The 57,671-nt window shown below is 53.4% G+C and carries 56 protein-coding genes (1 of these 56 running past the window's edge); 32 read left to right on the forward strand and 24 right to left on the reverse strand.

Features of this window, described 5'->3' with window-relative positions:
* Positions 1 to 286 (forward strand): IS30 family transposase (locus CEE36_03485; protein TKJ43407.1); only part of this gene is annotated, 286 nt, incomplete at its 5' end.
* A 12-nt stretch (positions 287 to 298) separates the two neighbouring features.
* On the opposite strand, the gene CEE36_03490 is transcribed toward CEE36_03485, so the two are convergent.
* The 10 genes from CEE36_03490 to CEE36_03535 form a co-directional block, all read right to left on the reverse strand.
* Positions 299 to 1,270, reverse strand: a complete 972-nt coding sequence (locus CEE36_03490; protein ID TKJ43408.1) for a D-glycerate dehydrogenase — start codon at positions 1,268 to 1,270, stop codon at positions 299 to 301.
* A complete protein-coding gene (locus CEE36_03495; protein ID TKJ43409.1) occupies positions 1,267 to 2,343 on the reverse strand; it encodes a Holliday junction branch migration DNA helicase RuvB in 1,077 nt (358 codons plus the stop codon). Before CEE36_03495 ends, CEE36_03490 begins: the two co-directional genes overlap by 4 nt.
* The gene (locus CEE36_03500; protein ID TKJ43410.1) at positions 2,318 to 2,953 is read right to left on the reverse strand and encodes a Holliday junction DNA helicase RuvA; all 636 of its coding nucleotides are present in this window, start codon (positions 2,951 to 2,953) and stop codon (positions 2,318 to 2,320) included. The genes CEE36_03495 and CEE36_03500 overlap by 26 nt, the downstream gene beginning before the upstream one ends.
* Positions 2,950 to 3,435 carry a Holliday junction resolvase gene (locus tag CEE36_03505; GenBank protein ID TKJ43411.1) on the reverse strand — a complete coding sequence of 162 codons (486 nt, stop codon included), beginning with the start codon at positions 3,433 to 3,435 and terminating at the stop codon, positions 2,950 to 2,952. Before CEE36_03505 ends, CEE36_03500 begins: the two co-directional genes overlap by 4 nt.
* Before the next feature lie 107 nt (positions 3,436 to 3,542).
* Positions 3,543 to 4,295 carry a YebC/PmpR family DNA-binding transcriptional regulator gene (locus tag CEE36_03510; GenBank protein TKJ43412.1) on the reverse strand — a complete coding sequence of 251 codons (753 nt, stop codon included), beginning with the start codon at positions 4,293 to 4,295 and terminating at the stop codon, positions 3,543 to 3,545.
* Between the two features lie 15 nt (positions 4,296 to 4,310).
* Positions 4,311 to 4,787 carry a hypothetical protein gene (locus tag CEE36_03515; GenBank protein ID TKJ43413.1) on the reverse strand — a complete coding sequence of 159 codons (477 nt, stop codon included), beginning with the start codon at positions 4,785 to 4,787 and terminating at the stop codon, positions 4,311 to 4,313.
* A gap of 76 nt (positions 4,788 to 4,863) precedes the next feature.
* Positions 4,864 to 5,433 (reverse strand): fumarate hydratase, encoded by a 570-nt coding sequence (locus tag CEE36_03520; GenBank protein TKJ43414.1) that lies wholly within the window; start codon positions 5,431 to 5,433, stop codon positions 4,864 to 4,866.
* A gap of 662 nt (positions 5,434 to 6,095) precedes the next feature.
* A complete protein-coding gene (locus CEE36_03525; GenBank protein ID TKJ43415.1) occupies positions 6,096 to 6,641 on the reverse strand; it encodes a hypothetical protein in 546 nt (181 codons plus the stop codon).
* Positions 6,642 to 7,005: 364 nt separating this feature from the next.
* Complete coding sequence (locus CEE36_03530; GenBank protein TKJ43416.1) at positions 7,006 to 8,313, reverse strand: propionate kinase; 1,308 nt, start codon at positions 8,311 to 8,313, stop codon at positions 7,006 to 7,008.
* Positions 8,314 to 8,362: 49 nt separating this feature from the next.
* On the reverse strand, positions 8,363 to 9,208 hold the full coding sequence (locus CEE36_03535; GenBank protein TKJ43417.1) for a fumarate hydratase: 846 nt from the start codon (positions 9,206 to 9,208) through the stop codon (positions 8,363 to 8,365).
* Between the two features lie 168 nt (positions 9,209 to 9,376).
* Here CEE36_03535 and CEE36_03540 point away from each other — a divergent pair, with 168 nt between their 5' ends.
* Positions 9,377 to 10,810 (forward strand): cell surface protein, encoded by a 1,434-nt coding sequence (locus tag CEE36_03540; protein TKJ43418.1) that lies wholly within the window; start codon positions 9,377 to 9,379, stop codon positions 10,808 to 10,810.
* 47 nt (positions 10,811 to 10,857) lie between these two features.
* Positions 10,858 to 11,754: a hypothetical protein gene (locus CEE36_03545; GenBank protein TKJ43419.1), complete on the forward strand. Its 897-nt coding sequence runs from the start codon at positions 10,858 to 10,860 to the stop codon at positions 11,752 to 11,754.
* 209 nt (positions 11,755 to 11,963) lie between these two features.
* Here the strand turns inward: CEE36_03545 and CEE36_03550 are convergent, their stop codons facing one another.
* The 5 genes from CEE36_03550 to CEE36_03570 all read right to left on the reverse strand — a co-directional run bounded on the left by CEE36_03550 (position 11,964) and on the right by CEE36_03570 (position 21,472).
* The gene (locus CEE36_03550) at positions 11,964 to 13,430 is read right to left on the reverse strand and encodes a hypothetical protein (GenBank protein ID TKJ43420.1); all 1,467 of its coding nucleotides are present in this window, start codon (positions 13,428 to 13,430) and stop codon (positions 11,964 to 11,966) included.
* Between the two features lie 15 nt (positions 13,431 to 13,445).
* Positions 13,446 to 14,984: a ribonuclease gene (locus tag CEE36_03555; protein TKJ43421.1), complete on the reverse strand. Its 1,539-nt coding sequence runs from the start codon at positions 14,982 to 14,984 to the stop codon at positions 13,446 to 13,448.
* Positions 14,957 to 17,413 (reverse strand): hypothetical protein, encoded by a 2,457-nt coding sequence (locus tag CEE36_03560; protein TKJ43422.1) that lies wholly within the window; start codon positions 17,411 to 17,413, stop codon positions 14,957 to 14,959. Before CEE36_03560 ends, CEE36_03555 begins: the two co-directional genes overlap by 28 nt.
* A gap of 160 nt (positions 17,414 to 17,573) precedes the next feature.
* Positions 17,574 to 19,610: a hypothetical protein gene (locus tag CEE36_03565; GenBank protein ID TKJ43423.1), complete on the reverse strand. Its 2,037-nt coding sequence runs from the start codon at positions 19,608 to 19,610 to the stop codon at positions 17,574 to 17,576.
* The gene (locus CEE36_03570; GenBank protein TKJ43424.1) at positions 19,610 to 21,472 is read right to left on the reverse strand and encodes a multidrug ABC transporter ATP-binding protein; all 1,863 of its coding nucleotides are present in this window, start codon (positions 21,470 to 21,472) and stop codon (positions 19,610 to 19,612) included. Before CEE36_03570 ends, CEE36_03565 begins: the two co-directional genes overlap by 1 nt.
* A gap of 265 nt (positions 21,473 to 21,737) precedes the next feature.
* On the opposite strand from CEE36_03570, the gene CEE36_03575 reads away from it, so the two are divergent.
* A complete protein-coding gene (locus tag CEE36_03575) occupies positions 21,738 to 22,043 on the forward strand; it encodes a hypothetical protein (protein TKJ43425.1) in 306 nt (101 codons plus the stop codon).
* A gap of 112 nt (positions 22,044 to 22,155) precedes the next feature.
* On the opposite strand, the gene CEE36_03580 is transcribed toward CEE36_03575, so the two are convergent.
* Positions 22,156 to 22,764 carry a hypothetical protein gene (locus CEE36_03580; GenBank protein TKJ43426.1) on the reverse strand — a complete coding sequence of 203 codons (609 nt, stop codon included), beginning with the start codon at positions 22,762 to 22,764 and terminating at the stop codon, positions 22,156 to 22,158.
* A 92-nt stretch (positions 22,765 to 22,856) separates the two neighbouring features.
* Complete coding sequence (locus tag CEE36_03585) at positions 22,857 to 23,654, reverse strand: hypothetical protein (GenBank protein TKJ43427.1); 798 nt, start codon at positions 23,652 to 23,654, stop codon at positions 22,857 to 22,859.
* A 94-nt stretch (positions 23,655 to 23,748) separates the two neighbouring features.
* Between CEE36_03585 and CEE36_03590 the strand changes: the two genes are divergently transcribed.
* Together CEE36_03590 and CEE36_03595 are read left to right on the forward strand one after the other, a co-directional pair.
* Positions 23,749 to 24,348, forward strand: coding sequence for a restriction endonuclease (locus CEE36_03590; GenBank protein TKJ43428.1), 600 nt, complete (start codon positions 23,749 to 23,751; stop codon positions 24,346 to 24,348).
* Between the two features lies 1 nt (position 24,349).
* Positions 24,350 to 24,925, forward strand: a complete 576-nt coding sequence (locus CEE36_03595; GenBank protein ID TKJ43429.1) for an S-adenosylmethionine-binding protein — start codon at positions 24,350 to 24,352, stop codon at positions 24,923 to 24,925.
* A gap of 519 nt (positions 24,926 to 25,444) precedes the next feature.
* On the opposite strand, the gene CEE36_03600 is transcribed toward CEE36_03595, so the two are convergent.
* Positions 25,445 to 26,947 carry a hypothetical protein gene (locus CEE36_03600; protein ID TKJ43430.1) on the reverse strand — a complete coding sequence of 501 codons (1,503 nt, stop codon included), beginning with the start codon at positions 26,945 to 26,947 and terminating at the stop codon, positions 25,445 to 25,447.
* Between the two features lie 509 nt (positions 26,948 to 27,456).
* Here CEE36_03600 and CEE36_03605 point away from each other — a divergent pair.
* The 5 genes from CEE36_03605 to CEE36_03625 are packed head-to-tail and all read left to right on the forward strand — an operon-like array spanning position 27,457 to position 30,699.
* A complete protein-coding gene (locus CEE36_03605) occupies positions 27,457 to 28,368 on the forward strand; it encodes a hypothetical protein (protein TKJ43431.1) in 912 nt (303 codons plus the stop codon).
* 32 nt (positions 28,369 to 28,400) lie between these two features.
* Complete coding sequence (locus CEE36_03610) at positions 28,401 to 28,664, forward strand: hypothetical protein (protein TKJ43432.1); 264 nt, start codon at positions 28,401 to 28,403, stop codon at positions 28,662 to 28,664.
* Between the two features lies 1 nt (position 28,665).
* Entirely contained in the window at positions 28,666 to 28,905 is a 240-nt protein-coding gene (locus CEE36_03615; protein ID TKJ43433.1) for a hypothetical protein, read from the forward strand.
* Complete coding sequence (locus tag CEE36_03620) at positions 28,902 to 29,246, forward strand: hypothetical protein (protein ID TKJ43434.1); 345 nt, start codon at positions 28,902 to 28,904, stop codon at positions 29,244 to 29,246. Before CEE36_03615 ends, CEE36_03620 begins: the two co-directional genes overlap by 4 nt.
* Positions 29,233 to 30,699 carry a hypothetical protein gene (locus tag CEE36_03625; GenBank protein ID TKJ43435.1) on the forward strand — a complete coding sequence of 489 codons (1,467 nt, stop codon included), beginning with the start codon at positions 29,233 to 29,235 and terminating at the stop codon, positions 30,697 to 30,699. The genes CEE36_03620 and CEE36_03625 overlap by 14 nt, the downstream gene beginning before the upstream one ends.
* 281 nt (positions 30,700 to 30,980) lie before the next feature.
* Here CEE36_03625 and CEE36_03630 read toward each other — a convergent pair whose 3' ends face one another.
* From CEE36_03630 to CEE36_03640, 3 genes are all read right to left on the reverse strand, one after another.
* A complete protein-coding gene (locus CEE36_03630; GenBank protein TKJ43436.1) occupies positions 30,981 to 31,274 on the reverse strand; it encodes a hypothetical protein in 294 nt (97 codons plus the stop codon).
* Positions 31,275 to 31,321: 47 nt separating this feature from the next.
* On the reverse strand, positions 31,322 to 31,555 hold the full coding sequence (locus tag CEE36_03635; protein ID TKJ43437.1) for a hypothetical protein: 234 nt from the start codon (positions 31,553 to 31,555) through the stop codon (positions 31,322 to 31,324).
* Between the two features lie 236 nt (positions 31,556 to 31,791).
* Complete coding sequence (locus CEE36_03640; GenBank protein TKJ43438.1) at positions 31,792 to 36,786, reverse strand: hypothetical protein; 4,995 nt, start codon at positions 36,784 to 36,786, stop codon at positions 31,792 to 31,794.
* 249 nt (positions 36,787 to 37,035) lie between these two features.
* Between CEE36_03640 and CEE36_03645 the strand changes: the two genes are divergently transcribed.
* The 8 genes from CEE36_03645 to CEE36_03680 all read left to right on the forward strand — a co-directional run bounded on the left by CEE36_03645 (position 37,036) and on the right by CEE36_03680 (position 43,688).
* Positions 37,036 to 38,142 carry a hypothetical protein gene (locus tag CEE36_03645; GenBank protein TKJ43439.1) on the forward strand — a complete coding sequence of 369 codons (1,107 nt, stop codon included), beginning with the start codon at positions 37,036 to 37,038 and terminating at the stop codon, positions 38,140 to 38,142.
* Positions 38,143 to 38,185: 43 nt separating this feature from the next.
* Positions 38,186 to 38,509, forward strand: a complete 324-nt coding sequence (locus tag CEE36_03650) for a hypothetical protein (GenBank protein TKJ43440.1) — start codon at positions 38,186 to 38,188, stop codon at positions 38,507 to 38,509.
* 180 nt (positions 38,510 to 38,689) lie between these two features.
* Positions 38,690 to 38,905 (forward strand): hypothetical protein, encoded by a 216-nt coding sequence (locus CEE36_03655; protein TKJ43441.1) that lies wholly within the window; start codon positions 38,690 to 38,692, stop codon positions 38,903 to 38,905.
* A 106-nt stretch (positions 38,906 to 39,011) separates the two neighbouring features.
* Positions 39,012 to 39,740, forward strand: a complete 729-nt coding sequence (locus CEE36_03660) for a hypothetical protein (GenBank protein TKJ43442.1) — start codon at positions 39,012 to 39,014, stop codon at positions 39,738 to 39,740.
* A complete protein-coding gene (locus CEE36_03665; protein TKJ43443.1) occupies positions 39,737 to 41,119 on the forward strand; it encodes a hypothetical protein in 1,383 nt (460 codons plus the stop codon). Before CEE36_03660 ends, CEE36_03665 begins: the two co-directional genes overlap by 4 nt.
* Positions 41,120 to 41,326: 207 nt before the next feature.
* Complete coding sequence (locus tag CEE36_03670; protein TKJ43444.1) at positions 41,327 to 41,842, forward strand: hypothetical protein; 516 nt, start codon at positions 41,327 to 41,329, stop codon at positions 41,840 to 41,842.
* Positions 41,839 to 42,885 carry a hypothetical protein gene (locus tag CEE36_03675; GenBank protein TKJ43445.1) on the forward strand — a complete coding sequence of 349 codons (1,047 nt, stop codon included), beginning with the start codon at positions 41,839 to 41,841 and terminating at the stop codon, positions 42,883 to 42,885. Before CEE36_03670 ends, CEE36_03675 begins: the two co-directional genes overlap by 4 nt.
* Positions 42,886 to 42,941: 56 nt before the next feature.
* On the forward strand, positions 42,942 to 43,688 hold the full coding sequence (locus tag CEE36_03680) for a hypothetical protein (GenBank protein TKJ43446.1): 747 nt from the start codon (positions 42,942 to 42,944) through the stop codon (positions 43,686 to 43,688).
* A gap of 249 nt (positions 43,689 to 43,937) precedes the next feature.
* On the opposite strand, the gene CEE36_03685 is transcribed toward CEE36_03680, so the two are convergent.
* The 3 genes from CEE36_03685 to CEE36_03695 all read right to left on the reverse strand — a co-directional run bounded on the left by CEE36_03685 (position 43,938) and on the right by CEE36_03695 (position 46,354).
* On the reverse strand, positions 43,938 to 45,077 hold the full coding sequence (locus CEE36_03685; GenBank protein TKJ43447.1) for an acyl-CoA dehydrogenase: 1,140 nt from the start codon (positions 45,075 to 45,077) through the stop codon (positions 43,938 to 43,940).
* Between the two features lie 237 nt (positions 45,078 to 45,314).
* Positions 45,315 to 45,803, reverse strand: coding sequence for a hypothetical protein (locus CEE36_03690; GenBank protein TKJ43448.1), 489 nt, complete (start codon positions 45,801 to 45,803; stop codon positions 45,315 to 45,317).
* A gap of 17 nt (positions 45,804 to 45,820) precedes the next feature.
* Positions 45,821 to 46,354 (reverse strand): cob(I)yrinic acid a,c-diamide adenosyltransferase, encoded by a 534-nt coding sequence (locus tag CEE36_03695; GenBank protein ID TKJ43449.1) that lies wholly within the window; start codon positions 46,352 to 46,354, stop codon positions 45,821 to 45,823.
* Positions 46,355 to 46,417: 63 nt separating this feature from the next.
* On the opposite strand from CEE36_03695, the gene CEE36_03700 reads away from it, so the two are divergent.
* The 13 genes from CEE36_03700 to CEE36_03760 all read left to right on the forward strand — a co-directional run.
* On the forward strand, positions 46,418 to 46,894 hold the full coding sequence (locus tag CEE36_03700; GenBank protein ID TKJ43450.1) for a hypothetical protein: 477 nt from the start codon (positions 46,418 to 46,420) through the stop codon (positions 46,892 to 46,894).
* Positions 46,891 to 47,382, forward strand: a complete 492-nt coding sequence (locus tag CEE36_03705; protein ID TKJ43451.1) for a hypothetical protein — start codon at positions 46,891 to 46,893, stop codon at positions 47,380 to 47,382. The genes CEE36_03700 and CEE36_03705 overlap by 4 nt, the downstream gene beginning before the upstream one ends.
* Positions 47,382 to 47,876 (forward strand): hypothetical protein, encoded by a 495-nt coding sequence (locus tag CEE36_03710; GenBank protein TKJ43452.1) that lies wholly within the window; start codon positions 47,382 to 47,384, stop codon positions 47,874 to 47,876. Before CEE36_03705 ends, CEE36_03710 begins: the two co-directional genes overlap by 1 nt.
* A gap of 64 nt (positions 47,877 to 47,940) precedes the next feature.
* Positions 47,941 to 48,501 carry a hypothetical protein gene (locus tag CEE36_03715; protein ID TKJ43453.1) on the forward strand — a complete coding sequence of 187 codons (561 nt, stop codon included), beginning with the start codon at positions 47,941 to 47,943 and terminating at the stop codon, positions 48,499 to 48,501.
* 7 nt (positions 48,502 to 48,508) lie between these two features.
* On the forward strand, positions 48,509 to 49,537 hold the full coding sequence (locus CEE36_03720) for a zinc metalloprotease HtpX (GenBank protein TKJ43454.1): 1,029 nt from the start codon (positions 48,509 to 48,511) through the stop codon (positions 49,535 to 49,537).
* 135 nt (positions 49,538 to 49,672) lie between these two features.
* Positions 49,673 to 51,097 (forward strand): hypothetical protein, encoded by a 1,425-nt coding sequence (locus tag CEE36_03725; protein TKJ43455.1) that lies wholly within the window; start codon positions 49,673 to 49,675, stop codon positions 51,095 to 51,097.
* Between the two features lie 436 nt (positions 51,098 to 51,533).
* Positions 51,534 to 52,196 (forward strand): hypothetical protein, encoded by a 663-nt coding sequence (locus tag CEE36_03730; protein TKJ43456.1) that lies wholly within the window; start codon positions 51,534 to 51,536, stop codon positions 52,194 to 52,196.
* A 121-nt stretch (positions 52,197 to 52,317) separates the two neighbouring features.
* Entirely contained in the window at positions 52,318 to 53,412 is a 1,095-nt protein-coding gene (gene gcvT / locus CEE36_03735) for a glycine cleavage system protein T (protein ID TKJ43457.1), read from the forward strand.
* Positions 53,413 to 53,507: 95 nt separating this feature from the next.
* Entirely contained in the window at positions 53,508 to 53,900 is a 393-nt protein-coding gene (gene gcvH, locus CEE36_03740) for a glycine cleavage system protein H (protein TKJ43458.1), read from the forward strand.
* A complete protein-coding gene (locus CEE36_03745; GenBank protein ID TKJ43459.1) occupies positions 53,900 to 55,243 on the forward strand; it encodes a glycine dehydrogenase (aminomethyl-transferring) in 1,344 nt (447 codons plus the stop codon). Before gcvH ends, CEE36_03745 begins: the two co-directional genes overlap by 1 nt.
* A gap of 114 nt (positions 55,244 to 55,357) precedes the next feature.
* The gene (locus CEE36_03750) at positions 55,358 to 56,017 is read left to right on the forward strand and encodes a nitroreductase (protein ID TKJ43460.1); all 660 of its coding nucleotides are present in this window, start codon (positions 55,358 to 55,360) and stop codon (positions 56,015 to 56,017) included.
* A 59-nt stretch (positions 56,018 to 56,076) separates the two neighbouring features.
* On the forward strand, positions 56,077 to 57,174 hold the full coding sequence (locus CEE36_03755) for a hypothetical protein (GenBank protein ID TKJ43461.1): 1,098 nt from the start codon (positions 56,077 to 56,079) through the stop codon (positions 57,172 to 57,174).
* Positions 57,164 to 57,671, forward strand: the 5' portion of a protein-coding gene (locus CEE36_03760; GenBank protein ID TKJ43462.1) for a tRNA methyltransferase. It continues 434 nt past the right edge of the window; only the first 508 of its 942 coding nucleotides appear in the window; its start codon is at positions 57,164 to 57,166; the stop codon falls past the right edge of the window. Before CEE36_03755 ends, CEE36_03760 begins: the two co-directional genes overlap by 11 nt.

Below are 57,671 nucleotides of genomic sequence, written 5' to 3' on the forward strand. Positions count from 1 at the left end.
TATCACCTTCGACAATGGCCCGGAGAATGCTGAGCATGAAGTCATCTCTAAGGCCACTGACATAAAGTGCTTCTTCTGCGAACCTTACTCTTCGTGGCAGAGAGGAACCAATGAGCACACCAACGGACTCCTCAGACAATACTTGCCAAAGAAGACTAACTTCGCTACAATCAGTAACGAGGAGATCAGATTGATAGAATCAAGGCTAAACGACAGGCCCAGGAAGTGCCTGGGTTTCAAAACACCCCTCGAAGTCGCTAACCTATGTGTTGCACTTCAACGTTGAATGTAGGGGATGCTATCTTCGCTTTGACCAAACTTCGCGGTTGACGATGTTGGGTGGTATCTCGCCTTCGAACACCTTGAGCACCGCGTAGGCGCAGAGCTCTGCCATTGCTCCTCGCGCCTGGTGGGTGGCAGAGCCGATGTGCGGTGCAAGCACCACGTTTTCCATCTCGAAGAACTCGGCTGAGATATCCGGCTCCCTTTCGTAGACGTCAAGCCCGGCGGCGGCAAGTTTGCCTGCCCGCAGCGCTGCCACAAGCGCCTTCTCGTCAACTATAGGTCCGCGCGAGGTGTTTATAAGGACCGCGGTGGGTTTCATGCGGAACAGCTGGTGTGCGTCTATGAGATGTTTGGTCTCTTGAGTTAGAGGAAGATGTATGGAAACGAAGTCGGCCTCATGCATCAGATAGGAGATGTCTACTTTTTTGGCGCCAAGCTCCTGCTCCAGGGTTTCGTTGCGCTCCTGGTCGTAGTAGAAAACCTTCATCTCGAATCCGCGCGAGCCGAGCGCGAAGCGCGTTCCGATCCGGCCCGCGCCGATGACCCCAAGCGTCTTGCCTCTTATCCCCTGACCGAGTAAAAGCATCGGCCCCCAGCATATGAATCTACCGTCCCTTGTAAACCTTTCGGCCTCTCCGATCCTTCGGGCAGCGGCAAAAAGAAGCGCCCAGGCAAGCTCGGCTGTGGCGTCGGTCAGAACGTCAGGGGTGTTGGTCACCACTATCCCTCTTTTCGTCGCCGCGACGATATCTACGTTGTCGTAGCCCACCGCGTAGTTGGCTATCACCTTGAGCTTGGGGGCTTGATCCATCAGTTCCGCATCTATCTGATCTGAAAGAAGCGGGATGAGTGCTTCGGCATCGGCTACCTTCTCGGCAAGAAGCTTGCGCGGGATCGGGGTAGAACCTTCGTAAACATCCACTTCGTGTCCTTCAAGGAGCTTTATGCCTGCGTCCGGTATGCGGCGGGTTACGTAGATCTTCACAGTTCGAACTTCCCTGCCTTCGGCCTTTTTCGTTTGTTCTTGGGATGCTCACCCAGGTGCTCACAGGCCCCCTCGGTCACCACCCTTCCCGAGGGTGTGCGGGCCAGGAAGCCGATCTTTAAGAGGAACGGTTCGATCATGTCAACGATGGTATCAGATTCCTGCTGAAGTGTAGCCGCTATAGCCTCAAGCCCCACCGGCCCTCCGCCGTAGAACCGTACGATCGCTAGAAGCAGGGTCCTGTCCAGGTCGGTCAGGCCGATCTCGTCCACACCCTCAAGTTCAAGAGCATCAAGTGCTACCTTGCTTGTGATGCGTCCGTCGGCACGCACCTGGGCAAAATCCCTGACTCGTTTAAGCAGTGTGTTTGCGATCCTTGGCGTTCCCCTTGCCCGCTTGGCAATCTCTCGTGTCCCCTCATCGTCAACCTCCACTTCCAGTATCCCGGCTGAACGCTTTACTACCATCGCCAGCTCGTCGTCGGTATAGAACCCAACCGCCCTGGTGATCCCGAAGCGTTCCCTTAACGGAGCGGATAGGAGTCCGGGCCTGGTAGTCGCTCCTACCAGTGTGAAGCGATCCAGCCTGAATCTATGCGAGCGGGCGTGCGCACCCTTGTCAAAGATGAAGTCCACCGCAAAATCCTCCATCGCCGGATACAGAAACTCCTCAACAACCTTTGGCAGTCGGTGCACCTCGTCAATAAAGAGTACTGAACCACGTTCCAGACCGGTGAGGTATGCGATGAGGTCGCCTGCGCGCTCCAGTGCCGGCCCTGAGGTGGTAACGATCGGCACCTCCATCTCCCTGGCGATGACGTTTGCGAAGGTGGTCTTGCCCAGCCCTGGCGGCCCGTGAAGGAGCACGTGATCCATGGGTTCCTCGCGCTTGCGTGCAGCCTCGATTGCGATAGATAACGTCTCCACCAGCCGCTTCTGCCCGATGCATTCGGCAAGCCTTTTCGGCCTCAGATCCCAGCGTCCTTTATCGTCTGGACTTTCTTTCGCCAACAAAGAGCTAGCCTCACGTTCCTTTCTATCCTTGTCTTTAGCGTCTTGCTCTGTATACCGCATCGAACAGCTCCTCCGGGGTTTGAATCCCGGGATTTTCAGTCAGGACCTCGTCCACCATAGCCACCGCCTCTGAACGTTTGTAGCCCAGCTGGGATGTGAGTACCTCTATCACCTGTGCTCTCAGCTCATCGGTAGGGACAGCTTCGGGAAGTTCCCTTTCTTCCACTTGCATCAGGGCGAACTTTGCAACCTTGCCTGCCAGCGTTGCAGCGATCTTTTCAGCCTTGGTCTTTCCTATCCCTGAAAGCTTGGTCAGGGTAGTGATATCGCGTTCCTCTATAGCCCGTGCGATGGTGCGGATCGGCATGGTCAAGGCTTTAGCAGCCGCGGTGGGTCCGATGTCCTGCACAGAAATCAACTTTGTGAAGAACTCGCGTTCCACCTCGTTTCTGAATCCGATCAGGAGCGGTTTGGGCGTTCGCTCTGTCTGGTGCTGGTAGATAAACAGCTCCAAATCCGTTTCATTCTCAAGACTCATGCGATGGATTTCCAGTCCCCTGTATACAATGTGAGGTAGCCTTACCTCGTATCCTACCTGCCCAACCAGCAGGGTTATGATTTCTGACTCTTCATCCCGCGAGATCACGCGGCCTTTGAGAAAACCAATCATTTCTTACGTAGTGTAGCCACGATCGAGGCCGCAGTCAAGGCCACCGCGGCGGCGTCGGCAAGGTGAGAGGGCCGAAGCGGCTCGCAAAGCCCAAGGTTCTTTGCCACTGCACGCCCTATCTGTTCCTTGGATGCGTTGCCGTAGCCGGTGAGCGTCTCCTTGGCCTGGCGGGGTGAGATCTCAAGGATGTCCAGCTTGTTTTGATGAGCGGTCAGTAGGATTACCCCCAGTACCTTGCCCAGTGAGAGTCCTGCTTGGGGGGCGTCGCGGCGCACGAACGCGGTTTCCAGGGCTAAAAGAGAAAGGGTATAGGAGTCAACAACTTTCCTGATTCCCTCGGCTATCATCCCCAATCTTTCCGGTATCTTCTGGGAGGATTTTGTGTGGATGACCTCCTTATGAAGAAGCTCTAATTTATCTCCCACCTCTATGACCACCACCCCGGTCGAGGCCAGCCCAGGATCAACGCCCAGTATTTTCATAATCAGCTTAACCTATCCAAAGCCCTTCGGCCTCATCCTTTTGATCTTCCCCTTTTCTCCAGTATCCGATCCACCTGGACTGGATTAGATGATTAACTAACCGCTTACTACTCGGCGGCAAGCTTCTCCATCACCTCTTCGGGGATATCGAAGTTGGCGTAGACGTTCTGCACGTCGTCAAGATCCTCAAGCGCGTCTATGAGCTTGAGCACCTTTTTTGCATCCTTTTCTGAGAGCGGAACGGTGTTCTGGGGTATCTGGGTGAGTTCGGCGTGAAGGATCTCAGCGCCGTTATCAGCGAGAGCGTCCCTCACCGAGGCGAAATCACCAGACTCGGTTTTGATCTCGTATATCGACCCGTCGTGGCGGAAATCCTCGGCACCGGCCTCAAGAGCCATCTCAAGGGCTTCGTCCTCGCCGTAGGCATCTGCAGGCAGATGGATGATACCGCAAGAGCGAAACTGCCAGGCAACGCTTCCAGCAGAGCCCATGTGAGCGCCGTGGCGGGAGAGCACGTGTTTTATCTCGCTCAGGGTGCGGTTCTTGTTGTCGGAGAGCACCTTTATGACCATGGCCACGCCTGAGGGTGCATAGGCCTCGTAGGTTACCTCTTCGTATGTGACCCCGGGAAGCTCACCTGTTCCGCGCTTGACGGCCCGCTCGATGTTGTCTGCGGGCATGTTGGCGGCCTTTGCCGCATCTACCGCGGTTCTTAAGCGGGGGTTGGCATCAGGGTCGCCTCCGCCAACCCTTGCCGCCGCTGTAATCTCACGGATCAGCTTGGAGAAAAGCTTGCCGCGCCGGGCGTCGGTCTGGGCCTTCTTATGCCTTATCGTCGCCCATTTAGAATGTCCTGACATTATACTCCTCGAAAGCTATTCGTCTAGGCCTTCTCCGTATACTACTCCTATCGCAGTTCCGCCGTCCGCTTCTGCGACTGTGATAATGGCTCCCATGTCGCCTTTTTTGAGAATAAGTTGTGCTCCTTCTGTACCACTTACCGTTAATACAGATTCCCAGCCTTTGCTAGAAAGGCCTTTATAGTAAGTGGTTACACGAGTCACGGATGAGCGGGTCTCAAACGACACGTTAGTTACTTGCTTTCTTTCTTTTTGCACGGATAAGGAACTCGTGACCTTGGCGCCGGGATAAACGAGTTCCTTGGGCATATTCTCAGGGACCTTCACATCTCTGCCGACATTTATATCGACGTCGCCGCCGCCTTCTTTTTCCAATGCCTTTTCGATTACGCGCTCGCTCACACGCTCGGCGAAGCGCTCGGGTCTGCAGCATGCGAGGACGAATGCGGCGACAAATACCGCCGCTGTCAGAAGGATGATTGTTTTCTTCATGTTTTACTCCTCCATCTTGGATTGGTTTTCAAACACCCCGAGGGGTGCTTTTGTTTATAAAAACCCGTTCCTCCTCCTAGGGCTTTTGGCTTTTTTGACGGTACTCTCGGGGCCCCTCAATGAAGAGGTTGCCGCCGTGCATATCGTTTGCAACGATGCATGGGAAGTCTTCCACTTCGAGGCGTCTTATCGCCTCAGCACCCAGTTCTGGGTAGGCGATGACCTCGGCCTTCTTTATGGAACGAGCGATTAAGGCCGCTGCTCCGCCCACTGCGGCGAAGTAGACAGCACCAAACTTTTTCATCGCCTCCAGCACCGGCTGCGAGTGCTGTCCCTTACCGATCATACCGCGCAGACCATACTCTATAAGAATCGGGGCGTAGGGGTCCATCCTGTAACTCGTGGTCGGGCCTGCCGAACCTATGGGATAGCCAGGAGGTGCGGGTGCAGGGCCGACGTAGTAGATGATCTGACCTTCCAGGTCAAATGGTAACTTCTCACCTTTCTCGATCAACTCCACCAGACGCTTGTGTGCGGCGTCGCGCGCTGTGTAGAGTATACCTGAGATAAGCACCCCATCGCCAGCACGAAGCTCAGCGACTACTTCTTTAGTCAGCGGTGTGGTTATCCTCTTGCGTTCCGGCATGAGTCTCCTTTGTAGATTAGACTATATCCATGGGCTGGCAAAAGTCAACATCCTTAAAACTCGTCAGGTTTGAATGCAACTCGGCGGGTTTTTTGGGGTGATTTTGGTGCTTTTTCGGGGTAGAAGTTTGCTTATCCTGATTTTAATCTGCGATCTTTTCGCTGAAGGCGAAAAAGAGCTTAAGCGAACCTGAAGGTTCGCACTACATGCTATTCTATGAGCGCATAAAGCGCTCAAGGGGCACACTGTCCACCATCAAGGGGGAGGAAATATTTGGTAAGGCTATTCCACTCTTTTCATTCCCCCTCCCTGGTGGAGGGGGATGAAGGGGGCGGGGGATTTCCTTCATCTTCGTCGGCTCGCCCAGCATCTTGATGAGTCTAATGCTATCTATCAATCTTCTGCGGACGGCTGTGAGTTGTTGGCTTCTTTCGGTTCCTCAGGCTCGGCAAGCATCTTGATGACTAAATCCACGTAGGGGTCGACCCTTAGGTCGACCCAGAAGAATTCAACATGAACGGGCCGACTTGAAAGTCGGCCCCTACGAACTTTATCCTCCGCCATCAAGGGGGAGGAGTTTAAGCGAACCTAAAGGTTCGCACTACTTCTGCTCCTCTTCCTCTTTAGGCTCCTCCGCTTCGCCCAGTTAGGATAGTTCTAATCTATGTAGGTATCTTAACTTCGATTTTCTTAATCATCAATTTCCATATGACAACCAAAGCATAGCTCAAAGCGAATAATCCAATACCCAATTCTATTCCCATGACTACCCATTTTTGCTTATCACAAAGTATAGGCCCAACTAATAGCGCAACAAGCCCAAAAGTCATCGCTACTGAAGATATGATTACACTGTACATTGTTCTCTTACGAGAGCGGTCTTTTATGTCACTGGCTTGCTTGTGTTTGGTTATTTCTTCCTCAATATTTTTCTTGAGGCGTTGATCGGATAACCTTGATAAGATGTTTTCGGCAATAGAGACAACCTCTCCATGAGTAAGTGTTACATTCAACGGGATTGACCCTGAGTACAGATGGGATTGATCGTTTATAAATCGTCGCAAGTTATCGTAAAGCTCGTTTAGAAAATCTTCAATGTCCTTTTTGCGGCTGAAGAAAAAGATACCTGTTACCACAATCAACGCGGCGAAGGCCTGGGCGATGGCCGAGGAGAGGTAGTTATACGCCGTGAAGAGGTTAGCGTCCATAAATAAAGGATATACGGCATAGAATAGATGTCAAGGCAGAAGAGACGGCGCATTTCAAATTGCAAATTTTAGATTTGGACTTTTCCTACGTTCTAGTTTGGAGTGCAACAACCGTGTTGTTGCTTCGCTCAGTTGTTTTACGCAACGAGACGCTCGTTGCACTCCATAAAGACGACGGCAACGGAGTAATCTCATATTAACCACTTAGAGGTGTGAGATCGCCACGCGGCTTTCAGCCGCTCGCGATGACACCGCTGGGACACTCCATCCCGCAGAGAAAACGAAAAGGCCAGCTGCTCTGGCCCCAATTTACATTTTTAAATTCAAATTTTGACCGTAGGACGACGCTTGCGGAGTAAATTTGCTATTTCTTCTTGTTCTTCTTCTCCTGTTCGTAGGCCTCGTCGCGAAGCTCGTTGCGGTATGAGGGGTCCCCGAACGAGTAGCGGAAATCCTCTTTGCCGTAGCGGCCCCCAAGCATGCCCACCACGTCCTCAACGAATACTAGCTCCTCGTCGGTAGGGATAACGAAGACCTTGACTGGCGAGTCATCTGCCGAGATCACGAACTCGTGGTTGCGGCTTACGGCCTCGCGGTTGCGCTCGGGATCGATCTTTACGCCCAGCTCCTCGAGGCCTGAGCATATCTCCTCACGCATTTCCCAGCCTTTTTCACCCACGCCTGCGGTGAACACAATGGCGTCGGTATGACCCAGGGCGGCAAGGTAGGCACCCAGATACTTCTTGGCGCGGTAGCATTCGATCTTAAAGGCAAGCTCGGCCTGCTTATCCCCCTCCTCCATCGCCTTGTGCACATCGCGGCGGTCAACGTACTTTCCGGTTATACCCAAAATACCGCTCTTCTTGTTTAAAATATTGATCACCTGCTGGGCGGTGAGGTCCTCTTTCTCGGCGATGTAGCCGATTATTGCCGGATCGAGGTCGCCTGAGCGCGTACCCATCACCAGACCCTCAAGAGGGGTGAAGCCCATGGAGTGATCAAAGCTCTTGCCCCTTTTTATCGCTGTAAAGCTTACCCCGTTGCCGATGTGGCAGGTGATTAGGTTGACCTCTTCCGGTTTTTTAGAAAGCATCACCGCGGCGCGTTTTGCAACGTAAAGGTGAGATGTTCCGTGGAAGCCGTAGCGGCGCACCCTGTAGTCCCGGTACCAATCGTAGGGAACGGCGTAGATGTAGGCTTCCGGCGGCATGGTCTGGTGAAAGCTCGTGTCCATCACCGCCACGTGCGGGATCGAAGGCAGATGCTCCATGGCCGCTTCTATGCCCATCACGTTGGGCGGGTTATGCAGTGGAGCGAGATCGAACAACTCCCGGAACGTATCCAGGACTTCCGGGGTGATGAGAACCGATCGTGCGAACTTTTCGCCGCCGTGCACTACCCGGTGGCCGCACGCCTGGATCTCGGATATATCTTCCAGGACACCCACCTCCCTGCTGGTAAGCGTCTGGACTATGAGACCTATGGCCTCCTTGTGGGTAGGACAGGGTATTGAGGACTGGTAGACTTCCTTTCCCGGCACCTGATGTTTGATAAACGAACCCTCAATCCCCACACGCTCAACTATGCCAGATGCTAATGGCCGCCTTATCTTCCAGCGGTATATCATGTACTTCACGGATGAGGAACCGCAGTTCAAAACGAGAATCTTCATTCTTCTATATCCTCCTTGATCATTAGACCCAGTATCTCTGTCGTCCTCTTTAAAGGATTACCGTTTTGTGCCGCGCCGCGTGGCAGTTTATGTTCACGGCCACCGGCATTGAGGCGATGTGGCAGGGGTGGGTCTCGATATGAACGGCGAGCGCAGTTACCCTTCCGCCTAAGCCCATCGGCCCGACGCCAGTTGCGTTGATTTTTTTTAAAATCTCGCGCTCAGCATCCGCATACCTCGGATCGGGATGATGCGAGCCTATGTCACGCAAAAGCGCCTTCTTGGCCAGAAACGCCACGTGCTCGAACGTGCCGCCGATGCTTACACCAACCACCACCGGCGGACAGGGGTTGCCGCCGGCTTTTTGAACCCAATCCACTACAAAGTCTTTGATGCCTGAAAGCCCGTCGGCAGGCTTCATCATCTTGATAGTGCTCATGTTCTCAGACCCGCCGCCCTTGGGCGCTATGGTGATCTTTATTTTATCGCCCGGCACCAAATCCCAGTGGATGATCGCCGGGGTGTTGTCGTTGGTGTTGATGCGTCCCCCTGCCGGGTCCGCTACTATCGATTTCCTAAGATAGCCTTCCTTATAGCCCTGGCGCACACCCTCGTTTAGAGCTTCACGCAAACTGCCGCCTACAAGATGAACGTCCTGACCAACCTCCACGAAGAGCACTGCGAAGCCGGTATCCTGACAAAGCGGTAGTTTCTCCTTTGCGGAGATTTTAATATTCTCCTCGATCTGGGAGAGTGTCTCGGAGCCGACCGGTGATTCTTCCTTCCCCTTAGCTTCCAGTAACGACTTTTTAACGTCATCGGGAAGGACGGTGTTGGCCTCGATGCATAATTTCTTAACAGGTTCAATTACGTCACCTACGTCAAACTCGCGCACGCCACCTCCTTGAAAAGTTTAGGGGATGAAACATCTGTTAATCTTACGCCGTGCCTGACTAATGTCAAGGAATTACCCTTGACAACTCTTCAGAACAGGCGTATTATGAGCCAACATACCTCTTTGTTGCCAAGAAAGGGCAAAGGGTGAAACTGAAAGGAGGAAACAATGGACCTAAAGAAAGGCGACCCAGCCTTTAAAGCAGTCCTTCTGATTAAAAGCATTACCTTGATGGTGGGTGCGGTAATAGGTTTAACTATTATGACTGCCTGTGATCTTCACCCGCCTACCATAACTATCACCTATCCAGAAGATAATTCTGTTGTCTCCGGCACTGTCAACATAACCGTTGAGGCGGAAGATGAAGGGGACTGGTGGAAGATAGATGACGTTGAGTTCTATATAGACGATAGTGTCTATTTCGACGGCAACTATGACGATGTATGCGAGTGGAATACCGAGCCCCTGGATGACAGCACTTACCACACCATCGTTGCGGTGGCCTACGATGAGGCAGATAATTCCGGCGCAGATACGGTGCACGTTCAACTCATAAAAGGAGCAGGGGAGCTTCTGTGGCAGTTTCATACCGAGTACTACGGTCCCTCATCGGTGGCTATAGCAGATGATGGTACCGTATATTTCGGCTCCGGATATTTTACCTCCGATGACGGTTGCTTGTACGCCCTTGCACCTGACGGAAGCCTGAAATGGCGGCATGCGACAGGCGATAATGTCTCTGTTCCTATTATCGGATCCGACGGCACCATCTACGTGATATCGAATGACAAATGCATGGCCGTTGATCCCGGGGGCACCTTGAAGTGGAGTTTTGAACCTGAGGCCAATCTAATAATAAGCTCTCCCTCTGTAGGAGCTGACGGCACCATCTATCTGGGAACCGATAAAGGGTATCTTTATGCCTTTGAACCTAACGGAAATCTCAAATGGAGTTACCAGACGGGCTTCAAGCTTTCTTCCATATCGATAGGTTCAGACGGCACGCTTTACTGTAGCACCCGGGACACCGTATTTTGTGCCATAAGCTCCGACACCACCATCAAGTGGAGTTTCCACAACAGAGCCCGCATGACTCCTGCCGCAATAGGTTCAGATGGAACTATATACATCGGGGCATGGAATTGTTACTTCTACGCTCTTGATCCCTCAGACGGCAGCGTGAAATGGAGTTATCTTACGAAAGATATGATAACGGCACCTCCGGTAATCGGTCCGGACGGTACCATCTACGTTGGTTGTTTTGATGAATCAGTTTATGCCTTCGATCCTGATGGTAATCTTAAATGGCGCTACACTTTAAACTCACTCATATCCGATAGTCCGGCGGTTGCTGCTGACGGCACTATCTACGTTGCTTCAACGGACGAAGGCGCTTTATACGCTTTGAATCCTGACGGGACCTTGCGTTGGCGCTACAAGACATACGGTCAGACACTATCCTCTCCAACCATTGGGCATGATAATGTGGTGTACGCAAGTATAGATGAGGACATCTACGCATTCAGGAGTTCGGCTCCTTTGGCCTCCTCTCCCTGGCCCATGTACCGGCATGATTACAAGCATACCGCAAGGGCGGATTAGCCGTCGGGCGGCGTAAGTGAATGTGAATAGAAGCAAAGGAGGCGTGTATGTCTAAGACCTTAAAAGCTGTCGGATTGGCAGCGATAGCGATTTTGTTCCTTATGGGGCCGAGCCTGACCCCACCCATAAGTTACAGCATTAACCTGAAGTACGAAATCGTACCCGACCAGGACAGTATGCCAGGCGGTGGAGTTAAGCTTACCTGGTCAACTCCTTACTCATCACCCGGTGATATAGTCTCCGGTGGCTGTAAAGGAGGTACCGTTTACACCGAGGAACAGGAAGATTGGCAGTACATAATAACCCTGGACGGCGTGGACGTTGACACTGTGGATCAACAGGGAGAACACTACGAAGACCAGGTTTACTACGTGTATACCCCTTGCGCTACCATCGAGGCGTGGCCTTACTGCGATGGTGAGAAATACGGCTACGGCGAGAAGATAGAATTCCGTACTGAAGAAGAGAGCTCTTTCGAGATATGGACAGTGGAAGATTTCAATTACGAGTATTCCCGTTACCCTTCAGGTTTCGGCTTCGATCATTCAGGCTCTCCTTATGACTACTATGTGAGTTATGGTGGTTATTGGGCTGCGATTGATTATTACGTGGATACCGATTTCGTGCTTCACGCGGGAATCGATCATGATCCTTCTCTTAACGGCCGGGAAAGCTCCATTTCTCGCGAGGAAGGCAGCTACGATGAGCTGGGTACCCTCAAGGGTTTCAACGAGGAAAACTACCAGGTCTCCCAGCAGCTTGAGGAAGGCGGGCTTTATGGTCTGAGGATAGAGCCTCGAGCTTCAGGGTTGCGACCGGCAGAGGAGATTCACTACGGTAAGCTTGAGGTTGTAGCGATCGACGGAGAAAAGATAACGCTCAAGATCCTCTACCAGTATGAGCCGGAGTTCCGCTGGGTTGTCGGCGGGGTGCCGCCGAAATAAATAGATTGCTCCAAAAGATCGTAGGGGCTGACCTTCAGGGGCTGGGTCAAAACCCCTGTAGGGACGCTGTTAGTCCGACAACTCGAACAGGACGCAGATTGTAAGTCCCATAAATACGCAACTAACAGCCGGGTTGGGGCAAGGGGTTTAAACCCCCTTGTCTGTTTTTTTGGCTTTTGGCACACTCCCTTCAGGTCAGCCCGCATCATCTAAAGGGACTCACGGGATAAAAGCAAGAGGTCGTCGTTCTCGAACCTCAGGTGATAAAGATTTGCCTCACTGTCCCGATAGAATCCTCTGGTCGCCTCCAGGGTTCGGGGTGTTCCTCTGTACTTGTCGTTATCCGCGTGCACGTGGACAGTGGGGTTGTGGAACCACTGCACCGCCTCGCGCAGGTGAATGTGCGAAGGCAGGCCCTCGATAAAGATAACGTCCTCATCGGTAAGTTCAACCAGTTCGCCGACTTGTAACGCCAGTTGTTCCGTGGTCGTACTCACCCTGACGAACTCGCGCTGGATCAAAAGGAGCCCTGCAACGTTTCCGAGGAGGTAGATTGAGCCGATCGCAACCAGTATCCCTTGCCAGGCCCTCCTCCCCTTCTCCCTGAGATAGAAGTAGACCCTGCTGAACAGACCTCCGGCAAAGAGCGCGATGAATACCGACGGCAGGTAGGCGTAGCGGGCTGAAATCTTTATGGCAAAGGGGAGGAATACCAGAAGGGATAGGACGGTCACAATGAAGCTCCATAGTAGCGACCTGGACAGTTTCTTTAAGCTCGCCAGGACCACGATCAAAGGAAGCGTCAGCGCCACCGCACTGGCGATGATCCAGTAGATCACCAGCACTCCCCTTGGTAATACCGAGAACACCTCAGCCGCGTACGGATGCCGCGGGTTGGGCATCCACAGCCAAACCCAGTAGTCGGCGATATTTGAGAGTACGTGCCAGCCAGGGCGGTAGACCGAGCCGCTGCCCATGAATCGCATCGCCCAGCCGGTCTGAACCGCTATGTAAGCCGCAAAGAGAACACCGTAGATCACGTAGGGATAGAAGAATCCTTTACCGCGGTCCTTTCGCTGTACCATGATCAGATCGTAGGCAAGTAGCAGGAATGGGAGACAGACGGCGGTCTCCTTGGTAAGGAAGGCTGCTATGAAACCTCCTATCGCCAGTATCAGCCACCCGGATTTACCCCTTTCCCGGAATCGTATGTGGCCGTAGATCGAGGCAAGCACGAAGAGGGTTACGAACAGCGTAACCGAGGATGAGATCCAGGTTATGCCTTCGTAGTGGCTGAAGGCCGCAAGGAAAAGGAGTCCTGCTGCTGCGGCGGCAAGCGCTTTCTTGAAGATCCTGCGAGCGATAAGAAAGACCAACGTGGTATTTACAAGATGCAGCAGGATGTTGGCGATCACGTATAGAATGGGTGTGTCACCGAATAAAGCGCCCCTTGCCATGATCAGCGCCATGTTCAGAGGCCTGAAGAAGTCGTTGCCTCCGTAAAGGATGGTTTCAAAGAAGGGCTTGGATCTATAGAACCTCGCGATCGACAGCGCGGTGAAGTCGTCTGCTATAAATCGGTTCCAAAGCAGGGGCAGAAAAGTTAGGACCCCTGCCGCCCATAGCCCTGGGATCAGCCATAAATCCTTCCCCTTTTCGATGGCCGGTTCTTTCATGAGATACAGTCCGGCTTAAACGGCTCCTGCCACGCGGTTTGCCTCCCGTTTGTAGAGCACGTCGTTTGTATCGGCAAGTATTACCCAGTACTCCCCTGGTAGCGCATAGATATCTGCCGTGACCTCGAGGGCTACATTGTAGGTTCGCGCCCACTCCGCCAGTTCCTCGAATCGCTGCACCGACAGGAAGTCCGCGATGTGTGGCTCGGCCTTGATCAGTACCGTGTGTCCGGCGAGAAGATCGGCTCGCTGCTGCAGTACCCTTTCGATCTCGGAGAGCATGTAGTCTTTCGATGGTATCCTTCCCAGGCCGTGGCACACCGAGCACTCCTCGGTCAGGTGAACAAAGAGACCCGGGCGTTTGCGCTCCCTCGTTATCTCAATAAGTCCGAACCGGCTGAAGGAGCTGAAATCGGTGTGCGCCCTGTCCTCACGCAGATGACGCTTAAGTTCCTTAAGAACCGTGGACATGTTCTCCTTCGAGCGCATGTCGATGAAGTCGATAACGAGAAGTCCGGATAGGTCGCGCAGGCGTATCTGATAGGCGATTTCGCGGGCGGCCTCAACGTTGGTCTTGAAGATGAGCTTCTCTTGTCGCTCCTCTGCTGAGAAGCGACCGGTGTTGACGTCTATGGCCACCATGGCTTCGGTGTGATCTATGGTGATAAATCCACCGCTTTTTAGCCAGATCTTACGCTCGAATACACTCCTCAATTCGTCTTCTACACCGTAGTGTTCGAAGACAGGTTCCTTCCCATCGTAAAGTCTCACACGGGAGCGCAGCTTTGGAGCGTTTCTTCGCAGGTAACGCAGGATGTTTTCGTACTCCACCCTTGAATCCACCATGACACTTGAGACCCCACGGGTGAACTGATCCCTTATGAGTTTAAGTGAGACCAAAGGCTCCTCATAGACCAATGCCGGGGCTTTCTCTTGAGACGTCAGCTTGGAGATAGATTTCCACATCTCCGAGAGGTTCTCGAAGTCAAGCTTTACGTCCGGCTCTGGAACTTTCTCGGTCGCGGTACGAACAATGAGCCCCATCTTGTCTTTCTTGAGCTTTGAGGCCACAGAGCGCAGGCGGGAGCGCTCGCTTCTATCCCTTATTCGTCTTGAGACCCCGATATGGTTGATGGAAGGGGTAAGCACAAGATAGCGCCCAGGCAGAAAGATGTATGACGAAAGTCGCGCACCCTTTTTCCCCAGGGGTTCCTTGACCACCTGGACCAGTATCTCCTGATTGGGCTTCAGGTCAAGCCTGCGTCCCTCCTTTAGCTTATCCGCCTCCTCTTCCTCCACCTCCGAGTCATACATCTGTGAGAGAGTTTTGTCCGGGATGTCGGCAAGTGGCAGGAAGCCGTTCTTTGAAAGCCCTATGTTGATGAACGCGCCAGCCAGACCTGGAACTACGTTCTCCACCCTTCCTTTATAGATACGCCCTACCAGGTTTTTGCGTTCAGGCCGCTCCGAGTAGAATTCAACAAGCTTTCCGTCCTCGAGCACCGCTGTGCGGATCTCGAAGCGCCCTACGTTGATAAGTATCCTTTTCTCCATTGATAACTCTCCTCAAGTGGTGTAAAAAGACGCGTGCCTCTGCGTATGTAGGCGTCGATGCGTTCGACAGAGAGGGCACGCGCTTGGTTAGGTGTTATGTTGTAAAGACAGGCGAGCACATTCCACAATTTTGCCCGCTGCGCGTTGGCAAGTAAGAGAGTCAGGTGTCCATCTGCGGAGTTGGCGTTAAGTATATTCTCATCTGCCCGCGTGCGTCTAGCCAGTTCGTTTGGCCCCATCTCAGGCGAAGGAAAGACCTCGTAGTGCAGTATCTCTGCAGCCTTGGTGATAGCAGGTGTTGCCGCAGGAAGCAGACGGTATCCAGCGAGAGCCAATCCTTCAGGCATATGAGGTGCAAGGAGTTCGTCGAGATTCCCCTGGGGCGGGGCAATCAGGTTGACGTCGACGTACTCGCCCCGGCTGGTTACCCCTACGGGTTTTGGAAAGCTGAACCGGACGCGCGGATGGGGTGAGAAGCCTTCTGTATACTCAATGGGCAATCCCGAACGCCGCAGCAGGCGGTAGATCACCCGCACCAGGTTGAGGTGGCTTGCGTACCGGAGGGCTTCGCCGACTGTGAACTTGAGGCGGTAGCGCAGCTCTACTGGTGTCGAGGTGCTAGTGGTGCGAATGTTGATGGCTGGTTTGGCTGGGGAGGCAACTTGCTCCTGGGGAGTGCCAGAGGTCTGGTAGAAGGAGGAACACCCCAGCCCGCACCCGTAGCATGGTCCGCTGATACAGTCCTCTTGAACCTCGGCGGCCAGGGCCTTCTGGTATTCTCCCTCAAGGAATCCCTTACTTACCCCAGTGTCTATAAACTCCCACGGGAGCCGCTCCTTGAGCTTGCGTTTCCTTGTGTAGCCTTCAGGATCAACACCTTGTTCCTCGAAGGCTTGGAGCCATCTTTGGGGTTTGAAATGCTCGCTCCATTCCTGGAAGTAACCTCCCCGCTGGAGGACTCCTTCCAGTACATCTGCCAGTCGTTCGTCCCCACGTGCAAGCACCGCCTCTATGAAGCTTGCTTCAGGGCGCGCCCATTTGATCTTTACGCGGCGCATCCGAGTCTCCTCCCGCAGGCGGCCAAGCTTCTCGGCAAGAAGTGGAAGTTGATCGAACCCCGCCCACTGGAACGGTGTGTGGGGTTTGGGAACGAACGCTGAGGTGTGTACGTTGACGGCCAGAGGTTTTACAGATCGCGCAATCTCCCTTATAAACTCTATGTTCATATCCACGTCCTCGGGTGTCTCGCCTGGCAGACCGACCATGAAGTAGAGTTTGACCCGGCGCCAACCGAGTCTGGCTGCGGTCTGGACCGTCTCGATGATGCTGGCATTGGAGACGTTCTTGTTTATGACCCGCTTAAGCCTTGGAGAGGCGGTTTCAGGCGCGAAGGTAAGGCCTGGTCTCTTTATCTCGGCAAGCCTTTGACCGATTTGTTCGTTGAAAGCCTCGCCCCTGAAGCTGGGAAGGGATATAGCCGTTCGGGTGGGTTTCAGCTTTGAGTTGAGCTTTGCAAGAAGTTCATCAAGCCGGGGGTAGTCTGATACGGCGAACGAGAGAAGGGATAGTTCCTCCCAGCCGGTGGCGGCAAGCCCTTTCTCTGCCAGATGGAGAATATCATCCATCGAGCGGTGTCTTGCGGGGCGATTGCAGAAACCGGCCTGACAGAACCGGCAGCCGCGCAGACATCCGCGGCCTATCTCAACAATCAGTCTGTCATGCTCGATCTCACCTGTGGGAACTATCTGCTCTAAAGGCGTATCCTCTATTCGGAGCCCTGATACGATACGTCTTTTTATCCGCTTCGAGCGGCCGTGGATACTGGGCACCCACACTCCTTCGATCTCGGCTAAGCCCGCGAGCCTCTCCTTGCGATCCGGGGTTTCAAGCAGCACCGAGGTCATCTCCTTTATCGCATCCTCTCCATCTCCTATGCAGAAGGCATCGAAGAACACTGAGACAGGCAACGGGTTGACCGTGCAAGGCCCGCCTGCGACAACCAATGGGGCGTTCTCCTTACGGTCTTTCGACCGCATCGGTATTCCTGAAAGCTCAAGGATTCCAAGCGCGTTCGTATAACCCAGCTCACTTTGTAGGGTTATGCCCACCATGTCGAACTCGGAAAGCGGGGTGCGGGTCTCAAGGCTGGCGAGGGGGATAGCCGACGCTCTCATCAGCTCAATCATATCCACCCATGGCATGAACGCGCGCTCGGCTGCCGCACCTGGGATATGGTTGATGATGTGATAGAGAACCCGCAGCCCGTAGCCAGACATACCGATCTCGTAGGTATCCGGGAATAGGAGGGCTATTCTTACCCTTGCATCCTCGCGGTGCTTGACCGCGTAGAGCTCGGAATCGGTATACCTTATCGGGCGCTCTACCTGCGGCAACAGGTTTGCAAACGTCTCCTGCCAGCTGTGCTTCATTCTGGAATAATAACCTTACTGGGGAGTTAAGTCAAATGGCATTTTCCTGTTCAATCTGCGATCCTTTTTGCCACAGAGAGGTAGGGGCACGGCATGCCGTGCCCCTACAGATTTTTATTCGGGGTCCCCAACGAGAAATCTTCGATTTCTCGTTGGGGTGCTAAATTTTGTGCTCGAACTGGAGCTTGTACAGGTTGTAGTAGGTGCCTTTGCGGGCCATGAGGGTCTCGTGATCACCCTCCTCCACGATGCGCCCGTGGTCGAGGACGATGATGCGGTCTGCGTCCCTTACCGTTGATAGCCGGTGCGCGACGATCAATGCGGTGCGGCCCTCAAGCAGTTTGTGGATCGCATCCTGGATTATAGCCTCGGTCTTGGTATCTACGGATGATGTAGCCTCGTCTAAGACAAGGATAGCAGGATCGAAGGCAATGGCGCGCGCGAAGGCAATGAGCTGACGCTCGCCAACGGAGAGGTTCACCCCGCGCTCCGCGACCTCTGCCTCGTAGCCCTTGGGTAGCTTCTCGATAAACCCTGCTGCGTTGGCAACCCTGGCGGCCTCCTGGACCTTCTCGTGAGGTATCTCGCTGCGCAGCCTTATGTTTGTTTTTATATCCCCGATAAAGAGGAAAACATCCTGCATCACTATCCCGATCTCTGAACGCAGCTTCTGCTTGTCTATATCCTTTATGTCTGCTCCATCTACCAGTATCTTACCTTTCTGTATCTCGTAGAAACGGCACAAGGTGTTGATAACCGAGGTCTTGCCCGCGCCTGTGGCACCCACGAACGCCACGCGTTCGCCGGGTTTGAGCTTGAAGTTTATGTCCTTTAGAACCCAGTCTTCGTCGTTGTATGCGAACCATACATCTCTGAACTCGATCTCTCCACGGATACGTGAGATTTTTGCTTCTCCCTTGTAGGTTTCCTGCTTCTCGTCCATGAGCATGAAGACGCGCTCGCCTGAGGCCATGGCCTGCTGCATGAGGTTGAACTTCTCGGTAAGATCGCGTATCGGCTCGAAGAAGCGTTCGGCGAACGAGATGAACGCGGTCAAAAATCCGATGGTTACGAGACCCCCTAACACCCAACCTGCGCCGAACCAGATGATTGCTGCTATCGCCACCACGGCCAGGAGGTCAACGAGCGGCCTGAAGACCGCAAAGATCATCATCTGAGAGAAGCGTGCCATGAAGTGGCTCTCGTTGATCGTGGTGAACTCTTTTAGTCGTTTACGCTCCTGATGGAACATCTGAACCACCTTTATTCCGGAAAGGTTCTCTGCGAGGAAGGCGTTGATGCGTGCAAGGCGAACCCTGACCTTGCGGAACGCGTCCCGGATCGTGCGCCGGAAGATTATGGTGGCCGCGAGCATCGGCGGGAGTATGGCAAAGGTCACCAGTGCCAGGCGCCAGTTGTATACAGGCAGGTAGATTACGAGTCCCAACAGCAGGAAGGCGTCGTAGAAGAAGCTTGTTATGACCTCTGAGAAGAACTCGTTTAAGGCCTCAACATCGTTTGTGGCTCTTGTAACAAGCCTGCCCACCGGGTTGCGGTCGAAGAAGCGGACCGGCAACCTCTGCAGATGGGCAAAGATCCCGGTTCGCAGCCTGTGCATCGAGCGCTGCCCGGCTACGGTTGTCAGGAAGATCTGGGCGAAGCTTGCGATAAGACGGATGAGAACAATCCCAATAAAGAAGATCCCCAGCCGTATGACCCCTTGCCAATCATCGCTTCTCAGGAAAGCAAGAACCTTGCTTTCGAATTTCGAGAGGTCTTCGTACGGAACGAGTAATTTCTCCTTCCCGGCTGGCCGGTAGCCCTTAATCCCCTTCTGCGCCGCTTTTTTTCGGTCCATGAGGTAGTAGTTCAGGCTATCGGCAAAGTTGCGCGGTTCGATCTTAGAAAGGCGCTCCTGGGGCACGGCATAGAGGCTGTCTTCTATTGGATAGACAAACTTTGCGTGTTTTTCGGCCTGTTCTGGCGAAAGATAAAGAAGCCTTGCGCTTGCCCTTATGTGGCGGTCGATAGCACGCTGGATAATAACGGGCAGGGCGATCTGTCCGGCCATGAGCAGAAGACCCAGCGAGCCGGCTACAACAAGCATCCACCAGTCGCGCTGTAGATAACTCATCAACCGCTTGATGATCCTTGAATCGTATATCTTGCCGAGTTTTTCCTCTTCAACCGTGATCATTACGCTATCCCCTGGAGTCTTGCGAAAAGCGCATAAAGGCCGTCTTTGGCTAATAGCTCGGAGTGCGTTCCTCGCTCCGCGATCCTGCCCTCGTCCAGCACCAGTATCTCGTCTGCGAACGCCAGGCTGCGCGGTCTTGCCGAGATGATGATCACCGCACGAGAACTCATTATCTCTTTGAGCGCGGTGAGGATCTCTATCTCCTTATCAGCGTCTACCGCCGAGAGTGCGTCGTCAAGTATAAGTACCTTTGGTTCTGTAAGGACGGCTCGTGCGATTGTAAGGCGCTGTTTCTGACCGCCTGAGACGGTTACCCCTCTCTCCCCCAGGACGGTATCGTAGCCTTTGGGAAACTCGATTATCTCCTCGTGTATCCCTGCTATCTTGGCCGCAACCTCGACCTCCTTCTGCTCAACCTCACGTTCCACGCCGAAAGCAAGGTTCTCCGTAACCGTCTGGGAGAAGAGGAAGGTGTCCTGAGGCACCATGCCTATCGCACGCCTCAGGACCTCCAGTGGGAGTTGATCTATTGAATGCCCGTCAACGGTGATGGTTCCTTTGGGCGCTTCATACAGCCTGGGGATCAGCGAGACAAGGGTTGACTTGCCCGATCCTACGGTCCCGATTATCCCGAGCACCTTCCCCGGAGCCAGGTCAAAGCTTATGCCCACAAGTGCCGGGTGATCGGTTCCAGGGTACTGGAAGGTCAGGTTCTTGAAACGGACATGGCCCAGGATCTCCTTGAGTGGTAGTGTGCCGGAGGTATCGGCGATCTCCGGCTTTGTATCGAGCAGGGTATTGATTCGCACCATCGAGGCCGCGCCGCTCTGCAGGAGGTTTATTACCCATCCTATGGCGATCATCGGCCATATAAGCATCCCGAGGTATGCCTGGAAGGCAACGAAGTCGCCCACGGTCAACCGGGTAAGTATGACCAGCCGGCCGCCCAAGAGAAGGATCAGGACGAGCGAGAGGTTGGAAAGGAACATGATTAAGGGAAAGAAAAGACCCCATATCTTGATAAGGGAGATGTTCTTTTTGACGTAGTCGCTGCTCGTATTGCGGAAGCTTTCTGTTTCGCCGGCCTCCTGCACGTAGGCCTTGACAACCCGGATGCCTGTGAGGTTTTCAGTGACCCTTGCCGTCATGGAAGAAAACGCGTCCCGTACCGCCCTGAAGCGCGCGTGCAGGAGCTTCCCGAACCAGCCGATGATGAAGGACATCACTATCAACGGGATCACGGAATACAGGGTAAGCAAACCGGTAAGCGGCCAGCGCAGGGTGGCCATGTAGATGATGGAAAGCACCCCCATGAAGAAGATGTCAAGGATAATAACAAAACCCGGCATCATGGACCTCATGACCGCGTTCAGGTCGTTGGTGGCGTGCGCCATCAGGTCACCCACCTGGCGGGTATCATAGAACGAATAGGAAAGTGTCTGCAGGTGGCGTAGGAGCCCTCGGCGCAGATCGGCTGTCACCCGGATAGCCGTTCCTGAGAGCCAGCGCCGCCAGAAGAAACGCCCCACAGAGATCAAAAGACCTGCAATGAGCGCCGCCACGGCAATGAAAAGGATCAACCTTATGGTTCCGCTGTCCGCAACGATCGATGCTATGGTTGAAGTCACGGCCTGGTAGATGGATTTGGGCAAAAGCGCCTGCATGGCCTCCCCCACCGCGTCGCCCGTGGCAACAATCAGGTCTATAGCCGCACGAATCAGCCTGGGCAGGATGATCTGCAAATAATCAATCACTATAAGGGCAACCGAGCCTACCATGATCTTGAGCACATGCGGCTGTAGATAGGGTAGCAGTGTCTTAAAGGCGCGCAGCCCCTTCCTTTTCGGTTGGCTTTCCTGCATAAGCGTAGAGTCTACTGTTTTGATGACGATTTGTCAACAAAATTCTGCTCCTTTTGACGGCTCACAGCTTACGGCTGACGGCTGACAGCTCACAGCTGACGGCGGTCATTGCACTCCATTAGATAATCTGCGTTCATCTGCGAAATCTGCGGTTAAAGAAAAATGGCTTAAATAATCTGCGTTCATCTGCGAAATCTGCGGTTAAAGAATTCGACTGGCTTGACATCCTTAGTTGCGGGTCTATCCTTAAGCCGAAAGGAGAGCGATGCTTGCACAGTTTACCATCTTCCCGACCGATAAGGGCGAGGGTCTCTCCGGCTACGTGGCCGAGGCGATAAGGATAGTAGACGCTTCAGGATTGTCCTACAAGCTAGGACCTATGTCTACCTCGATCGAGGGTGAATGGGACGAGGTGTTCGGCGTGATCAAGAAATGCCGCGACGCTATGCGCAAGCACTCGAATCGCGTGTATATCGTGATCGCAGTGGACGACCGGGCGGGTGCTGTGAATCGCCTCCAGGGAAAGATACGCTCGGTGGCGGAAAAGCTCGGAGAGGAACCGAAAACTTAGCACCCCTCGTTCTAACATTAATCTAGGGGCGTTAGGTTAAAATCGGCGCTCCTTCGGCGGAGATAAAAAGAGCCGGGGGTATAATGCCCCGGCTCTTTAAATTCTCCTCTGGTTACCCGATCCTGACGTTGAGATCAAGGTTGGTGATGAGCCTGTCAAGAAGCTCACGGAAGACACGGCTGGGGTAGACGGAAAGACGAACCTTCTCGAGTGTCTTTGCGAGTTCCTTGGAAAGTGGACGCATGGCCTGATATATTGAGTGGAATGTCGCGCTGAATCGGATCTCCTCGTTGGTTTCTTTGCTCTTGATAACGGCAACATAGCTGGTCTTTACCCTTACCTGCTTCCCGTCAACGTCCAGCAGCAGCTGCTGCTCATCAACGTCAATAGACAGGTCGCCGTCAAGGTGCAGCTTGCCCGCAGGCTTCTCCACCTTGGCATCCTTCATAACCAGATCCATGAGACGTAGCTTGGCACGAGGGGTCTCAGCCAAACGATCCGACTCGATAAGATCGTCCAGCTCCTCAACGGTGGTATCCTTCATGCTCTTGAGAAAACGCTCGAACTCGCGCAGGCTCGCCCCACGAGCAAGCAGAAATAGAACATACTGATTCAGGCTGATCCGATCCGCAATCGCCTGTTCTGCCAGTGTGCGGTGCAGTGACACAGGAATACGAACGAGAAAACGTCCGCTGAAGTCCTTTGTCATTTTTCTTCTCATGGCTTCTCCTTTGTTTTGGACGGATATGATACTGATGGTGAAAAGTTTGTCAAGAGGTAATCTGTGTTCTTGAAAGAGTGGTAATTTGTCGTTTATGGTTTTTGTATCGCCGGATTTTCAGGTCTAATCGTAAGGTTTTGCTGGGGCTGCAGGTAAGGATCCTCGATCCCTGATCTCGGCATCACTCGTTGCGGGCTGCCGCGGGTAGCGAGGTTTATCCCTGCTCTCAGATAGACCCCGTGCATACCGAACCCTTCGATGGGGTCTATCTCTGAGCCGTCCTGATCGCGCCAAGAGATGTATACAGGGTACAGGTAGCCTGTCTGGATCATCAAACCAACCAGACTCCTTTTGCATAAGGGAAGGTTGAACTGAATGGCAAGTGCAGCGCCTGCGTTGGCCTGCCAGCCTCTTAAAGAGGACCGGTATGGTTCTTCGAGGGCATCCCCCACCTCGCCGCCTCCGATCTCGGTAAGTTCCAGCGCAAATACCGCCCCGCCTGCGTCAAGGCACGGTCTGATCCATACCCAGTCCGCCGGTTTCAAGCCTAGCCCCAGCTCGGCGGATCCTATAGCATATCCAAGGGATGCCGAGAGCGCATCCGCGCTTGTGCGCGAAAAAAGTCCGCCGCCCCAGGCACCCAGCGAGAAAAGACCGATCTCACCACCGCCCTGACCGCCTATAAAATAGAAAGGGCTGCCAAACTCAACAGTTTGAGAGCCACCCAGTATCTCCCGGTTGATTGTGGTCAGGTTGTCGTTCAGACCTTCCACGTCAACCATCATTCCGGCCACACCTAAGCCGCCCCACCCACCAACAGGGTATGCCGAGGTGACCATCACCGACAAGATGCTCAAGACAAAAACCTTCGTCACGCCAGCACGATTCATAGGCCAAGCTTAATCGCCAAACTTGAAGTGTCAAGTCCGCTCAGATTCACGTCTTTACTTGACATCGGGATCGTGATTGACTATACTTCTTTTAATGAATAAGGGCATTGAGAATATACCTCAGAAAATTCGTGACCTATACGAAATTCATGAGTGGAAACATGCGGTAGCAGTGTTAAGCCGGGATTTCCCTCAGGAGTGGAATGATATTCTTTATGTGCTTGAGAATTTCCGTTTACTCCGCTCAAGCATCCTGAAGCCCGGAGGAAGAAAATCTCCTATTTCAGAACGCATAGATGGTATGTTCGCAGCTAGAGGTTGGAAAGAAAGACGTTTTGAAACCTCAATTCATGTTGATGATGAGTCTCACGATTCGCCTACTCATAACGTTGACTACTATAAAAATAAGGTAGCTGTCGAGACAGAATGGAATAACAAAGATCCCTTTTATGATCGTGATCTTAACAACTTCCGCTTGCTCCATCAGCTTGATGTGATTAGTGTAGGGGTTATAATAACGCGTGCGGATTCTCTACAAGATATATTTAAACGACTCGGACCAAAAATAGCAAGGAAATATGGAGCAGCTACAACACACATGAGCAAGTTGATACCTAAGATGGATGGTGGCGGGGCGGGGGGCTGTCCTGTGCTCGCCTTTGGTATTACGAAAAACCTCTACGTTGAGGATTAAAATGACTGCTGCTGAGAACCTAAGACAAAGAATCAAAGGGAAATTCGGAACCATCCTGGCAGACCCGCCATGGCGTTTCCAAAATAGAACCGGGAAAATGGCACCTGAACACATCCGTCTCAGGCGATACCCAACGATGACTTTCAAGGAAATAAAAGAACTTCCAGTGGCTGAATTAGCCGCGGAGCAAAGCCATCTCTATCTTTGGGTTCCTAATGCTCTTATAAAAGAAGGACTAGAAGTGATGGAGAGGTGGGGGTTCACATATAAGACTAACATAGTATGGTTCAAAACCCGTAAGGATGGAGGGCCTGACGGAAGAGGGGTGGGTTTTTATTTTCGCAATGTTACCGAACTTGTTCTTTTCGGAGTCAGAGGAAACCTTCGTACCGACAAATCAGGACGTACTCAAGTCAATATTATTAGAGCTAGAAAGCGAGAACATTCCAGAAAACCTGATCAACTCTATGACATAATCGAAGCTTGCAGCCCCAGGCCTTATCTGGAGCTCTTCGCCCGTCATCCTCGCAAAGGCTGGATGCAGTGGGGGAACGAAATAGAAGAGACTTTAGAGTGATTCCATTACCGATAATCGAAGCACACCCTTAAAGCCCAACACTCTATCAGGAGTTGATCGCCGATCACTACCGGCGCATGGGCCGGTAATAGTTCTTTTAATCGCACCTTCATCTCTCAAAAGGCAGGGGGCAGAATTTCCTTTCCGTGCAACTGTTTTATACAAAGCATCAATCCGATATTGGGCTTATTTAGAACAAGTCTCGATAATACGTAGGATATTTCTTCAAGCAGCACCTGGCACGGTAGATGCTAATAATAGTTCGACACGCTAGAGCCACCAAACCTCCTTTGGTTTTGGGATGTTTGACCAAAGACGCCTTTAACATAGCGGGCCGCGACCGCGGCCCGTTCCTTATATCCTCCCTTTCTCCTGTGGAGAAAGGATCGGAGAAAGAAACAGGTAAGCCAGCCTTTGGGCTGGCTTTTTATTTTCTGGTTGCGATCTTTTGCCCTTCGGCAAAAGGAGCATTTAATCTCGGGGTCCCCGCGCGGCTGCGCAGCAGACGCGTGGGGTGTATTAATCTATTTCCTTCAGTTGTCTGCGGGCCGCGTCGCCGGCCTCGCCAGCCGGATCAAGCGCAAGCGCCTCACGGAAGCTTAAGCGCGCACGCTGCAGATCGTCATTGCGATTCTGGGGCGAGGATCGCGAGCGCTGAAGATACGCAAGTCCCAGGCTTAACTGGACGTCGGCCAGGCCTTCAAAGGAGATCCCGTAGCGATCAACAAACTCCAACACCCACTCGTAGTGGGTTATAGAGCTTGAGTACTTCCCCCTGGCAAGGGATATGTAGGCAAGGGCCAGCCTGGCACGCGTCTCAATTACCGGATTCGGGTAGTATCGCAGGCCGCGCTCAAAGAAGCTGTCCGCTTCCTCTATCCGGCGCTGAATCAGGAAGCGCTCCGCAATCTCTGAGTTGATCTCCGCGATCGCCAACGGGTTGTAGCCTGAGAGCTCAAGCCGGGCAAGACAAACAGGGATGCTGTCGGGTTCAGGGATACCTCGTGAGTAGCGCAGAAGAGAGCCGGTCATGCCGGCATGAGAAAGCACTCTCAGGGTATCGCCTATCGCAAGGGCACGTGACAGCGAAGCAAACGCCACCGCTGCCGAGTCGTAGTGCTCCTCGTATGCAAACACAGAGGCCGCAAGAAGCCTTCCTTCAAGTACCCTGTGCGGATCTGTTGTTCTTTCGAGCAAAAGGTTCGTCGCCCACCTTACTGAGTCCGTTTTTCCTCTCTTCAACTGCAAGGCGGCGTATTGCACGGCTCCTTCTTCCCAGAAGATCGTTTCCGGATACTCATAAAGGATCTCTTCCCACGCGGCAAGCGCTGCCCAGCCGTCACCCCGACGGCTGGCGGCTATAGCGGTCCAGTAGAGGCTGTAGGGGGTAAGACGCTCAACCAGCGGCAGCCTTCCTGCACTCTCGCGATACTCCTTCAGTGCAAAGCTCAGATAGGCGGCGGCGGTATCATCCATGGCGAAGCTCAGGTAAGCGGCCGCGGTATCGCAAGCGGCCGCCGTTCCCTTGGCAAGATAACAAAGCCCAAGGCCGTGCAGGGATAGCATTAAAGCCATGGGGTCATAGTAGCGTTCGAGCGCGCGCTCAAAGCGAGAACGAACCTCAACCAGGGAGTCAGGGTCAGCCATGTTCTCCAGTATCCCGTAGACCCGTAACACCTGAACCACCTCGGTCAAGGGATGGGTGTAGGGGATGCGATCAAGCCAGGTCTTTGCCCAATCACGATGCCCAAGACGATAGTAGGCCTCGGCAGCGATGAGCGCCTGCGCCGGAGTCCAGGTGGTGTCAAGTTCACGTGAGATGTAGAAGAGCGCCAGGAGGGCGCGGGCCGGTTCCTCCCTGCGGTTGTGAAGCGCAGCCAAAAGGGTGGCGGCCTGAAGGCGTTCCTCAGGAGAGTGCAGCGAGTCCTCAACAAAGCGAATCAACCCGCGCTCAGGATCGCCCTTGGCAAGAAGGGAGTCTAAAAGTATCTCCACCCTGGGCGGCTCGACCGTCGGCCGCATCGTCTTCATCTCCCAGACAGCGGACAATGGACTCGCACCCAGAATCAAGAGTAAGGCCACTATCCATGTTTTCATAGGTGGTGACGCGCCAGTACCTTTATACCTCACCCTATACTCTAGGCGAGAAATCGAGCTTGTCAATATAAATCGTGCTCCTTTTTACCTTCGGTAAAAAGATCGCAAGGAAAAACGTAAAAGCAGTTCGGGCGCACCTGAAGGTACGCCCCTACGACTCCCATCAAGGGAGGGGTAATTGTTAGTATCGTGATATAAAATCCGGGGGGCCCCAAGCAGAGACGAAGTATCTGCTTGGGGCATTAATTATTCAGGTTTCTATTGCACTCTTCACCGACTACCTCATAATCTAACCATGAAGATTTCACCCTACGCATCCACTGCGTGGCTGCGCAGGGAACCCGAAGGACCGGAGACGGAAGGAGGTACGTATTACTAAACTTCAACTGACCTATGAACTGGCCTCGGAGTTCTGCTCGGCCCTCGGCTATCCTGTGGAAACCGGGCAGGATGCGGTAAACATCCTCTGCCTTGAGGGTGCAGAACCTCTGGGAGAACTGGAGGGTCTAATCGAACTCAACCGCAACACCCCGGATCGCTACAACGACTGCGTGGTGTTATTTTGGCGGGATGCTGATTCATCGAAGAATAATAAAGGTGTGTTACGGGAAGGTGTGTTACGGGTACGGGTGTTACGGGCGACCACCGAGCCGGGAAGATATTACACTCAGATGAGTCCGCATCCCAGAGGTGCGGCCAACCTTGTCTGGGGGCACCACATCTACAAGCGCGGCAGGCACCGCGGGCATCCGGCCCTGGTCTCTGCATCAGGTCTTGACCGTGTCTGGCGCGATAGGGATAAGGATTTTGTTCAGGACATGTCCGAACGCGTCCAGACCGGCCGTTTCGGCATCCACGTGCACGCCGGAGGGACGGGTAAGCAAATCGGTCGCTGGTCTGCAGGGTGCATCGCAATCTGTGGCGGATACGAGGGTGAACCGTACCGCTTCTTTCTAGAGCGGATCGAGCGACATCCGGGCAAACTCATCCGCCTGACCCTGTGGGGTGCTCGGGATCTAGGCAATTGGATGAAGACACGTGGACAGCCTGAGGAACCTTATGCCTCAGGTATGTGTGTTACGGGTGTTACGTGTGTTACGGGTTGGCGTCCGACCCTGAGATACGGAATCCGCAACCCCTGGGTGGCGCGGATGCAGAAGCTTCTTAACCATCGTATGGATTCACGGTTGGTTGTCGACGGGGACTGGCTTTCGCGTACCCAGGAGGCTTTCCTTTACTTCCAGCGTGAGAATGGGTTGAAGGTTGACGGGATATGCGGACCCCTCTCATGGGGGAAACTTTCACCGCGCGTGGACCCCGAAGAGGGTAATGAAGGAAATACATAACCTAGAGGTTATTATGAATCGGAGGTTCACCAATGATCATTGAACACGTTGCCAAGGCGTACGAGGCGATCTCTCTCTCCCTCAAGCGCTGCAGCCGCGACAGCATCAACAGCGATCTGCTCGATGCGCTCGAAGAGGCGCGAGAGAACCTGCGCAAGGCGCTTGATGAACTGAAGAGTGTGCAGTCAGACGACCGGAAGTTCTACGACGCGATCTTAAAGTATTCGCTGTCAAAGAAGGCTGAACTGGGCGATAACATCTCAGACATCCTGCGTTTTTTGGAGCAGGTGAAATGAGATGAGCGTCCTGGGCCTGGTGCGCGAGGTTGGCATTCCGCTTGCGCTTTTGATTGCGGCGGTGATTGCCCTGTGGCGCGCCTGGCGCCTGGAGAGACGTATGAGAGAACGCGATTTGCAAAAACGCCGGCAAAGGCTTCTCGCCCGTGAAGACGAGCTGTATTTTATCTATCGGCAACTTGCCCTGCGCGAACTTGCCAATCTCGTCGAGGGCAGTGTGTCTAAAGAGGAAAGACATTGAAGAAGAGAGCGACGAATGACCTGGGATGTTTCCGCCGCAAGGCGATAAGCGATCTCGAGCGACTCAAGTGCAGGTATCTAAGGATGGTTCACCTCGCGCCTAAGGACGATCCCGAGCTGGGAAAGCTTGAGAAGGCGGTTCGGCTCCTGCCCGGGCTTCTGAAGACCGAGGAGAGTCTTTTGTCCTCTGAGCTGAAGGAAGCGCAGCGCAAGAGTTTGGAAGAGAATCTTGAACCGCTATTCACGATCCTTCGCCGGGTACTGGGCGCTGATTTCGATCGCAAAAGGGAAGATATACTCGCGGCGCTCGAGGACGAGCTGAAATCCAATGGTTCGCGATAGGACCCTGCTCCGTGACTTCCTCGAGCGCCTGCGTGCCTCAGCACCCCTCCTTGCGCGTTACCGCACGGACCCTGCGCTCTTCTTTACCGAGCGTGGGGTCCGGTTCTTTGCCGAATTCAAGAGACTATTTGATGATCTTTACTCACTCAAGACACGCAAAGCCGTGGTCTTAGCGCCGCGAGGGGGAGGCAAGACCTTCGGGGCTGCGCTTCTGGCAACTGCCTTCTTTTTATTCAAGGATTTCGACGTGGGCATAATTGCAGGTTCCGAAACCCAGGCGCTCACCCTCTTTTCATACATCGCGGAGTGGCTTGCGCTCCCGGAGACCGAGGAATCAATTGATCGCCTGAGACGAAGTGACCTCGTGGGAATCGACGGCAACCGGATCGTGGCAAAGACCGCCTCGGCGCGCTCCATCCGGGGTATGCACCTTGGCCGGGGCAAGCGCGGGGCGCTCTTAATAATCGACGAGGAGGCCGAGGCGGACGAGGATGTTGTCAGGGCAGCACGATATACCGTCCGGACTGCCGATCCAGCCCTGATCCTTCGTTCCTCCACCTATCACAGATTAGTCGGCAGCTTCGCGAGACTCGTCGAAGATCATAAGTCCCAAGGCTACGAACTTTACCGCTGGTCGAGCTTTGATATTGCAAAGCCCTGTCCTTATGACTGTAAGTCGTGTCCTGTCAATGAGTTCCGCAGCCGCTACTGTAAAGGCAAGGCCAAGGAATCGGATGGCTGGATAGAGGCAGATGAGATCATAGGCGAGTGGCAGGATACCAACCGCGAGACGTTCGAGGTGGAGGTGATGGGGATGCGCCCTGCCTCTGCGGGCTGCGTTATCGATCCTCAGGCTATTGATAGAGCCGTTATCAAAGAGGGTGAGGTGAGGGACGATGTGTGTTACGGGGGGTGTTACGGGATAGACTGGGGGTTTGCCGGGATGACCGCGGTGGTGGTGCTGGGGATCAAAGGCGATGCGGTTCACGTGCTTCACACCGAGGCGTTTCACCGGCACGGGATAGACACCATTGTCCAGCGTCTAAAGGAGCTGCGCGATCGTTTTGGTCTAAGGGAGGTCTACGCCGACTCCTCTCATCCCTTTGAGAACTTAAGGCTCAGGGATGAAGGCTTTGCGGTATGGGGGCCCTCCTCGCCCTCCTCAGAAACACTTGGGGTACCGTTTGTCAGTTTCAAAGAGGAAGGGGTAGCCATCCTTTCCTATCTGTTTGAGAAGGGACGGATTCGCATCCCTGAGCGCCATACTACCCTTATCCGCCAGCTGCGCACCTGGCGGCGGGACGCGCAGGGCCACATTATAAAGAAAGCAGACCACTTCCCTGACGCGCTTATATCCGCGATGATGAAACTCAAGCTTCAGGGGATAGGTGTAAGCCGAAGGCCTCGTCTTCATACAACCTCTAGACGCCGTTTTAGTATAACTCAATCCTGACGCGGGGTCCCCACAAGGAGACGCTTGTGCCCAGGTTGGGTGAAGTATCCTTGTGTGGTGCTTACGACCACTTCCCTGATGCTCTCCTAACAGCAGTGATGAGGCTGAAGGTCCAGGGGGGTGCTTCTCGTGAGTTTCGATTAAGGATCTTTGCTCGTCGTGTGTTTCTTTCACCACTGATTAAGTCGCAATAATATTGCGTTGGCGTATTTTTTATGAATTAAAATAAAAAGAGGCACGGTTCTGGACCGTGCCTCATCGATGTTTCAATTATGGAGTTTTCAGGAAAGAGAAGCTCGAATACGATGCCCCACCGAGGGCTCGAAGAAGCGAATGCCATGCCCGCCGTATTCTTCTTGGGCCAGCAGCCTCAAAGAGCTGCTCACACGGTGGACGAAGAGTTCTACAACCACGTCCTGGGTTGTTGGATCGCCTTTCACATGAAGACCCCTGACGTCTGGATGGTTGAGCACTAACATGTTTGACCCAAACTCAATGATCACATTGCTAAGCAAGCTCTCTTGGTAGTGAGTAAGTTCTCTTAGCTGCCGTTGTTGATCGTTGATTCGTTCCATCTTCTCCTCCTTTCAACATACTATGTCCTTTTACTTCAACAACTTACCTAAGTCTGCGGTGGTGGTAGCGGTTCAGGATTTGGAGGCTCAGGATCCCCTCCTCCTCCTCCTCCTGTACCGAAGGTATCCTCAGGATCCGCTATATAAGCGTGATCGCCGGTTGGTGAATCCAAGTGCCAAGACGTTGTAGCCGCGACCAATGGAACCACCAGTCCCATAACCGTTAGGATTAAGAGTGCTACCACGACAAGTTTCTTCCATGTTCTCTGCGTTCTCTGCATATTAGCCTCCTTTTGTTTTGCAGGTTGCTCAATTGCAGGAAATGGCAAAGCAAATCAAGGGCCAATTCTATAAGCTTTTGATTTTAAGTGGCTTACAGATATATGCTTGACAGTGAGGAGGTTTTGGGGATGTAAAGTGTCACATATTTGCGACACCTGTATATCCATATACTGTTAATAGTCAACCAAAAGGCCACTTGAATGTGCAGGGAAACTGTCACAATATTGTGACAGTTCTATTCTGGTTTACGGGGGATGTTGTAGCCCTTCAGTAAGCGTGAGAGGTGCTGACGGGAGATGCCAAGACGCTTTGCGGTTCGTGTTACGTTGCCCCTGGTCTCAAGCAGGGTGTATCTTATCATCTCCATCTCCTCGATTTGGCGGGCCTCGCGCAGGGTTTTGGTGGTATGTGGCACCACCGGGAAGAATCGCTGATCCAGGAGGTCGCGTGTAATAACCCTGCCGCGGGCCAGCAGGATTGCGCGTTCAATCACATTTGCAAGCTCCCGGATGTTGCCTGGCCAGGGGTAGCTAATGAGGGCTTGCATTACATCATCCGCTATCTCTGTTACGTTCTTGTTAAATTCAGTCGAGGACTTTTTAAGGAAGAAGTTGATAAACTCCGGTATGTCTTCCCTTCGTTCGCGCAGAGGGGGGAGTGTAAGTGTAAAAGTGCTTATACGGAAGTAGAGATCGTCGCGGAAGCGTCCTTCACGAACCTCCTCCTTGAGGTCGCGGTTTGTTGCGACGATGAACCTGAGATTGACACGTCTTTTATTCGATTCTCCAAGGCGGCGGATTATCCGTTCTTCGATCACCTCCAGTAGCTTGGCTTGCATGGCGAGGGATGTGTTGGTGATCTCGTCAAAAAAGACGGTTGAGCCGTCTGCCGCCTCCAGAAGACCCAGACGGTCCTCGGTCGCCCCGGTGTAGGACCCTTTGCGGTGTCCGAAGAGTTCGGACTCAAAGACCCCTTCCGGAAGGACTCCGCAGTTTATGGAGCAGAACCCCCGTTCACGCCGTGGGCTTTGTTCATGCACCATGCGGGCAAACACCCCCTTGCCTGTACCTGTTTCTCCCTCAAGAAGGATGTTGGTGTCGGATTGAGCTATCTGCTCAAGTTGGCTGCAGAGTTTGGTTATGGCAGGTGAGGTGCCTATAACGATCCCTGACTTTCCCAAGGTTTGTCTTTTGCGAGCGAGCACTAACTCCTCCCTCAGTCTTGCAAACTCAGCCGATTTATCGATAGTTGCCGCAAGGAGATTGCCAAGCGCCTCGAAGTAGAGGGTCTTCTCAGCGTCAAAGAGACCCATCTCGCGGCTGTCCAGATAGATGGTTCCTATCAACTTCTCACTCGTTCTGAGGGGAATACACATGAGTGAGCGGATATCACTCAACATGATGCTCTTGGAACGGTTGAATCGTTCATCCTTGGTAGCGTCAGGTGTGTAGATGGGCTTCAGTCCCTGTTGAATGCGTCGGACAACGGTCCGTGAGATACGTCGGGCATCGTGCGTGGTTGGTGTGTCCATTCGTTTTGAGGCCACCGAGTAGAGCTCATCCTCATCCATCATAAAAACCATCCCACGTTCTGCTTCGGTTAGCTCCAGAACTATAGCGAGAAGATCGAGCATGAAGTTTTCTTCGCCAAGGCGGTAGTTGATCAGTTCACTTACGTGCCTGAGACCCTCGAGATACTTATAGGAAAGACCGGATTGCCTCCGCCAGTCTGCGAAATGCCTGGCGCGAAAGCCTTTGATACGTTCAAGCTCCCTTCTCGCTCCGATACGCTCAAAGATTATCTGAGCCTCCTCCCACGTCGAGATCGCCTCCTCTGAGTAACCTTTTTTCTCAAACATCGCCTCCCCGATTGTATAGAGGCTGAGCCCCTGCTCGTAGAGTTCCTCATGAGACCTTAATAGTTCAGCACTCTGGTGAAGCCGTGTTAATCCCTCATCGAACTTCCCGGCGGCTATCAAAGCCCGCCCCAGGAGGCGAAAAGCCTCACCAAGTATGTCATCGAAACTAAGCTTTCCTATCTCCCTTACTAACTTGGATGCGGATTCCAACGCAAGGGCACTCTCGTTCTCTCCAAGGAGAATCTCCACCTCCAGCAAACCGACGTTTAATCTCGCGTATACATCGCCTATTGTCTTCAAGAGCAAGTTGCACCTCTCCAGAGAGTTCTTAGCTTCATCATAGTTTCCTGCGGAGATATCCATACGGCAGAGCTTCATCTGGATCCATAAGAGGATGGTTTCGTCTTTGCGAGCCTCGGCAAGGGCCTTTGCCTTCGCAAGCATACGTTCTGCCACAAGTGACTTGCCCTGCAGCCTGTAGAGGTCTGACCAACTATGTAGGATGTAAGCGGCAAACGAGCTTGCAGACACAGCCCCCTGAAAGCCTTGCCAGAGCTCACGGTGTATTCTGCAGGATGCAGCCCAGTCTCCAAGGTCCCTCGATCGTTGGGCCTCGAACAAACGAAGCAAAGCCACCTGGTATTCGTCGTTGAGCTTGCCAAGTAATTCGATCGCTTGTCGTGCTACACACCGAGCCTCTCGGTAACGCCCTGCGGTGGAGAGAAGCTTGGCTTTTTGACGCAGAACCTCGGCGGTGAGGATAGGATACTCCATCTTCCTGGTTAGCCATAGGGCCCGTTCTACGTGGTCTTCTGCATCCTTAAGTTTCCCAAGGCTCTTTAGTATATCGGCCACAAGAAGCGCTGTTCGACAGATGGCAGCTTTGTCCTCGGCCCCCTCGCTTAGTTCAAGGGCTCGCCGTGCATATTCGAGTGCCCCGGAAGGATTCCCCTTAAGGAAGAGCGTCCACGCCAGATCGTATTGAACGCTGCGTTGCTCGTAGGATGAGGAGGCGATCTTTCTGTTTTGTTGGAATAAGCGTTGAGCTTCATCAAGTTGTCCACGATCGAGGGCGTTCCATCCGCGTGCGGCAAGCAGTTGGCATTTAAGTGCGCTGGAGGAATCCTTGAGGAACTCTTCACTGCGGTTGAAGAAATCATCCGCTCGATCGAGATCCTTCACCCTTTGATAGGCCAGGCCTATTCGCAGCATGAGATCCGCTTCGCGCTCGGGTTTGGCTTCAACCAGAGGCAGGACCTGGGTGTAGAACTCCTCCGCCTGGCGGGCGTTATGTTCGATGTCTGCTATGCGCCCCAGTTTAAGCAACATCTCCCTTCGTTCGTTTCTGGCAGGTTTACTTCTCAGAGCATTCTTAAGGAACACGCGTGCCTGGTTGAAGTCGTAGGTGGCGGCCAGACGCTTAGCAGCTGGAACCAGATAGCGGCGGGCTTTTACCCCCACGCCTGCCTTAAAGTAAAGCGAAGCAAGCTGAACAAGATATGAGTTATCCCAGGCTGATGGATCCTCATCCCACGTCTTCCTACACGTAGCCTCCAGCGCCTCGGCCAGTTTTCTACTCAGGGTTTTTTTATCTTCACCTGTAAGTTCAGCCGATGCATATTGCCTTACAAGATCGTTCTGGGGCTCATAGTGAGGGACGTCACGGTAAAGGAAGGAACGCACAAGACCCACGTTGGTCAGGTTCAAGAGAATCAATGGGGTATCCGATTTGCCCAGAGCGCTCTGTAGCAGCGCAGAGGGCAGGGATCCATCAACCGTTGCCAGCGCCGAAAGAACCAGTTTTGATTTCTTGCTGAGCCTTTTGATCCTTGCACCCAGCCGCTCTGTCAGCTTTTTAGCCAGGCTCTTCTCTTCAGCAGGGGATTTGTAGAGCCATCGCTTCTTCCTATACAGCCATCCCTCATGGTAGAGCACCTCGAGAAGTTCACCCATACGCCTTGGGTTCCCCTCCCCTATCGATGCCAGAGCACTTGCAAGTGGGTGTTTTTCACGAAGGCCTTCGAAGGTTCGGGAAACCAGCTCAAGGATCGTTTCTTTATCCAGAGGTTTAAGCTCGATCCTTGAGGCCGCAGGGTAGATTCGCTCAGGAACCGCTGCAAGGATGATGCCCAGCTTGCCGTCAAAACCGCGGGCAAGAAAACCAAGGCACTCCTCCTCATCAGTGGACAGGTCGGTGGGTGCGTCTATCATCACCGCATCGAGTTGTGCCTTGCTCGTGGCCTGGAAGATCCTCTCGTAACGGTGTTCCTTCTCCTCAGCCCGGCTCTGTTCCCCCTCAAGGCCCAGTGCAGCGGCCAGATGTTCTATAATGGAAAGGTGGCCTGCGCGGCCTGTAACGAGCAAGGTGTTGCGGTTTTGGACCAAGGCACGGAACCGAAACTCCCTCAGTAAACGCGACTTGCCGATCCCGGACGCCCCTCCAAGGAACACGACACTTTTTTCTTCAAAGATCAATCTCTCAAGCTCAGAAAGCTCCTCCTCACGTCCACCGAAGCAAAGCGTGGGGGCAATACCCGGCTGTTTAACCTCGATACCCTCCCCTTTGTTAACCAATCCCTGGATTACGGTTATCACCTCCCCTGCTGTGGGGCGCAGTGCCGGGTCGGGTTGAAGCATCCTGAGGATGAGCTCTTCAATATCATGTTGTTGTCCCTCAAGTTTCTGTTTGCCGAACCCGGGTGGTGTCTTGAATTTCGCCCTGACAAGCTCGTGGAGGGGCTTCTTACCCCACAGCCTTTTCCCTGCCAATCCCTCATAGGCTATCGCTCCAAGTGAGTAGATGTCTGCTGCTGGGCTGATCTCCCCGTCCAGGAATAGCTCGGGTGCCACATAGTCAAGGGTGCCTCGAGGCTTGGCGGTGTGGCTGAGGATATAGTCCTCCGCAAATCCGAAGTCCAGAAGCACCGGCTCACCATCCTCTCGGACAAGGAGGTTGGCGGGTTTCACATCGGCATGAACTATCCCCTCCTGGTGGATGTCTGAGAGGGTGGTTGCCGCTTTGCCCAGAACCCTGAGGAAAAGCTCGATGAATCCTGGCTCTGAACGGTGCTCATCCATGAAGCGGTTGAATGGCTTGCCTTCAATCAACTCCATCGTGAAGTATGGACGCTTCTTATAAAATCCCGTCTCATACACGTGCAGGATCCCGGGGCGATCCAGGCGTGCAAGGATAGCGAACTCCTGTTGCAGGCGGTGCGCCTGGGCTTGCTCTGTGGCAAGTTTGAGCGCCAGCTCATTGCCAGTGGTTTCATCCTTTACAGCCATAACGACGATTCCCGCCCCTTCACCCAGCTTTTTGAGTTGGGTAAAACCGGGTGGCAGGTCGTATTTTTTGCTGCGTCGTTTAGGCATACCTGTAATATAAATGAGACAGAGGCAAAAGTCAACCCCCTTGGGGCCGAGTTATCCACACTGCCGGCTCAATCCCATAATTTTGATAAAATATCGCATCTGATTTAGCTATCATCCCTTCGTAGATAAACCCCACCCTCTTGACAAATCATTCCATCTGACTACAATTCAATTACAGTCAAATTATAGCGGAAGGATTTTAAAAGGAGATCCCATCCTCATGAGCATCATTCTTTGTAAGAGGAAACGGTGAGCCTTTTAGAAAAAGCCAGCGAGGCCTTGAAAAGGGGCGAAAGGTCCTCAGCGCTCGCCTTCGCTTTGGAGGGCATAAAGTACGAATGCTCACCGTCCGAGGCTGTCGAGTTTAACCGGATAGCAGCGGAGGCGCTTCTTGCGCAGGGCCAACTCAAGCGCGCCCGAACCTACGCGGAGATCGCCCGAAAGAACGCCCACCCCACCGGGGATCACCGTCTCGCCTACGCAAGCGCCGTTACCTTGGGAAAGGTCTTTGCCCGAATGAACCACTACGCCGCCGCCGACCAGGTGTGGAGCGAGGCTTTGACCATTGCTGGAGTGGACAAAGATCCGCAACTGCAGGGGCTGGTGCTTTTGAACATGGCCATCCTTGACCAGCGTCGTGGCAACCACCACCGCGCACTCAACACACTCCAAACCGTCAGCCAGAACTTTGAGAAGGCAAACGCCTTAAGACCCCTCGCGGTCTGCTACGGTCGCATGGTGTTTTCTTTCATAGAGGATGGAAAAACAAAGGATGCGACTTCAAGCAGCGAGAAGCTTGAGGAGTTGGCCCAACGTCTGGAAGATAAGAATCTCCTTGCGATAGCCTTCTTCCGAAGGGGTTCGATCTATCTCAAGCAGGAGAGGTTTTCCGAAGCACTCTCCCCCTTCCAGGAATCCACCAAGCTGTTCAGGGAGCTAGGCGATCTCAAGAATCTGGCCCTGGTTCTGTGCGATCTCGCAAGGATCTATATAAACCTGGAGGATATGGATAAGGCCGATCTGCCCATCAAGGAGGCAGCCGAGCTGGCCGAGAAGATCGAGTCCGCGGATGTTTCCTGCAAGGTTAAGATAACCCTGGCGGAGAAGGCCGCCTTCAGCGATTCATGGGATAAGGCGAAAGACCTCTACCATGAGGCCCTGAGGAAAGCCGAGGCGATCAACAACGAGGATCGTTTCCGCGTATTGCATGAGAGTCTTACAGAGAGCATAAGTAAACTCGGATTAAATCTAGCCGGTCTTGAAGATCTACTGGTGCAAGCCAAGGAGGGCTACGTGCGTTTGGGGCTAACAAGGGAAGCGGAAGAGACAGAGCGTTGGCTCGCTCAAATCCCCTGACAGACTAAAAACCTAACCCCCTTAACAACCCAAGGAGGATAACATGAAGCGCGTAGCTTTGGCTTTTGCCGCGCTCGTTTTTTTTGGGCTTATGGTGAGCCCTCTTTTTGCAGATTGCACTGAAGAAGACATCCACAATGCGGTCGCCGAATGGGCAGGTGTTCCACCTGAGCAGGTAACCGACGTAACCCTTCTGGACGGTCTAGGAGGGAAATTATGGCCACAGGACGCCCCACCCCTGATCGCTGACATCGAACAGATGTGCGGCTGCATCATCCCGCCGGAGGTCTACGAGACCCTCGCATACGTTGACGACATAGACGACTTCGTCGGTGTCGATGATCTGAATACTAAACCAAAGCACTAGTTCTGAGCTTCTCCAGGGAAGCCTGCGAAGATCAACAAACCTCAAGGAGGCAAACCAAAAACTAACTTGAACTAAGACCCCAAGCCTGTCAGTGGAGCCCGGTCGGGCTCTAGCCCGGCCGGGGATTTTTTTTTGCCCTTGGTCAACACATCGTTACTAGGCAGTAGAGGGTTGAGGAGAATGCCTTTACCCAAGTGCGTGCAGCTAGGGTACGGGGTGTCACCCCCTCTTTTATTCTCCCCCATCAAGGGGGAGAGGACGATAAGGAGTTTACTCCCCCCGTCGAGGGGAGAAGATGAAGACGGCAGGGAAACCTACTTCCCTCCTTCGAGGGAAGGGGATGGTAAGCCAACCGCCCTTACATATATTACCCCTCCCTTGATGGGAGGGGGCTAGGGGGAGGGTGAGGTTTTAACCCTGGCAATGATCTCTTGGCGCACAGATTTTTTTTACCCTTGACTTGTTTCTTCTGAATGGTAAACTCTACCCTAAAGGAGGATGCATGAAACGAGTTGTTCTGTGCGGGCTTCTGATAGTGGTCGCGCTTTGGGCGCTAGATGCGCGGCTTTCCAAGGCCGACTACTACTACCAGAACCGCCACAAGGATTACAAAGGCTATACCGATCAGATCTACAACCTGTGTAAGGAGGTCCTTTCCGAGAACGCCAACGATGCCGGAGCCCTCTGGCGCATGGCCAGGCTTTATTGTCTTTACGGTGACGACAAGACCTCAAAACAGGATAAGCTTTCCCACTACGAGACGGCCAGGGGTTACGCGGAGAAGGCCAAGGCTGCGAACGCTGCTATCCCCGAGACCCACTTCTGGCACGGGGTAGCCCTGGGACGGATCGGTCAGACAAAGGGTATTTTGAACTCCCTTTCCCTTGCCGGACCGGTAAAGAACGCGTTCCAGAAGGCGCTGGAGATCAACCCCGACTTCACCCCTGCGATGGACGGGCTGGCCATCTGGTATCTTGAGGTGCCGGGTTTTGCAGGCGGCGACATCAGCAAGTCCATCGAGTACCTGAAGAAAGGTATCGCTATCGATCCCAACTATACCCTGCTCTACGTTGACCTGGCCAAGGTGTATATAAAACAAAAGGATTACTCCGCCGCTCGTGCCCAGCTCAAGAGGTGCCTGGCGGTTACGAATCCCAAAAATCCCGCGGACTTCTACCTTGACGACAGGCCAGAGGCGGAAAAACTCCTTGCCGAGATAGAGGGTAAATGAGCGTCTTCTTATCCCTCCTGATGCTTGCCGCCCCCAGAGAGGCTGCCCAACAGATGCCGCTGCAACCTGTGGTTCCAGAGGTGAATCCGGAGGAGTTCAGTCGAGTTATAGGCCCCCTTGTTTTCCCTGCGCCGGTTGTTGGAAGGATCAGGATAGAAGGCAACAACATCACCCGCGAGGGTATCATCCGCCGGGAGCTTACCTTTGGACCGGGCGATACCCTGTACCCGGAGGCGGTCGAGGAGACCCGCAAAGCCATACTGAGCACCGGTGCGTTCGGCAGTGTTGACATCAAGGCGGTTTATCCTGACGCGGAGAAGAGTGACGTAGTAATCACGGTCGCTGAACGCCGCTTCCCCCTGCCTTATCCCATAATCGGCATAGACGCCTCCACCGGATTCTACCTGGGTGCGGGCGCGCTCTACCCCAACCTTGCAGGCCGAGGTATCAGGGTTGACGTTGGAGGCGAGATCGGGTTCCGGTTCTCCACGCCTCGCTGGAAGGGTTATACCTACCTGGGATTCCCCTTGACCCATTCACGCTGGCACGCCGAGGGAGCGGGCTATGACTTCAGCTACTTCTGGCGCAAGGACGCAGAGATCGTCCGCTCGGAGCATCGCGTAAGCTATGAGCAGAAGTTCCGCATCCTGCGCCCGCTGGTCACCGCCCTTGAGGTGGGATTCCTGCAGACCAAGGCATTCGGCAGGGATTCTCTTACCCCGCTTCCCACATTCTCACCTGATACCGTTGACCGCTCCGTCTTCCTTCATCCCGCCATAGAGCTTGATCTGCGAGATGAACCAGCCGACCCGCAAAAAGGTCTTCACGCGGTGGCAGAGTTTTACTACAACCCTGGCTTCACCGAGGGCTTCCAAACTCAGCGTGCCTGCTCCCTCTCTGTTGCAGGATACATACCGGTGGGCAAGAACGTTTTAGCCGCAAACCTCTGGACCTACCAGCAGCTTGACTCCATCCCTCGCTACCGCACGCTTTACGTGGGACATTGCAGGGTCGTGCGCGGGTGGGCCGACACCACCCAGGTGGGACCCTCGCTTTCGGTTGCCAGTCTGGAGCTGCGAAGATGGCTTGCTGAGTATCCGCTGCCCTTCCTTGGTGGGCTAAAGCTCGAGATCGGCGGCAACCTGTTCTTCGACATAGGTGCTGCTCACCAGGCCGGTCTGCCGCCTTTCTATCTGGCAAAGGTCAGAGAAGACCCACACGACGGTCTCCTTATGGGAACCGGTTTCGGCATCGCTCTGGAAGCGGCAGGGATGGTCGTCAAGGCGGAGATCGCCTACGGGATAGGCTCTCAGACCGGTGCCTTGGCCTTCCTGCCCGTGCCCATCCGCTTTCCCGTCTACTTCGGCTGGAGGTTTTAATAGTCCTCCTTTTCGCCTGCGGCGAAAAGATCGGAGAATATCTTGGTGGTTTTTGGATTAACGCCCAAAACCCCTAACTGTAATTGTGGGTTCTTCTGAAAGACGAGTCCTTCGTTTTGTTTCAGGGTTTCGCACATTAGTACTTGCGTCTTTTTTGATTTGGATTAAACTTAGGTCTTGTGGATATTTCAGGAATAAGGGATACCCATGCGAAAGCCTGAAACAATGGTAATCCATTACTTCAGACCGCCTGATCGCAGGCTTGATATCGAGGCCGACCTCCTCTATCAAGACGACGAGGTGATCGTTACCTCCCACATCCTTTGTGGTGCCTCCAAGCCACTGGTAATAGAGGGCGAGACCGTCATAGACAACGGCTACAGGGCCGTGTTCGCCGAGTATCGAAAACATTGGCACGACGTGGCGAAAATATTCAGACCTGAGGGGACTGAGCAGGGTTTTACCGGTTACTACGCGGACATCAACACCCCCTCGGAGGAACGCGACGACGGATACTGGACCAAGGACCTGTTTCTCGATCTCTGGATCTCCCCGGATCGCTCAAAGATCGTTGTCCTGGACGAGGACGAGTTTGCAGAGGCGATCGGTAACGGCTGGATCACCGAAGATGAGGCTCGCTCGGCAAAAGCCGAGCTGGATCGCTTAATCAAACGCTTCCATCAAGGAAGTTTTCCTCCTGCTTTATTGGAGCGCTTCTCATGATTAACCTCCTTCTTCTCCTCTTATCGGTCAGCAAGACGTTCACCATCCGTGTCTTCGCCGAGGAGCGACCGCCGCAGGTGGTGATCTCCTCAACCCAGGGCACTTACAGGGTAGCAGCCGATGGGAGTTCCCTTCTGGTCAACGGCAAGCGGGAACGATACTTCCAACAGATGGAGGCAACACGCTACACCATCACCGCGGGAGAGATCAAGCGAAGCTACGCCGGAGGTTTTACCTTCTATGCATCCGAGGGCGAACTCGTTATTCTCAACTACATCCCGGAGGAGGATTACCTGGCGTCGGTGGTGGCAGCGGAGATGCCCGAAGGTGGTGCCGAGGCACGAAAGGCGCAGGCCATAGTGGCAAGAGCCTACGCATACAATAAAATGGGTGGTCACGATGTGGGGTATGACCTCCTGGACAGCCAGGACTCCCAGGTCTACCGCGGCCTGCCCACCGACTCCGCATCGCTTCAAGCGGTGCGCGAGACCGAAGGGCTTGTCTTAGGATACAAGCAAGAGATTGCAGAGGTCTACTATCACTCCACCTGCGGCGGGATGGCCCTTTTGCCCTCCGATCTGTGGGAAGGAGCAAAGGATCAGCCCTATCACCACAGGAGGATAGATACCCTGTGCTGCAACTCCCCTTTTTACGTATGGGATGATACCTTCCGGTTGGACAGTTTGGTCTTTAATCTAGGTCTGGATGTGCCGATTGATTCCATCCATCTGTTGAGGAGATCGGATACCGCCCTGACCCCTGTCAAGGGATTTATCTTCTACGCGCCCGACTCTAGCTTCTTCGCCTACAACGAGGTGGTTAACCTCCTCGATCACCGGCCCAAAACCCGGCGCTTTGAGGCTGAGATCGCGGACAACCTCCTTATGATCCACGGACACGGCTACGGGCACGGTGTTGGGATGTGTCAGTTCGGTGCCATGGCCCTGGACAAGGCGGGTGCGGGCTACCGGGATATACTCAGCTACTACTTCCCCGGTACCGAGATCCTTGCGCTGTCTCGCATCTCAAAAGGGGTGAAGTGATCTAAAGGCCGTGTGAGTGACAGTCGAACCGCTGTGATTTTAATCAAGGAGGACGAATGGCGGAAGATTGGCAAGAAAAGGTGAACGAGCTCTACAAACAGGGTAAGCACGAGGAGGTGCAGGAGATTCTCAAGGAGGCGGCGGCCGTAAATCCCCAAACTTCTGAAGATTACGTGAAGCGAGGCACGGCGCTTTCGTTTCTGGGACGCAGGGAAGAGGCGATGGTCGATTTCGAGAAAGCAATTGAGCTTGATCCTCGCAACGCGGAAGCGCACATGCGCCGGGGTGACATAGCGTTGTGCTCCGGTAAACCACAGGAAGCTCTGGCAGAATGTGATGAAGCGATTCGACTCGCGCCCGATTGTCAGGACACCTGTCATTCCAAGGGTAATGCGTTGATTGCGTTGGGTCGTTACGAAGAAGCCGTAACCTATTACCAGAAACTTGTAAAACGTCTTCCAGACTATAAGGATTTCTGGGAGTTAAATCGAAGCTGGGTTCTCAATGAGTTGAATAGGCACGTTGAAGCTCTTGATATATTGAAAACCATCGATCCTTCGAATATAAGACCTCTTCCTTCTTATGCCTATTACTTGCATCTGGCGGGCACTCTGACCCTTTTAGCACGGTATGAGGAAGCCCTGGGTGCTCTCGAAGAGGGAATGGAGCGCATTCGATCAGAGGAGGGATGTGTGCCTTGCTTTGTGGGCAACTGCTGGCGGACTCCGCATCTGGAACCCCTGCGTAACCCGCCCTACCGGAAGAGGTTCGAGGGGATAGTTGGTTCCCCTCCCAACACGTAGAGGAGGCATGTGGGGCAGACTCTCCAGTCTGCGTAAAAATGAAGCCGGGCCGACCTAAAGGTCGGCCCCTACGTTTTTCTGCGATCTTTTTGCCTTGGGCATATACTCTGTCAACCGAGGCTCTACGAAAAGGTAAGGCCAGCCGAAAGGCTGGTCTCAAATCTCAAACTGCGATCTTTTGTTGCAGAGCAACAAAAGGGGCATTCTCATCGGGGTCCCCAAGCGATTACGAAGCAATCGCTTGGGGTTCTATTTTATCAGCGCGTTCGCGATGACCTGGCGCTGGATCTGGTTCGTGCCCTCGTAGATCTGGGTTATCTTCGCGTCGCGCATGTACTTCTCAGCCGGATACTCCCTCATGTAGCCGTAGCCGCCCATTATCTGCACCGCGTCGGTGGTAACACTCATCGCCATATCCGAGGCAAACAGCTTGGCCATCGCCGACTCCTTGGCAAAATCCTTGGCACCGGCATCTATCATCCTTGCCGTGGCGTAGACAAGCGCGCGTGCAGCCTCGATCTGGGTGGCCATGTCGGCCAGCATGAACTGGATACCCTGGAAGGATGTGATGGGCTTTCCGAACTGCACGCGTCCCTTGCCATAAGCCAATGCTTCATCAAATGCACCCTGAGCGATCCCTACCGCCTGAGCGCCCACGCCTGGTCTGGTGCGGTCAAAGGTCTTTAGGGTGATAATAAAACCCATGCCCCGCTTTCCTAAAAGATTCTCCTTGGGTATCTTGCAGTCCGAGAAGATGAGCTGGGTGGTCTTGGATGCCCGGATGCCCATCTTGTCTTCCTCTTTGCCGAACTCGAAGCCTGGGGTGCCCTTCTCCACAACCAACGCCGACACACCGCGTGCGCCGCGCTTAGGATCGGTGACAGCAATCACCGTGTATATCTCGGCCACCCCGCCGTTGGTGATGAACTGCTTGGTGCCGTTGATTACAAAGCCGTCGTCTGTCTCTTTTGCCGTGGTCTTGATGTTTGCCGCGTCAGAACCGGCCTCGGCCTCGGTAAGGGCAAACGCGGCGTAGGATGCGCCGTCCGCGATGCGGGGAAGGAACCGCTGCTTCTGTTCCTCTGTGCCATAAAGGATTATAGGCATACAGGCCAACCCGTTGGCTGCGTAGGTGGTGGCCACACCAGCACAGATGCGCGAAAGTTCCTCGGCCACGATGCACATCTCCATGCATCCGCCGCCCAGACCGCCGGCCTCCTCAGGGACGAACACACGCAACAGGTCAGCGCGCGCCAGCTCCTTCATTATCTCTTCAGGGAACTCGCCCTTCTCGTCAAGCTCGGCGCGGACGGGTTTCACCTTCTCCTCTGCAATCTTTCGCGCCAGATCGCGTATCATCACCTGTTCTTCAGTAAGAAAGTAATCCATCAACACTCCTTTGGTTTCAGCCCAAACTTACTGTTTGCCAAATTTCCATTCTAATTATACGGGACAGAGGAAAATTGCAACCAGGTAACGTTGTGGGAGCGCTGTACAATTCAAGAGAATTAGAATAACGAACGGAACAATTCAAATTTTCGGCCCTAAATTGGAATTGTTATCTCCCATTCGTGACATCGATAAAGAATAATCGTTATGGAGAAAATGTCAATCCAAATTGCAATCTCACGGTGCGCGCCAGAGATTTTCGCGATTCTCGTCTTTCACAAATATGACCGGCTCGGTGTTGGGCAGCACGGCAAGCCCGATTCGGGTGCGGCGGTTTACGTCCTTGAGATACAGCCCAGGCAGGGCATTGGTGAGAACACCCAGGATCACTCGGGTATTGCCCCCCTGATCCATAAATCGCAGGCTCGAGGTGCCGTAGTCGGCCACGCCCAGCATCGTGCGGGTGAGGCCTAAGGTGTCAGCGAACTTTAAGACCGCCCCGCTATCGTCAACATAGAGTCTTGCCCTGCTCATCCCGGTCCGATCCTTCAGCACAAACTTGTGGGCTGCGATCTTTCTCGGCACAATCAAGGGCACAAACTTCTCAACAACTATGAATCCTATGAGTACAACAAAGAGGGCGAAGCTCACCCACATCCAGATTTTGCTCCGGCGCTCAACCTTTTCCAATCTCCTGGTAACCTCCTCGATTCCCGGTTTTGCCATGAGGCCTCCTTTGGTTGTCAGTACTCGATTCCCTTCCTTCCCTTAACGCCCTTCTTGAAGTAGTGCTTCGTTTCCAGCATCTCGGTGACCAGGTCTGCGGCTTGTATTAACTCCTTGGGAGCATCCCTGCCGGTGCAGACCACCTCCAACCCGTGCGGGCGGTTGATGATAGCTTCCATGACCTCGCCTCTATCCAAGAGACCAAGAGACAGCACCTGACAGAGCTCGTCCAGGACCAAAAGGTCAACCTGCTCCTCGCCCTTGAGATAACGCAGCCCCTCACTCCAGCCCCGGAGCGCGGCCTCGCGATGAGGGGTGGGGTCTGAATCCGGAACAAGGAACCCCTTTGCCCCGAAATGGGAGACCTTCACTCCAAGCTTGCGGAGGGAGTCCACCTCACCCGACTCATCAGGTTTGGCAAACTGGATGAAGGCGACCGCGAGCCCCTGCCCAGCCGCCCTTGCCGCTAACCCTACCGCCGCAGTGGTCTTGCCCTTGCCCGGCCCGGTGTAGACCTGGAGAAGGCCTAAAGCTGAGTTATCCACATTCAAGGATACGGGAATACTTACACTAGTCAAGGATTGAGAGTTTACTCTTGACAGAAGCGACCTTTTTTGATACACTTAAACCATGAGGATTTCCATTCGCCTAAATCTACCCTTGAACTATTCACACCCCTTGACAAAGTTAACTTTCAGGTTAATATTCGGATGAGTGGTACTAAGCCTGAACTTGTAAGGTTGCCATTTGGGCCTCACACCGTAGCTTACCTAAAGGAAGGAGATAGTTGTCGAGGTAAGAAGTTTGTAGATGACTTAAAGACAAAACATAGGGACACTCACAGAGGTTTGATGAAAACACTAGAGCTTTTGGCTAGGCATGGGGATATAAAAAATGTGACCAAGATAAAACATGTTAGGGGTGGCATTTGGCAAATAAATGAAGACAAGTCTTTCTTGGCTCGTTTATACGGCTTTACGTGGAGAGGGGTACATATAATTACTCATGGGGGAGAGAAACAAAGCGATCCAAGTGATCAGTATGAGAGAACAAGACAAAAGAAGAGACTTTGGGAAAAGGAGCATCCATGATAGATAAAGAAGAGCTTGAAGCTCAGTTGGAGCAAGATTACAAAGAACTCCTTGAGGATGTGGAGTATCATATCGAAGGGTTAAAAGCTGAGTTCGCGGAGGAGGTTTCCAAGTATCTCGGTAAGGGAGAAGGAAAAATAACTCGAGCGGAACTCGCTCGTATGATGGGTACTAGTCCTGCATGGATAACAAAGATGCTCCGCACAAATTGGAATATGACCATGGAAACCATGGCCAAACTTGCGTTTGCTTTAGGTATGAAGATTGCTCCACCTAAATTTGTTCCCATAGCAGCTTCCTTAGCTCAGAGGAAAGAAAAGCAACCCTGTACCTATTTGAGTGTTCGGGATTCGGATGAGATCTGGAATATACCGTTATCTGCGACTCGCCCCCGAGTTCCCCAAACGGCCCGCGAGGCATTCAGTGATGATTCGTGGTTCAGAAAAAGATACAAGACACCGCCTGAAATGGTTGCTGAGGCAATGTAATGATAGAGCTTTCTCCTATCCAAATCGAACATTATATTCTGAGGAAGCTTTCCTTCTCTGTGTTGGAGAGCTTCGACTTTAAAAACCCGCCACACGAGCTGAAGCCAGATGATTTGACAATAGAAGTGTTACCCTTCCAGAATAAAAAGGATTCACGTCGCTGGATGTTCAATTTGGATATCTGTTATGAGCCAAAGAAAGATCAAAACAGTCCATACGCTTTTGAGATACATCTGAGTGGGATATTCACTGTTGACAGCAAAACACCTAAAGGTAAAGCTAGAGATCTTGTGATGGTTAACGCCCCTTCGCTTCTCTACTCAATTGCCAGAGAGATTCTTTCATCAACTTCAGCAGAAGCGCCTTGGGAACGGCTTATTCTCCCAACCGTCCACTTGATACCTCCTACACCCAAGATTAAGCCAAAGAAGACGCAAAAATCTACGGCTAAGCGAGTAACCTCTACCAAGAAAAAGCAGAGAGCCGCAAAATAGCCGCATCGCGGTTGACAAGCCCTCGTTCTTTCCTATTATCATCCCAAAATCCTAAGGAGGAAATGTGATAGGAATCTGGATTCTTGTAGCGATTGTTGCGATCCTCGTGATCATCACCATCGCGGGCTACAACACCCTGGTTGTCAAGCGCAACCGCACGCGCAACGCGTGGCACCAGATAGACGTTCAGCTGCGCCGACGATACGATTTGATCCCCAACCTGGTGGAAACGGTCAAGGGGTATGCTAAGCACGAGCGCGAGACCCTGGAGAACGTCACCGCCGCGCGCAAGCTGGGCATGGACGCAAAGACCGTCGGCGACGCGGCTAAGGCCAACAACATGCTTACCGAGACCCTGAAGTCGCTGTTCGCTGTGGCCGAGGCGTATCCTGATCTGAAGGCCAACCAGAACTTTCTGGCTCTCCAGGAGGAGCTGCGCACGACCGAGGAGAAGATCGCGTTCGCCCGGCAGTTCTACAACGATGTGGTCATGAACTACAACACCGCGACCGAGAAGTTCCCGGGCATCATCTTCGCCTCGATCTTCGCCTTCCGCAGGTTCGAGTTCTGGGAGATTCCTGAGGAGGAGAAGGCGGCACGCGAACCGGTTGCGGTAAAGTTCTAAGGAACACATGGCACGCCGAACCCTTTACGGGATGATAGCCGCCAACCGCTGGCGCACGTTCGGGTTTATCCTGCTATTTACAATCATCCTGGCGCTGGTGGGCGGTGCGGTCATAAGGTTCTTTCAGTATTACTACGGGGTCTGGGGTCTAGGCCCCTACATCTTCTTCGGCGTGTTTATCGTCGGCTACAACCTCATCTTCTACTTCGCCTCTGCAAAGCTGGCTCTTGTTGCCAACGGAGCGAGAAGAGCCGATCCCGCGGGCTACAAGCGCCTGCACAACGTGGTTGAGGAGATGGCCATCGCCTCAGGTCAGCCCAAGCCTGAGGTTTATATAATCCACGACCCTGCCCCCAACGCTTTCGCCACCGGCCGCAATTCCAAAAACGCTGCTATAGCGGTGACCACCGGTCTTTACGAGATGATGGATCGGGCCGAGCTTCAAGGGGTTGTCGCGCACGAGATGAGCCACATCAAGAACCACGACATCCTTCTGATGACTGTGGTGGCGATCATGATCGGCCTGGTGGTTCTTGCGCGTGATTTATTCTGGCGGTGGGGATTCTTCTTGGGTCGCGGCAGACGAAGGTCTTCAGGCAAGGGTGGAGGCTATCTCGCGCTCATCTGGCTGGCTATCGGTCTGGTTCTGGCTATTCTTGCGCCGCTGGCAGTGATGCTCATCCGTGCGGCGATTTCCAGGCAGCGCGAGTACCTGGCCGACGCATCTGCTGCGATGATGACCCGCAACCCCGAGGGACTGGGGCGCGCGCTTGAGAAGATCGGAGGAACATACCATAAGATGCAGCGGACCTCAACCGCAACCGCTCACCTTTTTATCTCCTCGCCGGCGTGCAAGGACAGGCTCAACCCAAAGAAGCCGGATAAGCCTGTAAAGGTGAATCTCTTCTCATCCCACCCGCCCATAGAGCTACGTGTACAGAGGCTTCGCAGCTTAAACCTCGCAGGCTCCTACGCACAGCAGTTCGCCTGGGCAAGGGCTGAGAACGCAGACACCGTAGGGTTGCCTGGCTCTTAGCTCTCGGGCTTTGTTCAAGAGTCTTAAGATAACCATATTCAATCAGTAGCCCCCCAGTGTCGGCGATGATGTAAAATAATCTCCGGATACACAAGAGCTAATAGGGGAAGCACTAACGGGAAGAGCTTATTGAGAATGCAACTTGACAGAGGGAAAAAATATTGTTATAATGGCATTATGAAGAAGATGATCTTGGTGTTTTTCGCCATTTCCAGTGTAGCATTTGGAGAATTAAAATGGTCAGAACCGATGCTCCTCTGGTCCGATATTATCTATGTTGGAAATCCCAATATTATTCAAACAACCGATGGGAGGATCTTGGCGGCATGGGGCAAGTATTATGGGTATTATGGGGATTCTGCTAAGATCTTTCTCCGCTATTATGATGGCGACCAGTGGTCTGCACTGATCGAGGATAGGATTTTCCCTCCGGCTTCCTTTGGTTCGCCTTTCCCGCTTGCCATTGATGCCGATGGCTACATCTGGACCATGGGGGAAATTGATACTTCAGTATATGCGTTCTTCTGGGATGGGGATAAATGGTCGGAACCGGAGTGGATTTGGGATGCACCAAGGTATAGTTATAACCCGAGGCTCATTCACGATAACAATCGTAGAATCTGGGCGGTATTGAACCATAATATGCATGGAGGGGGGGAAATATATTTCTATGTTACTTTCAGGGATAACGATCAATGGTCAACTCCGGAATGCTGGGCTCAGACTGAGTGGTGTGAGGGTGGCGGAGACTTCAGGATTGGGTGCGACCGAAGTAATCAGATATGGTTAGTATGGGGAGGGTTGGAATTGGGGGTTGGTTGCGAAGGGAGCGGGCCGGAGATCCTCATCCCTTATGTCCATACCTGTCAACCTGTGAGAATCACATTCGATTCACAAAACCGGGCCTGGCTCTTCTATCAATTTGAATTCGATAGCCTCACCTCCTCCCGTCATAGAGTCAATGGTCAATGGTCTCCTTTTGAAACGGTCTTTTCCCCTTCACACTGGTATGATTTAAGTTGTTGCTGTGATAGCAATGGAGTGGTCTGGGTGGCGAGCTCGCAAGATACCGCTAACCTTACCCATATTATTCTCCGTTTTTATGATCCAACCACCGAGAGATGGTCTGAGATCATTGCCTACGACCCTCTTTCCAACTGGCGTGAATATAACCCGGTTTTACTGGCTTGCAAAGGCCGTCTCTGGATGGTCTGGAACGCAGATAGCGCAGGAACGAGAGGGGTTTTCGCCTCTTATGCTGACCTGCCGGGTGGAATTACTGAATCACCGCTTATTTCTGAGGGATTTTCCCTGAGGGTTGTGCCCAATCCGTTTAGAAACAAGACAAATATTCGATTCTCATTACCGAAGAAGAATTACGTCCGATTGAACATCTATGATGCGGTAGGAAGGCTTTGTACTCCGCTTTGGGATGGATGGCTTGAATCAGGGGAATACAATTTTAACTGGGATACACAAGCAGAGATTTCAGGGATTTATTTCTGTCTATTCCAAGTCGGTGGTCTGGTTATTGGGGAAAAAATAATCGCAGTAAAATAGGGGATGATTTGGAACCATTTTGCCGTCCGTGCCTTCTCCGGATCCATCCATATGATATAATCTCTCGTCAATAATACAGATTCAGAAGACGATTCCGAACGGATGGAGGTACTCAAGCGCTTATTAACTATAAGTGGTGAGCAGGGAATCTGATGACCCCGATCGGTTGACTTGACACGTCAACCGCCACCGCTCACCTTTTCATCTCCTCTCCGAAGTGTAAGGACAGGCCGGATCCCAAAAAGCCCCAAGGTCAAGGTCAACCTTTTCTCATCCCACCCGCCCATAGAGCTGAGGATAGCCCGTCTGCGCCAGTTGAACCTCACCAGCTCCTACGCTCAGCGATTTGCCTGGGCAATGGCGGATAATCCTGCTAAGATGAATAACGGAAGTAAATAACCCGCTGACGGATCCAGAATTTCCCTTTATATAACAGATAGTTCAACAGCTTAGGAGACTATTGTTGCTACGGTTTCAGAATCTTAATATTGACTTGTTTACCACCAATTATGATTTTGTGCTGGAAAACTGGTTACAAGGAATGAGCATAGCTTTTGAGCTTGGAATTGAGTTAGATTACCGAAATGGGATCACATACTGGGATTTCAGGAAGATTGCGGAAAGTGATAGTCGTTGGAGAATAATTAAGCTTCACGGTTCAATCGATCTGTACAGCACATCGGATGGCCGCATAATCAAATTACCAACCCCTACAGCAGGCGGTAGCCTTGTTGACGGTAGGGAAATCCATGAAATGCTAATATATCCAACCCAGCAGAAGACGATGGAGAACAAGCCTTACTGCGATATGTTCAAGGCTTTGGTCGAGGCAATATCACAGGCCAAGGTTCTGGTGTTCATTGGGTTCAACTTTAATTACAATGATAAGCACATCAGCGAGGCGGTGGAGAAGGGTATTGCAAACAATCGCCAGCTTAAAAAGGTGGTCGTGGTTAAGGGTCACCCTGAAGATTCAGTAAAAGAGCTTCTTAAAATTAAGGGGCTTGGCCATAAACGCATCAAAGGCATCGCCGGGCTTATGCCCAAGCGCGAGGTTGTTTCAGAGATTGTCACCACAATCAGAGAGGTGTTAGGGTAGACTTATCTTGGCCAATCAATTTGCATTTTTCATTTTGCACTTTGCAATGAGGGCTAAGCGCGCCCCTTCCTTGACACTCCTCATGCACCCTGTATAATCGAGGAACCTATCAGGAGTAACAATGGATAAAAAAACGCCTTTCTACGATAAGATTGTTGAGGCCGGCGGCAGGATGGTCTCATTTGCCGGCTACCAGATGCCTGTCCAGTTTGAAGGCTTGATAGCCGAACACACCAAGGTTCGTTCCTCTGTCGGAGTGTTCGACGTATCGCACATGGGCCGGGTCGAGGTCAAGGGCTCCCAGGCTCTTGATTTTCTCAATTATCTGGTGACCAACGACGTATCGGGACTTGAGCTCTACCAGGCGCTCTATACGCCCATGTGCTACCCTTCAGGCGGGATCGTGGATGATCTTCTGATCTACCGTCTGCCCGACCATTATTTTGTAGTCATCAACGCGGCAAACAACGAAAAGGATCAGAAGTGGATGAGAGAGCAGGCAAAAGGTTTCGACGTTGAGATCATCGACCGTACCGACGCCATGGCCCAGCTTGCGGTGCAGGGTCCTAAGGCGGAGCAGGTTCTGCAAAGATTGACCTCCGATGATCTGGCATCCATTGGTTTCTATCGCGGCCTGGAGACCGAACTGGCAGGTGTGAAGATGTTTGTCTCCCGCACCGGCTACACCGGCGAGGATGGCTTTGAACTCTACTTCCCGGCCCAGCAGGCTCATACAGTATGGGATAAGCTCTTTGAGGCAGGTGCCGATGAAGGCATAGCACCCATCGGCCTGGGTGCACGCGATACCCTCAGACTCGAAATGAAGTACGCGCTCTACGGCAACGATATCGACAAGACGACCAACCCTGTAGAGGCTGGTCTTTCATGGGTGGTTAAGTTCGAGAAGGAAGATTTTATAGCCCGCGACGCGTTACTGAAGGTTAAGGAAGAAAAGCCATCCCGCAGGCTGGTATGCCTTGAGGTCCAGGGTTCAGGCATCCCTCGTCCGCATGATGTGATCGTTGGTGATGGTGAGGAGTTGGGTCAGGTTACCTCCGGCACCTTCTCTCCCTCGCTTCGCAAGGGCATTGCCCTGGGATATGTTCGTCGTGGATACACCAAATCGGGCACCGAGCTTTTAATCCGTACTCATCGCGGCGAGGTGCCTGCAGTTATCGTCAAGCCGCCGTTCTACAAGGAAGCGTCGCATAAGTAGGGGATTGGAAGATTAGAAGATTGGAAGATTAGAAGATTCAAAGATTAGAAGATTAAAAGATTGGAAGATTCGAAGATTGAAAGATAGGAGGAAACATGGCCAACGTGCCGGAAGAACTGAAATACTCTAAGAGTCATGAGTGGGTTCGCATCGAGGGTTCACAGGCGGTCATCGGGATCACCGACTTTGCTCAGGGCGAGCTCTCCGACATCGTTATGGTCGAGCTGCCACAGGTGGGCCGTGAAGTAGGAACCGGTGATTCGATAGGCGTTATCGAAGCGGTGAAGGCGGTTGCAGATCTCTACTCTCCCATATCCGGAAAGGTCCTCGAGGTCAACACCAATCTTTCTGCCAGCCCCGAGACCATAAACTCCGACCCCTACGGTGAGGGCTGGATCGCCAAGTTGGAACTCGCAGATCCCTCCGAGGCGGAAAAGCTCATGGACGCAGCCGCCTACAAGGAGTTCCTGGCAACGCAAGGACATTGATGGCTTCCTACACCTCCAACACCCCTGAAGATATCCGCCGGATGCTTGAACGCATAGGGGTGGAACGCTTTGAGGACCTCCTCGCCGATATCCCCGAGGATCTGCGCGTCAAGGGTGAGCTCAACCTTCCGCCCGCACTCTCCGAGTACGAGGCCAAGCTCTTGCTTTCGCGCATGGCTGGATGTAACTGCGATCCTGCACAGTTGGTAAGCTTCATGGGTGGTGGGGTCTACGATCATGTGATCCCCGCACTCGTTAACTACGTTATCTCTCGTCCTGAGTTCTACACCGCCTACACCCCGTATCAGCCCGAGGTAAGTCAGGGCACACTTGCATCGATCTACGAGTACCAGTCCTTGATATGCGAACTTTTTGACATGGACGTCTCCAACGCTTCTGTTTACGACGGTGCATCGGCCCTGGGCGAGGCCGTTCACATGGCGCGCGATCTCACCCTGCGCAAGCGAGTCCTCGCGGCCGAGACCCTGCATCCCTACTACACCCAGGTGATGCGTACCTACGCCGAGGGCCTGGAGGTTCCGGTTGAGCAAGTCCCTGCCGCTGATGGTGTTATAGACGTCTCCGCTTTGGACGAGATGCTCTCTGACGAGGTTGCCGCCGTGCTCGTAGCCCACCCGAACTTCTTCGGGCTGCTGGAATCCGTTTATGAGATCGCAGACAAGGTGCATTCAGCCGGAGCGTTCCTGGTGGTTGCGGTCGACCCGATCTCGCTCGGAGTCCTTACCCCTCCGGGTTCCTACGATGCCGATATCGCGGTGGCCGAGGGTCAGCCGTTGGGGCTTGCCCAGGGGTTCGGTGGTCCCTACCTCGGGATCTTCACCGCCAAGAAGGACTACGTGCGTCGTCTGCCCGGGCGTCTTATCGGCCGCACCGTTGATGCCGAGGGCAAGGACGGTTTCGTTATGACCCTTCAGACCAGGGAGCAGCACATCCGGCGAGAGAAGGCTACATCAAACATCTGCACCAACCAAGCGCTGTGCGCGCTTGCAGCTAACGTATTCCTCTCGGTAATCGGGAAAGAAGGTCTTAAGGAGATGGCGAACCTCTGCCTGCAGAAGGCACACTACCTTGCCGAGAGGATCGAAAAACTCCCTGGCTGCGAGCTTGCGTTCCGTGGTTCCTTCTTCAAGGAGTTTGTTGTACGCATCAAGCGTCCTGCTCGAGAGGTTGTTGATGCGATGCTTGAACGAGGCTTCCTTGCCGGTGTCGATCTGGGACGCTTCCGCGAAGATTGGTCGAATCTCTTTCTGGTTGCAGTAACCGAGAAACGCACCAAGCAGGAGATGGATGCGTTTGTGGATGCGTTGGCGACGGTGGCCTGAACACCCAGGTAGGGCTTCGTTCGCAGATTATCCAATGGTATGGATGGGATAGAGGGAGAAAGAAGGATGTATGTTTCTTACTTTTTGGAGCAGCGATGAAATTCAGGAGGAGCGATGAAGAAGTATGCGATAATCTTGGCGGTGATGCTTTTTGCCGCCTGCCCTGGAGGGAACGTGGCCGAGGAGTATAAACTTCCCAGGCCCCTACAAACAGATCGTTCGATAGAGGAATGCCTTGCTGAACGTAGATCGGTGCGCAGCTTTGCCTCCGATACCCTAACCACAGAGCAGATAGCTACCCTTTTGTGGGCTGCTCAGGGGATTACCGATACAACGCGGGGATTCCGCACCGCTCCCTCTGCAGGAGCAACCTATCCTCTGGAGACTTACCTGGTTACCGCAGGGGGTATCTTCCTCTACCATCCAGCGGCCCATAAGATCACCCTCCTAAAGAAGGGCGATAAGCGTGCCGAGCTTGCTCTGGCTTGTCTGGGACAGTACTGGGTGGGCAAGGCACCTGCGTCTATCATTCTCTGTGCCGTGCCCAAACGCACCTCGCAGCGCTATGGCGAGCGCGCCATGCGTTACATCTGGATGGAGGCGGGGCATGCGGCCCAGAATATCCTTCTGGAGGCGGTAGCCCTCGGACTTGGTGGGGTTCCCATAGGGGCGTTTTCGGATGATGCGGTAGCCAAGCTCCTGGACCTGGATGATTCCACCATACCTCTATATGTGATTCCTGTGGGGGTCCCTGCGAAGTCCGCTCGCCCGTGACACACCTCATTATGGGAATCTTGGCATGAGCAGGGATCTCCTCATCCTGAAATTCAGAGATGCCTCGCAGCACCCGTAACACCGCCGACCTGCCTCTGCATGGAGGCAAAGCACCGCGCTGGCTGTTTAACCGGATGGTTGAGCTCGCACTGGTCATTACCGACTACATCCTTACCGAGTACGGACCTGATGAGCTATTGAAACGCCTCACCGATCCCTTCTGGTTCCAGAGCCTGGGATGCGTGCTGGGCTTCGACTGGCACTCTTCAGGTTTAACCACCACCACCTGCGGGGCGCTCAAGATTGCTTTAGCAGACCTCGGTCCTAACGCAGGTCTATACGCCGTGGGTGGAAAGGGTGCCGCTTCTCGTAAGATTCCCACAGAGTTAGCCGCTCTTGCAGATGCAGTCGGTTTCTCACCCGATGCTTTCATCTACACCAGCCGGATGACCGCCAAGGTGGACTCGGCAGGCCTTCAGGACGGCTACCAGGTCTATCACCAGCTTTTCCTCTTTATCCCCTCATCCTCCCAATGGGTGGTGATAGACCAGGGCATGAACACCGGCCGAGGCTGGGCGCGGCGGTATCACTGGGGCAGTGATCAGCTTCCATCGTTCGTGATTGATCCCCATGCGGCAATAGAGGGCAGACGCGGCCTCGATGTCCTCAATATGGTCTCCTCGGATAGTGTAGGTTCCCAGGGGCGCTCGGTAGAGATAGCCAACGATGTGCCTCATTTCCGGAAGGAGTTCATGAGAATCCGACACCTGGAGTTGCCCGCCCACCACCGCATCAACCTCTCCGATCTCGACTCAAAAAGGGTGCAGCGAGTATTCCTTAAGACCTTTGAGAAACCTCCTCAGGATTTTGAGCATCTACTTGCATCCCCCGGAGTCGGCCCTGCAACCATTCGCGCCCTTGCCCTGGTTTCACAGATCATCTTTGGGGAGAAGCCGTCCTTCGAAGACCCGGTAAGCTTTTCATTCGCGCACGGGGGCAAGGACGGCACGCCCTTCCCGGTTAACCGCAAGACATACGATCATACCATCTCCTACTTCTCCAACGCACTCAAGCGCAGCAAGCTGGGTCACACTGAGGAGAATCAGGCTTTGCATCGCCTCTCCCGGTGGCTGGAGGAGGTTTCGGTTGGCCGCTAGGAGAGGCAAACCAGACCTGCCGCCTCTCATGCTCTCCAGGTTCGAGGAGATGGGGTTCGACCTTTCCCAGTTCGTGCCCGCACTACTCCGGCCTCCTTCTCAGACGTTCCGCATAAACACCCTCAAGGCTGAACGCGAGCAGGTGCTGAAGTCCCTCTCCTACCTTGAACCCGAGCCCGTCGGGTGGAACGACCTGGTGTTTCGAGTTAAAGGCCGCCTAAAGCTGGGGAATCTGCTTGAGCACTTCCTCGGGCTTATCTACGCCCAGGACTCCTCTTCTACCATCCCTGTGACTGTGCTCGATCCTCAACCGGATGAAGAGATCCTTGATATGGCTGCTGCACCCGGATCAAAAGCGACCCAGATCGCCGCGGCTATGGCCAACACCGGCCTACTTGTTGCAAACGACGTCAGCCCCAAACGCATCCCCTCCCTTACCGCCAACCTGGACCGCTCAGGGGTGCTCAATACGGTAGTCACTCGGCTTCCGGGCCAGG

It is taken from the genome of candidate division TA06 bacterium B3_TA06 (genome assembly GCA_005223075.1).
GTDB lineage: Bacteria > Hydrothermota > Tepidihabitantia > B3-TA06 > B3-TA06 > B3-TA06.

Coding starts and splice junctions, on each gene's coding strand:
- CEE36_03495 (TKJ43409.1), bottom strand. CDS start 2,343: ATGCGGTATACAGAGCAAGACGCTAAAGACAAGGATAGAAAGGAACGT.
- CEE36_03500 (TKJ43410.1), bottom strand. CDS start 2,953: ATGATTGGTTTTCTCAAAGGCCGCGTGATCTCGCGGGATGAAGAGTCA.
- CEE36_03505 (TKJ43411.1), bottom strand. CDS start 3,435: ATGAAAATACTGGGCGTTGATCCTGGGCTGGCCTCGACCGGGGTGGTG.
- CEE36_03510 (TKJ43412.1), bottom strand. CDS start 4,295: ATGTCAGGACATTCTAAATGGGCGACGATAAGGCATAAGAAGGCCCAG.
- CEE36_03515 (TKJ43413.1), bottom strand. CDS start 4,787: ATGAAGAAAACAATCATCCTTCTGACAGCGGCGGTATTTGTCGCCGCA.
- CEE36_03520 (TKJ43414.1), bottom strand. CDS start 5,433: ATGCCGGAACGCAAGAGGATAACCACACCGCTGACTAAAGAAGTAGTC.
- CEE36_03525 (TKJ43415.1), bottom strand. CDS start 6,641: ATGGACGCTAACCTCTTCACGGCGTATAACTACCTCTCCTCGGCCATC.
- CEE36_03530 (TKJ43416.1), bottom strand. CDS start 8,313: ATGAAGATTCTCGTTTTGAACTGCGGTTCCTCATCCGTGAAGTACATG.
- CEE36_03540 (TKJ43418.1), top strand. CDS start 9,377: ATGGACCTAAAGAAAGGCGACCCAGCCTTTAAAGCAGTCCTTCTGATT.
- CEE36_03545 (TKJ43419.1), top strand. CDS start 10,858: ATGTCTAAGACCTTAAAAGCTGTCGGATTGGCAGCGATAGCGATTTTG.
- CEE36_03550 (TKJ43420.1), bottom strand. CDS start 13,430: ATGAAAGAACCGGCCATCGAAAAGGGGAAGGATTTATGGCTGATCCCA.
- CEE36_03555 (TKJ43421.1), bottom strand. CDS start 14,984: ATGGAGAAAAGGATACTTATCAACGTAGGGCGCTTCGAGATCCGCACA.
- CEE36_03560 (TKJ43422.1), bottom strand. CDS start 17,413: ATGAAGCACAGCTGGCAGGAGACGTTTGCAAACCTGTTGCCGCAGGTA.
- CEE36_03565 (TKJ43423.1), bottom strand. CDS start 19,610: ATGATCACGGTTGAAGAGGAAAAACTCGGCAAGATATACGATTCAAGG.
- CEE36_03570 (TKJ43424.1), bottom strand. CDS start 21,472: ATGCAGGAAAGCCAACCGAAAAGGAAGGGGCTGCGCGCCTTTAAGACA.
- CEE36_03575 (TKJ43425.1), top strand. CDS start 21,738: ATGCTTGCACAGTTTACCATCTTCCCGACCGATAAGGGCGAGGGTCTC.
- CEE36_03580 (TKJ43426.1), bottom strand. CDS start 22,764: ATGAGAAGAAAAATGACAAAGGACTTCAGCGGACGTTTTCTCGTTCGT.
- CEE36_03585 (TKJ43427.1), bottom strand. CDS start 23,654: ATGAATCGTGCTGGCGTGACGAAGGTTTTTGTCTTGAGCATCTTGTCG.
- CEE36_03590 (TKJ43428.1), top strand. CDS start 23,749: ATGAATAAGGGCATTGAGAATATACCTCAGAAAATTCGTGACCTATAC.
- CEE36_03595 (TKJ43429.1), top strand. CDS start 24,350: ATGACTGCTGCTGAGAACCTAAGACAAAGAATCAAAGGGAAATTCGGA.
- CEE36_03600 (TKJ43430.1), bottom strand. CDS start 26,947: ATGCGGCCGACGGTCGAGCCGCCCAGGGTGGAGATACTTTTAGACTCC.
- CEE36_03610 (TKJ43432.1), top strand. CDS start 28,401: ATGATCATTGAACACGTTGCCAAGGCGTACGAGGCGATCTCTCTCTCC.
- CEE36_03615 (TKJ43433.1), top strand. CDS start 28,666: ATGAGCGTCCTGGGCCTGGTGCGCGAGGTTGGCATTCCGCTTGCGCTT.
- CEE36_03625 (TKJ43435.1), top strand. CDS start 29,233: ATGGTTCGCGATAGGACCCTGCTCCGTGACTTCCTCGAGCGCCTGCGT.
- CEE36_03630 (TKJ43436.1), bottom strand. CDS start 31,274: ATGGAACGAATCAACGATCAACAACGGCAGCTAAGAGAACTTACTCAC.
- CEE36_03635 (TKJ43437.1), bottom strand. CDS start 31,555: ATGCAGAGAACGCAGAGAACATGGAAGAAACTTGTCGTGGTAGCACTC.
- CEE36_03640 (TKJ43438.1), bottom strand. CDS start 36,786: ATGCCTAAACGACGCAGCAAAAAATACGACCTGCCACCCGGTTTTACC.
- CEE36_03650 (TKJ43440.1), top strand. CDS start 38,186: ATGAAGCGCGTAGCTTTGGCTTTTGCCGCGCTCGTTTTTTTTGGGCTT.
- CEE36_03655 (TKJ43441.1), top strand. CDS start 38,690: ATGCCTTTACCCAAGTGCGTGCAGCTAGGGTACGGGGTGTCACCCCCT.
- CEE36_03660 (TKJ43442.1), top strand. CDS start 39,012: ATGAAACGAGTTGTTCTGTGCGGGCTTCTGATAGTGGTCGCGCTTTGG.
- CEE36_03665 (TKJ43443.1), top strand. CDS start 39,737: ATGAGCGTCTTCTTATCCCTCCTGATGCTTGCCGCCCCCAGAGAGGCT.
- CEE36_03670 (TKJ43444.1), top strand. CDS start 41,327: ATGCGAAAGCCTGAAACAATGGTAATCCATTACTTCAGACCGCCTGAT.
- CEE36_03675 (TKJ43445.1), top strand. CDS start 41,839: ATGATTAACCTCCTTCTTCTCCTCTTATCGGTCAGCAAGACGTTCACC.
- CEE36_03680 (TKJ43446.1), top strand. CDS start 42,942: ATGGCGGAAGATTGGCAAGAAAAGGTGAACGAGCTCTACAAACAGGGT.
- CEE36_03685 (TKJ43447.1), bottom strand. CDS start 45,077: ATGGATTACTTTCTTACTGAAGAACAGGTGATGATACGCGATCTGGCG.
- CEE36_03690 (TKJ43448.1), bottom strand. CDS start 45,803: ATGGCAAAACCGGGAATCGAGGAGGTTACCAGGAGATTGGAAAAGGTT.
- CEE36_03705 (TKJ43451.1), top strand. CDS start 46,891: ATGATAGATAAAGAAGAGCTTGAAGCTCAGTTGGAGCAAGATTACAAA.
- CEE36_03710 (TKJ43452.1), top strand. CDS start 47,382: ATGATAGAGCTTTCTCCTATCCAAATCGAACATTATATTCTGAGGAAG.
- CEE36_03720 (TKJ43454.1), top strand. CDS start 48,509: ATGGCACGCCGAACCCTTTACGGGATGATAGCCGCCAACCGCTGGCGC.
- CEE36_03725 (TKJ43455.1), top strand. CDS start 49,673: ATGCAACTTGACAGAGGGAAAAAATATTGTTATAATGGCATTATGAAG.
- gcvT (TKJ43457.1), top strand. CDS start 52,318: ATGGATAAAAAAACGCCTTTCTACGATAAGATTGTTGAGGCCGGCGGC.
- gcvH (TKJ43458.1), top strand. CDS start 53,508: ATGGCCAACGTGCCGGAAGAACTGAAATACTCTAAGAGTCATGAGTGG.
- CEE36_03745 (TKJ43459.1), top strand. CDS start 53,900: ATGGCTTCCTACACCTCCAACACCCCTGAAGATATCCGCCGGATGCTT.
- CEE36_03750 (TKJ43460.1), top strand. CDS start 55,358: ATGAAGAAGTATGCGATAATCTTGGCGGTGATGCTTTTTGCCGCCTGC.
- CEE36_03755 (TKJ43461.1), top strand. CDS start 56,077: ATGCCTCGCAGCACCCGTAACACCGCCGACCTGCCTCTGCATGGAGGC.